A 57,671-nucleotide genomic window follows, 5' to 3' on the forward strand; every position below is an offset into this window, starting at 1 on the left:
TCGCGTGGCTGAAAGACACCTTGGAAAAATTACCTGCCTGTCCAAACAGCCGTCTGGACGATCTTCTCCCGCTACGCACTTAACAGTAAATCTGCCGCTTGAACAGGTGGTAGCGCTGGACGCTTACTGTGTATGTCCCTAACAGTGTGGATGAGCGGATTGATTTGATTTTTTTAATTGGGGTGGTGGTACTAGTCGTTGTCACTGCTGCTGGTTTTAGTCTAATACAAAGACTTGGGGGTACTGCAAGATCAACAAAGTGAATTGATCAAGCAGGTCGAATGAGTGCCTAGTCAGGCGCAGCGCATTTAAAACGGAAAACTAATTTAGTCTAAAAGCTGAGTTATATTTTATCGTTAGGTCGAAATCTCTCAACGTCCTTTAACAAGTCGGCACCGAAACGTATTACTCCGTCAGGAGCTACATATTTGAATCGGCCATCCCTCGCATAGACCTGCCGCTGACTGGAGTGAATTAAAACTCCGTTAAAATAGGCCACATAGTCTTCATTTATATCGATCGTTTTTTGTGGCCCTTCGAACGTTCCAACCATTGCTAACTCTTGGGAAATTGGAAAAAAAAGTTCGGTTCCCATGGTTGCATGTCCTGGTGATGCAAAAAAACCGCGTGCCTTTTGTTCTTTCCATCGAAGTACAACAGGATGGTCAGTTGTTATAAACCCGCTTTTAGCAGGTGCCTTGAGTAGGATCCACTTCCGCTTGCCTAGAAGCGGCAAAATCGTATCTTGCAAATCGAATTCAATTACAATGTGTCGAGCAGTTGGTATTTCGATTTTGTATTTATCGCGTTCGATAAACTCGCGAATCGATTCATAACTTACATTACTATCGCTAGCGATTTCTCCTGATTTTTTTGCATTTTCAATAGTAGATTCGTATTGTGCTCTGTTCGATAGCGACATTTCCATCACTCGCTTTAATATCTGCTCCTGGCTTTGCCGTATGGTTTCGCGTTTTCTAGGCGTTCTCACAGCCATTAACGCGATCAAATTTAAAATTAAATTAAAGTCCTCTAAATTATCTAGACTCTTCGCTTGGATTACGCGACCTAGGGCTTGATCTAACTGAGTTTCAAATTTAGACATCTGCGATTCAATATGATCTGGTGCGAAACCCGGTACTTCGATCCGATTGAAGTCCTTGGCCGATCCGACGTATCTTGGAATTGAATCAAATGCCTTTTTGGCTATGGCATCGACAACGTACAGGCTCGCTTTTTTACTACGACTCTTAGCAAAGCCTTTTAAGTAACATTGCGGGATCCAGTGATGATTTTTAGAGGGATTGTGCGTGGCCATTTGTTTTCTTATTTCTCTGGATATGGCAGGGATACTGGGACCGACACTATGGCCAATGCCGTATTCCGCATTAGATAAGTTGCGCGCCGTTCTAATCAACTAAATTGGCAATAATGTCGTTATGTCCTAGCTTTTGAATTCTTGCGCTAACTTGATTCATGACCCAATCCGATAGTGAAGTGAAAAATGTATGAGCTATTATGTTAGCGGAATTTGCTTCGACCAAACTAAATTCATAGCGATCCCAGTTTGTAGTTGTTGAAATTTTATATTGACCCCAAGTGACTTTCTCGTATTCCACAAAACAAATAAATATTTGAATTGTTTTTTTTGATAAAACGTAAGTGAACCAACCGCCATACTGAATAAGATTGTTGTAGTTTGGTTTTAAAATTAGAGACCATGCTATGAATGGCATAGGCGATAATTTCGCATCTATGCCGTCGATTACTCGTCTAGTTTTCGTGACTTTTTTTGTTCTCCAAGTGCTGCCAGCCAACCTGATGCAATATCTACCTCATAGTTTCATCTCTGTAAGTTGGTGAAGTAAAGTATTCTCCGTCTCTGTTTTTCGAGATCCATTCCCCTAAGATCGCCTTTTTAGGTATTTGAATATATGAACTGTTGATTCTGGTATATATTTGCCGGTGCAAAATTGTCTCGCGCTCATAAATCCACCACCGTGCTTCGGCCTTTGCGCTGAACGTTGCCGATTCACGAAGTTCCTAAATTGCTACTTGAGCTCGAGAGTCGTTTGGCCGCTTGATGATAGATCCTATTTCATGTTCTTGTGTACTTAAATAATTAGGAGGCTGGTGTAAAAATGGTGTAATTCTGGTGTAAATGGTGCGGAGCTTATACCTGTTTTTATCGTATTTTTAAATTTTAAACGACAATAAAAAAAGCGCTAAGCCCTTGAATATCTTGGGATTAACGCTTTTTCGTGTACTGCTAATATGATTCTTTTGGTGCCGAGAGCCGGAATCGAACCGGCACGCTGTCTCCAGCGCGGGATTTTGAGTCCCGTGCGTCTACCAATTCCGCCATCTCGGCAACGCATGTCGCTATTATGCTACATTCAAAAATTGGACGCAAGTAATTTTTGTGAGAAATCCAAAATTTGTCGCTTTTGCGGAGTATTATTAAAGGTTACTCGATTCGGTAAGTTGCTCGAATTTGACCTTGATGCGCTGTTCTGTGCGATCTTTTTCCTAGAGATCATTTTGCTCAGTTATCCCCGCCAGCATTCACGGCGGCGCTTAGTCCTTGTTTTTAAATAACAAAAACAATTCGGATTTATCCGAGGCGCGATGACCTTTCCAGACCGCGTTGCTTTCCACTAATTTTTTTGATTTATCTACGTGCTTTTCGGTTAAATAAAAATCGCATTTGGTGACATTGAAATCCGAAAAGCGGATGTTGCCAAAATACGCAAACGAAGCACGGTGTGTGGCATTGATGTTGGTGTCAACACAGTTATATGTGGTCGGCAATTGAGCGGCGATATCCTTGGCAACGTTTTGGTAGCTAACTCGATAGTCGATCCATGGCGTCCACAGTGCCATGCTGAGCAACCAACACAGAATTACACCGCTGCTCGACAACACAACCGCGCGCCACAATACCCGTGGTTGGCGTGAAATTCGCCAGTGCACCAATTTGAGCCAAGCTGCGGTGGAAAGCAGCGCAATCAAAAACGGAATCAAATCAAATTGCGCCACGAAGCCGGGCATATTTTTAAATACATTGTGGTGCAACTGCACCGGCCAACCGGTTTGCATGGCTATCCAACTGAGCCAAATGAAGGTGGCAAACATGCTAAAAAATAATACCGAGAACCAATCGACGGCATTAATTGCGCCGCGCTTCATTGTTGGTAGACCGAACGCGGCAAGAATGGAAAGTGGTGGAATCAGCGGAATCAAACTGCTTTGCTCTGCGTATGGACTGCAAAACGCCAACAAAACCAATGCAACTAAAAAGCTCAGCGGCAACGCAATGTGCAAGGCGGTTGTTTGTTTGCGCCAGGCGTACACAGCCCAACCTGCGAAGGGCCAAGCTGGCCACGTAAACCAAGCGCTGTACTTAACAAAGTAGTGCAGGCTGCTGTAGCTTGGGCGGAAGAATTCGTGTTTATTCCAGTTCATCCATGCTGCGTAGGGTGAGCTGTCAAACGGTTGGATATATTTGCAGCTCAACAGCCAAATTCCCATGATGGCAAACGCGACCGGGAAAGTGACTAAGCCGAGGTGAACGAGTAATTTTTTATAGCGAAAACCGGCAATTAATAAGCAAGTTAGCCACAGAGTGAGCGGAATTAACCAGCCGCGGGTCAATATTAATAGGCCGAGTGCAATGCCGAGTAACAAGGCAAATTTAATGCAAGGCGTTGGTTGTTCCGGATCGAGGTCGAACAAGCGGATTGCGATGTAAAGCACGAAAGCGACGAGGGAAATTTGTAAGGCAACTGGGCTAGTTAAGTGGCTATGGATCAGCATGCCCAAGCTGCCTAAGTAAATCAGTAACGCGCCATCGGCTAAGGTGCGTCCAAAATCTTGTGGTTCAGGTTGGCCGCCAAACGCGAGTTGTAAGGGTTGCGCTTCTTGGCGACGACCGAGTGCGTAGGTGGCATACCAAACCGAAGCGGCACCAAGTCCGAAAAAAAGAATGCTTGAAATTCTTGCCGCAGCATCGTCGCCAACGAGCCAACCAAAAAGCTTAATGCACAGCGCGCCTATCCAAAAGGTCAGTGGACCTTCTTCGGGGACGGGCAGGTTGCCGATATGCGGCCATAACCAATCTTGCAATGTCCCGTGTGCCATCGTCCACATCACGCCAAAACTGGCGGCATCTCCGCCTAGCTTCCACGGGTCGCGGCCGATTAATCCGGGCAGGATATAAAACAGGCATAAAGCAAATAGACCAAGTCGTGGCAATGCAAGTGTGGCTGCGGCGGGTAGTCGGACTGGCTTCATAGTGGTCGATTCAATGCGCTTTGTAATTTTTGTGAACTTGTATTAATCGTGGCTGAGGGGTTTCAGCGCGCTGCCTTGAAAAAGGTAAAGCGTTTAATTTTAGTAAGTTTATTAATTTTTCGCTAGGCGCAATGAATTTACGCTGTTGCAAATGCTCATGCAATAAAAAAAGCAGCCGGAGCTGCTTTTTTTGTGCGATACCGCGCGAAGTATGAATTACTCGCCAGTTGCAGTTGTTTTCGAACCAACAGTACCGAACTTTTTACGGAATTTATCAACACGACCAGCGGTGTCAACAATTTTGTGTTTACCAGTGTAAAAAGGGTGTGATTCTGCAGAAACCTCGATTTTTACCAATGGGTAAGTTTTGCCTTCAAATTCGATCGTGTCACGTGTATTGATTGTGGAACGAGTGATAAATTTGAAATCGATCGACATATCTTGAAAAACAACTTCGCGATAATTTGGGTGAATACCATCTCTCATAATTGCCTCTAAAAAAGTTTGGCAGCCAATAATCACTTCGTCGGTCGTCTTGCCTCGTGACCCGATTGAGTATCACTTACCTAGGTTAAATGCGACTGCCTGTGCAGCGCAGCCGCGTATTATACATAATAAGTCGTTAAATCGTCTAGCGACGCATCATTTCAAAGAATTCGGCATTGTTTTTGGTGCCTTTCATCTTGTCTAAAATGAATTCCATCGCTTCGATTTCATCCATGCTGTAGAGCAACTTACGCAATACCCAGATCTTTTGCAGTTGATCTGGCTTAATTAGCAATTCTTCGCGACGTGTGCCGGACTTGTTCAGGTTGATCGCTGGGTAAGTACGTTTTTCGGCCAAGCGGCGTTCCAAATGCACTTCCATATTGCCGGTACCTTTGAATTCTTCAAAAATCACGTCATCCATGCGGCTGCCGGTTTCAATCAAGGCGGTGGCAATGATGGTCAATGAGCCACCTTCTTCAACGTTACGGGCTGCACCGAAGAAACGTTTAGGGCGTTGCAACGCATTGGCGTCCACACCACCGGTCAATACCTTGCCGGAAGCGGGGATCACGGTGTTGTAAGCGCGCGCCAAGCGGGTGATGGAATCGAGCAAAATCACCACGTCTTTTTTCATTTCGACTAAGCGTTTGGCTTTTTCCAAGACCATTTCAGCAACTTGTACGTGGCGCGTCGCAGGTTCGTCAAACGTTGACGCCACCACTTCGCCGCGCACCGAGCGTTGCATTTCGGTAACTTCTTCTGGACGTTCATCGATCAACAATACGATTAAGGTGATGTCAGGGTGGTTGGCGGTAATGGCGTGGGCAATGTGCTGCAACATGACCGACTTACCGGATTTTGGTGAGGCCACTAATAAACCGCGTTGGCCTTTGCCGATAGGGGCAATCAAGTCGATGATACGGCCAGTGGTGTTTTCTTCACCGCGCATGTCGCGCTCTAAAATCAGCGGCTTATTGGGGTGCAGCGGTGTTAAGTTTTCAAACAGAATACGGTGCTTGGATGCTTCGGGCGACTCGCCGTTGACTTTGTCAACCTTGACTAAGGCGAAGTAGCGTTCGCCGTCTTTTGGTGTTCGGACTTCACCCTCAATCGAATCGCCAGTGTGCAAATTGAAGCGGCGGATTTGAGAAGGCGAGATATAAATATCGTCTGTGGATGCCATGTAGCTGGCATCGGGCGAGCGCAAAAAGCCAAACCCGTCGGGTAAAACTTCGAGTGCGCCATCGCCAAAAATTTGTTCGCCTTGTTTGGCGCGTTTTTTTAATATGGCAAACATTAATTCTTGTTTGCGCATACGTGCTGCGTTGTCAATGTCTAGCCCTATGGCCATTTCTAGCAGTGCAGAGACGTGTAACGCCTTTAATTCAGATAAATGCATGTTGAGTGTCCCGAGATGGGAATAGTGGTGGGGGAGTGAACTACGTGGTGTAGGTAAGTTTGGTTACAAAAATTGAATAAAGCTGAATTCATTCAAATGCTAGCTAACCCTTTTTGAAGCAGCTTCACGTTGCTGTGGCGCTGCTTCAATGGATTGAGGGTTAGCGTAGTTTATTAAATATTGCTGTCAATGAAGGTAGTCAATTGACCTTTGGCTAACGCGCCAACTTTTTGAGCTGCGGCTACGCCGTTTTTGAACAGGATCAACGTTGGGATACCGCGCACGCCAAATTTAGCTGGTGTGTCTTGGTTAGAATCGACGTCCATCTTAGCGATGATTACTTTGCCGCCGTATTCTTTAGCGACTTCTTCTAAGATCGGCGCGATCATTTTGCAAGGGCCGCACCATTCCGCCCAGAAATCAACCAATACAGGTTTGTCGGATTTTAATACATCGGTTTCAAATGATGCATCGGTAATGTGTTTGATGTTTTCGCTCATGGATTCCTCAGTGTGAGGGGGATTAAAAATTCGGTAAGTTAATTTTGTCGCTGATTAGTCTGCTGCGATTTTTTTGCTACCTGCATTGTGTTTTTACTTGCGCGTTGCGACCCAGATGGTTGGTATGTATCGGGGAGGGTAATGGAATTAAGATGTTTAATCTATTACGCGACGAGGTGTGTAATGAGGTAAGGAAAACGCATAATACTCCATTTTTATCAGATATGTGAATAGGCCGATAATTTTTTTGCGGCAACTCATTAAGCTATATAAAAATGCTAATTTTATTTGCCTAATCTGCAATGCTAATAGCTTGGCGCGAGCGCTGGTCAAGTGCAAGGCGATGGATTGTTAAAAAGCCTTTATTTACTGGTTCTCGCATAGAATAACGCATTCCGATTTCACCACGAGATGCTATGTTAGTCAGCCCAGTTTTATTGCCTCCTTCTAGTCAATTCTGGACCCAATGCGCGCGTCAAATTATTGGGCGCAATCAGACCGAGGCGGGCCTTGATTTCTCAGCCTTACGGGTCATCGTTCCGGCTTATGAGCACGCGCAGTGGTTAATCAATGCCATGTCGGCGCAGTTGCAAACTAATTTCATTCCGCCGCGCATCAACACGTTATCCGCTTGGTTGGCTTTGCAATTACCAGACTTTAACGCTCCCAAGGTAGTGTCCGAGAGTGAGCGTTTGATGGCGTTGTACGCCCAATTGCGCGAACATGCTTGGTTGAAAAAAATATTCGCAGCACGTAAGAACACCGATTTATTGCCCTTAGCGCAAACCTTAATTACCTTATCGGATGAGCTGACTCAGGCTATGTTGCCTAAAGTGGTCAGCGGCTCAAACGGTGAATTGAATGCACAGCAAATTAGCCAGCAGATCGCCCCGCAATGGCATCAAGCGCTGGCGCAATTACCGATGCCGGCGCAAGAGTTATTGTCCGAAGAAGCGCAATTGGTTTGGCAAATTTGGACGAGTCAGTTAGATGGACAAGATTCGGTTAGCTTGCGCTTTGGACAAATGATGCGCTTAGCCGACGCCGCACCAGACGCGCTGATTTGGATTAGCCCGGTTGCGCCCGAAGGCATCGAGCAAGAATTTTTAACCACCTATGCCCAAAAACAGTCGGTGCAATTAATTACTTTGGATTGGCGCTCATCGGCCTTAGAAGGAATTTTTTGCCAGTCATGGCCAGAAATTGTCGAGCCAGAGCAGGATGCGCAGACAGCGCAAGACCAAACAATCAATAAGCCCATCAATCAATTCAGCACCATAGGCGCAGACAGCTTGGAGCAAGAGGCGCAACTCGGTGCTCAAACCATTTTAGATTGGCTGCAACAGGGCAAAACAAGCATCGCCTTAATTGCCCAAGATCGCGTCGTTGCGCGTCGCATCCGCGCCTTATTGGAACGTGCGAAGGTGCACGTGGCCGACGAAACTGGTTGGAAGCTTTCCACCACACGCGCAGCAGCAGGACTGGCAGCGTGGTTTGATGTGGTTACGACGCGGGCAGAAACGGAGATGCTGCTTGATCTGCTGAAGTCGCCCTATTTTCAGCCGCCAACCATGGCGCTACTGGACGAGAAAACCAACTGGGTCATGAGTATCGAATTAGCGTTATTACGCGCCAATATCGTGGGCGGCTGGGATTCGATTAACTATGCCTTGGAAGCTCAGCCAGAATGCGTGGAATTGGTCACCCAATTAAAACGCCTAGCCAGCCAACATTCAGAGCGCAAGAATTTATCGGAATGGCTGGAATTGACGCGCCAAGTCCTAACCGAGTTCGGCATGTGGGAGCAATGGCAAAGCGATTCCGCGGGTCAGCAAGTAGTGCTATTGATCGAGCAATTAGGGTTGGATTGCGCGCACTTAAACGAGTTGTTCTCGTTTTCCGAATGGCGTGTGTTCATGAATTTGCAGTTAGAAAATACGGCATTCCAAGGCGATAAACAGGATCAGCGCGTTGTGATGTTACCGCTCAACGGTGCGCGCTTGCGGCGCTTTGATGCGGTATTAATGGCCGGTTGCGATGCTTCACATTTGCCTTCTCAACCTAAGGAAGTTTTATTCTTTACCAATGCGGTGCGACGCGAATGTGGCTTAATCACACTCGAACAACGTCAGCGTCAACAACTGCGTGACTTTACCGAATTATTATCAGCCAACCCCGAAGTCGTCTTGACGTGGCAGCGGCAACAGCGTGGTGAAGATAATCCTCTAAGCCCTTGGATTGAGCGATTAAACCTGCGCTTACAAAAGACCAGTTTGCCGACCTTGGTCGAGCATAATGTGCAACTGGCGGATCTCACCTTATCGACGATTGCCACCGTCCAACCAAAACCGAGCGCCGCGCCCTTACAACCTGCGACCTTATCCGCCAGTGGTTACAACAGCTTTATCGCGTGTCCGTATCAATTTTTCGCGACCCGAATGTTGGGTTTGTCTGCCATGGATACGTTGTCGGATAAACCAGAGAAGCGCGATTACGGCGGCTGGTTGCATGCCATACTCAAAAGCTACCATGACACCTTAAAGGCACAGCCTGAGCTTTATCCCAAGCCTAAGCAAGAAGCCTTGCTGCGCGATATTTCAGACAATTATTTCGCCACCATCGTGCAAAAAAATCCCGCCGCTTTGGGTTTTTCGGTGCGTTGGAAAAAATCGATCTCAGCCTATGTCGAATGGAGCCAAGCCTTTATGGACGCCGGTTGGCAGTTCCAGGAAGGTGAAATCTGGTTAGAAAAAAATCTCTATTGGGCAGACGGACAAATCACCCTGCGCGGGCAAATTGATCGCATCGACTCCAATGAGCAGGGAGAAGTGGCGGTGCTAGATTACAAAACCAATCAAATTGCCGCGCTGAAAAATAAATTGAAATTATCCGAAGATCAGCAATTGCCATTCTATGGATTATTGGCGCAAACCGAGCAAACTCCGATTTCATCGGCCCATTATGTAGCCTTAGAAATGACCAAAGAAAAAATGGCCGATGTCAGCGCCGATAATTATCTGAATCGCCAACAAGATTTGCAGGAATCGATAACCCATTCCATGTCAGCGATTGGACGCGGAGCGGCATTGCCAGCTCAAGGAATTAGCACCGTTTGCCAATACTGCGAAGTGCGTGGTTTATGCCGCAAAGGAGCTTGGTAATGAATAATTTAAATCCAGCTAATAACGCTGTTGCACAGCCTTACCAAATCAATGAACGCAATGCCACGCCCGAGGAATTTACTACCGTGGCTTGCGATCCGCGCAACAGTGTCGTGGTTGAAGCGTGCGCTGGTAGCGGTAAGACTTGGCTGCTAGTTGCGCGCATGTTGCGGTTGCTGCTAGCTGGTGCTGAGCCCGCCGAATTATTAGCCATTACCTTTACCCGCAAAGCAGCGCAAGAAATGCGACAACGGTTGTTGGAATTGTTGCGTGAATTAGCATTAGGTAGTGATGACGATATTCGCGAATTATTAGTTCAGCGCGGCGTTGCTCAGGCAGACTTGCTGGAAGCAATTCCGAAAGCGCGTGGGCTGTACGAGCATGTTTTAGCCTCTTCGCAAGCGCTGACCTTGGATACCTTTCATAGCTGGTTCGGACGCTTAATTCAAATTGCGCCGCTTAATTCTGGTGTGCCACACGGCTTTAGTTTGGCTGAAGCGACCGCTGAGCTGCAAAGCGAGGCGCATAACGCGTTAATGGCTTCGCTCAAAAGCGATAACAATATCGAGGTTAAAAATGCGCTGCTATTTTTGTATGACGAATTGGGCGACTTCAATACACACAAATTACTGGATGCTTTTTTAGATAAGCGCGCCGAATGGTGGGCCTGTCATCAAGATTCTGCGCAAGGCTCGCCTATTGAATGGTTGACGCAATTATGTGGCGCGGACGCTCTGCGCGATGCACGTTTGGCACTGTGGGATGACGAGCCAACGCTTGCGCGCATTAGTCAGATTGCGCGTTGGTTGGGGAAGGGAACTAAGGTCAATCAAAAACGGGCCGAAGCAATTGAAACTGCGTTGACCAAGGGCGCAAGTGTTGAAAATTTCGCCGCACTGTGTTCGGAGTTTTTTGGCGCGGACGATAAGAACCGCTCCAACACCAAAACAATCGCGCTCAAAGCTGCACTAGAAAAAGATTTAGGTCCCGATTGTGAATCTGTCTTTGACGACGAATGCAGCCTAATTGCCGACATGCTGCGCCGTTACCAAGCGCGCAGTTTTGAAAAATCCGTGCTCGATATTAATCAAGCATTGTTCGTCGTCGGCAAGGCTTATTTGGAAGAATACCAATCCCTCAAATCCGATCAGCGCGTAGTCGATTTCACGGATTTGGAATGGTACGCCTATCAGTTGCTGCAATCAGGGCAACACGCCGCGTATGTTCAAAGCCGCTTGGATGCGCGCTACAAACATATTTTGCTGGACGAATTTCAAGATACCAATCCGCTGCAATGGAGCATCGTGCGTGCTTGGCTGGACGCTTACGGCGCAGATGCAGAGGCGCCCAGCGTATTCGTGGTGGGCGATCCTAAACAATCAATTTACCGTTTTCGGCGCGCTGATCCGCGCGTGTTTAATGCTGCTAGCGCCATGCTTAAAGCGCGTAACGCGTTCGTATTGCGCACGAATCAAACACGACGCAATGCCAGCGTGATCGTGGATGCCTTGAATCAATCGATGCTGCCAAATCAATTATTTAGTGCGCAAACTACCCTGGGCGCATCAGGCGGGCTAGTGTGGCGCTTGCCCTTGGCTCAAACGGCGGAGTCGGTGACGGCCGAGGAAATTGAGGCGGGAAAAACCAGCAGCATTCGTGATCCGCTTACAACGCCCTTAGAAGAAACCGACGATGTGCGGCGCTTGCAAGAAGGTCGCCAAGTGGCCAGCGCATTGTTAGCTGCCCGCGCGCAATTGTCTAATCAAGGCCAGCCTTTGCCTTGGAGCGAGATGATGATCTTAGTGCGCCGCCGCACGCATTTGTCGGCCTATGAAACCGCGCTGCGCGAAGCGGGCATTCCGTTTGTATCGAGCCGACGCGGTGGCTTGTTGGACGCGTTGGAAGTGGCTGATGTGATTGCGCTGTTAAAATTTTTAATTACGCCGAGCGACAATCAAGCCCTAGCCCATGTGTTGAAATCACCGATTTTTGCGGCCAAGGATGACGATTTAATTTCCTTGTCATTGCGCTCCGAAGCGACTTGGTTGAAGCGGCTAGCAGCAAGCGTGACAAGCCCTGCGGCGCAAACTCCCAATCCGCTCATGGTTCGGGCGCACGGTTTATTAATCGATTGGATGGAAGCGGCGCATTATTTGCCGGTGCATGATTTATTGGATCGGATTTTGCATCAAGGCGAATTAGTGCAGCGTTACGCCCAATACGCCTCGTTTGCAGGACGCAATCAGGTGATCGGCAATTTAGCTGCCTTTGTCGAACTCGCTTTAAACATGGATGCCGGACGCTATCCAAGTTTGCCAAAGTTCATTGCTGCGCTGAGCGCCTATCAAGCCGGTGGCGAGGGCGACGCGCCGGACGAATCGAATGTGGAAAGCAGTGCTGATGCGGTGCAGATTTTGACGATACATAGCGCCAAAGGTCTTGAAGCCAAAGTGGTTGCAATTGTCGATACCAATCACAGCGAGGGCGCAAAAGATAGTTTGGGAATTTTGTGCGATTGGCCGCTTGACGCAGGCCAAGGGCAAAAGCATTTTTCCGCCTATGGTCGGAAAAATCAGCGCGGTGTGGCACGCGACGCCTTGTTTCAAATGGAAGAAGCTTTGGCGGCGCAGGAGAATTGGAACTTGCTTTATGTCGCCATTACTCGCGCTAAGCAAGCATTGATTATTAGTGGCGTTGCAGGTAATAAAACCCCGATCGCTCCCAATAGCTGGTACGAGCGTTTGCAGCACATACCCGAGTACGATTTGGAAATCTTGACCGGCGAAGACACTTCCGCCCCAGCGGCGCAATTCCAATTGGCGACTTTTACTGCACCCGATCTGGCGTTGCCTGAGGATGATTTGCCGATCGCCGCTAAAGCCGAATCCACTGCCGAGCAAGCCGAAGGCGTGGCCTTGCACAGCTTGATGGAACGATTAACGCAACCGCATAGCGGCGCAAGCAAATGGCCGCTAGCCTTGCCACCGGTTGAGGCGGTCGCGCAATGGATGGCGTGCAGCGTTGAATTGGCAAAAACTATTTGGGCCCAAGCGGATGCGATTTTGTCGAATCAGCAATTAGAGCGCTTTTTTAATCCGAGCAAATTTAATTTCGCCCGCAACGAAATGGAAATCATCGCCAATCAAAAATTGCTGCGCCTAGATCGCGTGGTGGTGTTTGATGATGAAGTGTGGGTGTTGGATTACAAGCGTCAATTACTCGATTCGGAGCGCGCAGCCTATCGCGCTCAGTTGCAGCAATACAGTAGCGTGTTGCAGACGATTTATCCTCAGCAAAAAATCTTAACCGGATTGATTTTGGCGGATGGCAATTTGGTAGAATTAGCGGCTTAGTTGTTGGCTTGACCGTTCTAAGTTTTAAATATTGACAAATGCACTGGATTTTCAGGGGAACGTGATACCATTTTTGGCTTAATTGTTGTTTGTTTTCAGTTGGCTTGGTCACGATCTAATTTCACTAAACTTATAAAACTACCGAAATGATTCCAGAATTTCAACAATTAGCCAAAAAGGTTGATCAGCTAGCGGCGCTGACCCAAACGCTGCGCGGCGAGAATGCGGATTTGCGTATGCAAGTGGCCGATTTGGTCGCTGCCAATGCGGCACTTAAAGCGCGGATCGTAGAAGCGCATGACCGAGTAAGCCAAGTATTAGAAAAATTACCTTTTGCTGAGCAGGAGTCAGAATGAGCCAAGTCGATGTCACCATCATGGGGCAAGCCTATAAGTTGGCGTGCAAAGAAGGCGAGCAAGCTGCGTTGATTCAAGCGGCTGCCTATTTGGATGAAAAAATGTGCGCGTTCCGGGACTCCGCCAAAATTAAAGGCACTGACCGCATCGCTGTCATGGCAGCACTGACCATTTCTGCTGAATTATTAGCAACGAAAGCACCAACAGGCCCGTTTTCTGAAATGAGTTTGGTCGAAATTAAAAAACAAATGAGCCAAATGGAAGACGTGCTGGACACCGCTTTGAGCGCCCAAGAAACCTTGTTTTGAAATCGCTGATGTGAACAGCCATTTTTTTGCGCCACCAAAAATATGCCAATTTGTTCAGCATCAGTTTTTGCTATGAATTGACCCGATTAATTAAAAAATTCTGTACTCAGTTGCGCTCGATTCAGTTAAAATTCATTTCCCTGCCGTGTTTGCTATTGTCATAAATTCCTTGAACCATTCACATGCATAGGTTGCGGAAATTGTCTAATTGGTGTGAGCGTCGCTTTGTCCGATGAACCCGAAATTAAACTGACCGTGACCAACTTGAACCGCTCTTGGTTCAGGATGCTGGCACAGCGGCTCTGGCGGGGATTTATTCTGAGCGGTTGCACTTCGGTGCAGCCGCTTTTTTATTGGCTAATTTGTTTTTGCTCATGCACGAAAGGTCACCATTCATGCGCTATTGGTTGATGAAATCGGAACCAGATGAGGTCAGTATTGACGATGCTTTGCAGCAGAAAGTTGTTGCTTGGGTGGGTGTACGAAATTACCAAGCGCGTAATTTTATGCGCGACGCTATGCAGGTCGGCGATGGCGTGTTGTTTTACCATTCGAGTTGTGCTGAACCGGGAATTGCCGGCTTGGCAGAAGTGGCCAGCACCGCGTACCCAGATCCAACTCAGTTTGATGCCAAAAGTAAGTATTTTGATCCGAAATCTAAACAAGAAGAACCGCGCTGGATATTAGTCGATGTGCGCGCAACAAAGAAAACGCGCTTAATTAATTTGGCTGAATTACGTGACACACCAGAACTGGCTGAGATGCAAATTTTAAAGCGCGGCAATCGACTATCCATAACGCCGATCAGTCCAGACGAATGGCAAACAATCCTGAGCCTTGCCGGTTTAAAACGCTAGTTTAAATCCGGTTAATTCGTGCAGCGTTGTTAAGCTGAGATCAATATGTGCGCTCAACTCTTGGTGGGTTGACGGATGCTGGCTTGAATTCCCATCGCTCCAATTGCAGCGAATTAGCGCAATATCGTCGTCTTGAGTTATCGGAGCTGAAAACTCATTGGATAACAGCGCAGCGCGGTCCAGTAAGCTACCTTGATTTGGGTAACTATTATGCAAAGTGAATACATGGCTAGCACCATGTTGAAACCCTGATTGCGCTAACCAACCAAAATGGCGCGGGCTACAAATCACCACAGCAGGTGCGCTAGCCTTAAGTACTGACTGGATTTCTTCAGTGTGTGCTTGCGGCGGTATCGATACCAAAGTTAAGCCAGCACGCCACGCCGCCAAATACACGATCAACGCTTCGGGCGACTTCTCTATGTGCACTGCAAGCTTGGCTTTTGCTGGCAGATTCAAGCCGCCAAATAAGTTGGCCAGCTTTGCGCTGGCTTGATCTACCTCGCGCCAACTGTAATCAGCGTTTTGACCGGTAACGATGGCTGAAGTCGATAAATCAGCGGGAAAGCGCGCGGCTAAATGCTGGTAAAAATTAGCGTTATTGGGCATGTTTTTGTTTAGGCTTTGCTACGTTGGTTGGCGCAGCTTTTTTATCGAATTTGTACGAGAAATACAGCGCTCCAATGCCGAATAAAATCATCGGAATCGACAACACTTGGCCGGCTGAAATATCCCAACCCAACACATTAACTACCCAATCCGGTTCGCGGAAATACTCGGTGAAAAAACGAGCGCAGCCATACATCAAAACATACATCGCGCCGACAGCCAAACGCGGACGCGCCTTGCGGGCGTAGATCCACAACAGAATAAACGCCAACACGCCATCGACTAACGCTTGGTAAATCGGTGAAGGATGGCGCGGTAATTGATCCACATTGGGCCAAATCATCGCCCAAGGTAAACTCGGATCGGCCACGCGGCCCCATAATTCAGCGTTAATGAAATTACCGATGCGTCCGCACGCGTAGCCTAGCGGAACAAGCGGCGCGATCAAATCGTAGACGTCCAATACATTGCGTTTAGCTTTTTTAGACCATAAAAACAGCGCTAACAAAACACCTAAAAATCCACCGTGAAATGACATGCCGCCTTTCCACACCGCGAAAATTTCCAAGGGATTATGCGCGTAATACATCGGGTGATAAAACAGCACTTCACCCAAGCGACCGCCCAACACCACGCCCAACACGCCGTAAAACAACATGTCTTCTAAATCAGCATAACGCCAACCAGCAGCGGCGATGTGCGCTTGTTTTAATCGAATGCGGCCGACGACTAAAAATAAAATAAAGGCCAGCATGTACATTAAGCCGTACCAATGAACCGCCAATGGGCCGATTTGAAATGCGATTGGGTCTGGCATCGGGTGAGTGAGCATTATTTGGTCTTTCGTATTAATTCGGTAAAAGCATGTAGCACCGGAGAATGGTTATCTTTGCGCCAAGCCAAGCCAGTTTCGACTAATGGGGTTTTTTCAACCAAGTCGTAATACACCACGCCGGGGCGCTTCAAATTCGACACGGATTGTGGCACAAGTGCGATTCCCATGCCAGCCGAAACCAGGCCAATGATGGTTTGCATTTGTATCGCTTCTTGCCCAATTTCTGGCGTGATTCCAGCTTGTTGAAAACATCCCAAAATAGCATCGTAAAATGTCGGCGCGATTTTTCGTGGGAAGATAATTAAGGGCTGCCCCTGACAGTCGGCTAGTGACAATTTCGCGGCTCCTTGTTTACTTTTGAGCCAAGGCGCATCGCCAGGCGCTGCCAAAATCAGCGGTTCCGACAAAATCGCGCGGTAATTGAGTTGCTCGGCCAATTTGTCGGGAATCGGTGGAATCATCAATCCCAGATCGATTTGCCCTAACCGCAATGCCTCCAATTGCACATCGCTAGTCGCTTCGCGCAGGCTGATTTGCACTTGCGGATAGTGACTTCGAAAGTCGCGCAGCAGCGGCGGGAGTAGGTTGTAATCTGCGCTGGAGACAAAGGCGATGGAAAGCTGGCCGGTTTCACCTTGCGCGGCGCTGCGCACCAATTCGGGCAGGGCTAGGCTATCTTTGATTAAGCGTCGCGCTTCGGGTAGTAGGGCATGTCCCGCGGCGCTCAAAGTAATGCCACGTTTGGCGCGAATGAATAATTCAACGCCCAGCAGCGCTTCCAAGCCTTGAATCGCTTGCGATAGCGGCGGTTGTGTCATGTGCAGGCGCTGCGCGGCGCGACCAACGTGCAACTCTTCGGCGACCGCCACAAAATAACGTAATTGACGAAATTCAATGCTCACTGTGTGCAGTTCCTCAACCTGTAATTAATAGGTTTCATATATTGAATAATGATTATTCATATGATTGACCCGAATTATAAATCAAGTAGGGGTGATGGTTTGACGGAACCGATGCAGTGGCAAGTTTAAAAATCAGAACAGCGAACTAGGCGTGCGGCCGAGTTCGCCGAAGGGGAGGAGAGGGTGAGTTCGGGTGGCGCGAATGTTATTTTTTCTTTTCAAACATACGCTTAGCACGATTTTTTTGCACTTCGTCGAATTTCTTATGTGCCTTTTTCTTGTCCAAGCCCAGCATCCGTTCGATAAATTCAAACCAGATGAATGTCACGAAAAAGCAGGCAATCACCCACCACCAAGACACATCGTCCATAAAACTTACTTCAAAATACTTTAAGCCAGCCAGAACAACCGTTAGCAAAATAAGATACATAATGAGCATTCCTTGAAGCAATAATCGAGTAGCGTAATAATTACACGAAATAACGCAAAAAATTGATTTGGATTAATATTATCCACGATCTACACACGAATGCACTAAAAATTATTGTTTGTCGATAAAAAATGAAGAGGGGAAATAAATGAAACAACTTGTTTGTCTGCTTGTAACCGTTTTAGCATCCAGTGCGGCAATGGCAAATTTAGATTTGGCGAAATCGAAAAATTGTATGTCCTGCCACGCCATCGAAACCAAATTAGTCGGCCCAGCTTACAAAGATGTCGCCAAGAAATATGCGGGGCAGAAAGATGCGGAGGAAAAGCTGGTGCAAAAAGTCTTAAAGGGCGGCAGCGGAAATTGGGGCCCAATGGCGATGCCACCGAATCCGCAAGTATCACCTGCCGAAGCGCAGACCTTGGTCAAGTGGATTTTGACGTTGAAATAAAATTGTTCACCTACAAAAAAAGCCCCGCAAGTTGGAACTTTGCGGGGCTTTTTTATCGCCGAAATAACTGATTAGTCAGGGCAGCCTTATTTAACGACGCCCATTTCAGAGCGCTTGCCAGCTTTGTAGGTGTACATGGTCAAGGTGCCGTCTTTAATATCGCCTTTTTTATCAAATACGATATCGCCGGTAATGCCCTTGTGGTGAATATTTTGCAGGAATGGCAAATACACCGTTGGATCTGCCGATTTGGCCTGTTGCATCGCATCCGCTAACGTCATGACGGAGTCGTACACATATGGTGAGTACAGCAGCACTTCAGCGTTAAATCGTTTTTTGTAGGCTGCGCGGAAATCGTCATTCGCTTTTTTCTGCGCATCAATCACGCCGCCCGCTTCAGCGCAAATGACTTGTTCGTTACCAAGTGCGTCACCCGCCAAGTCTGGTAACTTGGCTGTACAAATACCGTCACCACCCATGAATTTAGCCGTGATGCCGAGCGACTTCATTTGGCGCAACATTGGGCCGCCGACAGAATCCATGCCGCCGAAGAACACGACATCTGGTTTGGCGGCTTTAATTGAGGTCAAGATCGCGTTGAAGTCGGTTGCTTTGTCGTTGGTAAATTGACGCTGCACCATTTTGATCGCGGGATTTTTGCTTTTCGCGCCTTTAATAAACTCATCCGCAACTCCTTGGCCGTAAGCCGTGCGGTCATCAATGACAGCAATCGTTTTGGCATTCAACGTTTGAACAGCATAACGTCCCAAGGTGCCGCCCAATTGCCCGTCGTTGGCAACCACGCGGAAGGTAGATTTATAGCCCATGGCCGTGTAGGCGGTAGCGGTAGAAGCGGGCGAGATTTGTGGGATGCCAGCGTCGTGGTAAATCTTGGCGGCAGGGATCGACGTGCTGGAATTGAGATGACCAACTACGCCAGCTACTTTGGCATCAACCAATTTCTGCGCAACCGCTGTGCCTTGTTTTGGATCGCCGCCATCGTCTTCGGTTTGCAGTTCAAATTTCACTTTTTTGCTGCCGAACATGATACCTTTGGCGTTCAGTTCTTCAATCGCCATTTTGGCGCCATTCTCATTATCTTTACCCAAATGCGCGCTAGGTCCAGAAATAGGTCCAACGTGTCCAATTTTTACGATCAGGTCGTCGGCAGCAGTAACGGCAGTGCTAAATGCCAGCGCCACGGCGGCGACTAACGGTATCATGATGGATTTGGTGTGCTTGGAAATGTGCATATACTTCTCCGAAGATAAACTGGGTCAATGAGTAAAAATTATGGCAGAAATCTGAAGACTAAGAAGGTATATCAAAACGATAATCCTGAAAAGAACTAAATTTACCTTTAAAAATAAATCGATTTGTTCACTATGTCTAAACAACACGTACTCGATAAAGTAGATCGCAAAATTCTCAACATATTACAAAAGGACAACCAGATCGCCACGCGCGTTTTGGCTGAGAAAGTGCACATCTCGCAACCGACTTGTCTGCGCCGAATTCGCGATATGCGCCAAGCGGGAATCATCAGTGCGGATGTCTCGATGGTCGATCCATTTTCGTTGGGCTACGGCATGTTGGCGTTTTTGGAAGTGTCACTATCGAATCAAAGCGAAGAATCGATGTTTGAGTTTGAGCAGCGCATGGCCAAGGAAGAGCAAGTCATGCAGTGTTATTTTGTCTCAGGTGAGTACGATTATTTTGTGGTGGTGCACGTCATTGACATGGATGCGTATTATCAATTTGTGCGTAAGGTGATTTCGGGTTCGGGTAATGTGAAACACTTTCATTCGCGCTTCCCGATGAAGTGCGCCAAGTTTTCTGCGCGTATTGGCTTCGACGAGAAGCCCGCCGAAGTCGCGGTTCGTAAGCCTAAATAGTTACTATCGTCAGTAGCGATGAAACGGGAATTCAATCTCTGGTTCCCGATCCGAGATAATGTCAGCCAGCGCTCGTCCCGAGCCGCAGCCCATCGTCCAGCCTAGGGTACCGTGTCCGGTATTTAAAAATAAATTGGTGATATTGGTTTTGCCAATGTAGGGAACATTGGAGGGCGTGAGCGGGCGCAAGCCACTCCAATAAAGCGGTTGTTGGTAATCGCACGCATCGGGAAATAATTCTTGGGTACGGCGAGTCAGCGCGGCGCAGCGTATGTCGTTGAGCTCTGTGGAATAGCCGTTGAATTCACAGGTTCCCGCAACGCGCAGCCTAGCGCCCAAGCGCGAAGTCACCAATTTAAAACCATCGTCAATTAGTGAGACCGTCTGTGCTGCATCGGGGTTAATGATGGGATAGGTGGCGGAGTAACCTTTGCCAGGATAGACCATTAGATTCAATCCTAGCGGTTGCGCTAGCTGTGTTGAAAAACTGCCTAAGGCAATCACAAATGCGTCCGCGTTCAGTCGCTGGCTTTGTCCGTTTGCTTCAATTACATCAACCGCAATCACTTTGCGCGAACTACCTGTACCTTCGGTGATTAAGCGCGTTATTTGGGTATTGAATTGGAAGGTGACGCCAGCGTTCTCGGCCCTTTGCGCCAAGCCAGTAGTAAATTTGTAAATGTCGCCCGATTCGTCGCTGGCGGTAAAATCGCCACCGACGATTTTGTGACTAAGGTGCGCTAATGCCGGTTCAATTTGCGCTACTTGATTTGCACTGACATGTTCGCGCGGACAGCCCAAATCGCGCATGATTTTTGCCGCGCCCAAGGATGCATCAAATTCTTTTTGGTCGGTATAGAAATGCAAAATCCCTTTGGTTAAGCAATCGTAGTCGATACCGGTTTCAGCCCGCACTTGCTGCAATGTCAGACGGCTGTAATCGGCCAAGGCGACGATATGCTTGATATTTTCAACGGTCCGGTGGGCCGTACATTCGCGCAAAAAGCGCAGTGTCCACGACCATTGCAACCAGTCGGAGCTAAACCGATACAGCAGTGGCGCATCTTCTTTGCCTAACCAACGCAGGATTTTTAAGGGGGCCGATGGATTGGCCCACGGCTCGGCATGCGAGACAGAAATCTGGCAGCCGTTGGCGAAGCTGGTTTCTAATGCGACGCCTTTTTGCCTATCAATCACCGTCACATCGTGCCCATCTTTTTGCAGAAACCACGCGGACGCTGTGCCGATAATTCCAGCACCTAAGACGATGACTTTCATGGCTGTTCCTGCGACTGGCTTGAGCTAGCTAAGGGGTCGATGCAGGTGGTTTGAAATAAATTCATTGCTCAGTTTTGAGAGACGTCCGAAAAATAGTATTCGGGCTGAAAAATAGCGCTAAAGATCGGTGCAAAATCAAATTAACTTTTAAAGTTGGATGATTGTAATTTGGAGATTTCTTGGCTGATAGTGCGCTGGATAATTTCTTCCAATGATTTACTCAAGCCACCACGGATTTCCTGCGCCAAGCCATCGACTGCCGTTTGCAATACGTCGGCCAAGCTATCACGGACACGATGTTCTAATACAAAATCAACCCGCGTTAGCAATTGGCGTAAGACGCTTTCGCGCAGCGTTTTTTCTAATTCTTCCCACGATTGCTGATCCATTAAATTAGTCGCTGGTGTCGCGGAAGTTGCCAATTCAACGGTGCTTGGGTAAGTCCGTTCATCGGGATCATTAACGGCGATCACTTCGGTCAGGATCGGGATGCTGCTATCGAGTGGATTGGGTGAATTCATTTGGCGGTGATATGAGTAAGTTGATAGCCTTGCTGCTGATAAAAGCGATAGCGTGTGCGGCCTGCTTGGGTAGTCGCGGTATCCTGCGCAACGATTTCAATTAAGCGTTCAAACTGGGTGAAGTCGTCGGGCACTTGGGTGCTTAAATTGAGCAAAATCTGTTGGTGCGGAAATGCTTGCGCGGGTGCATCGGCACCGTGAGGCAAACTCAGTAGAACCGGAGTTTGCTGAAGCAATGTTTGATCGCCTATTTGGCTGTCAACATGCGGCAAAAAATCGCTGGGCGAAAACGACCAAAGCATTTGGTCAAATTCATGTAATTGATCTTGATCCTCATGGCGCACCACCACCTTGCATTGCGCGGCTAATGCTTTGCGTACTAGGCGGCAAGCATAGTCGAGTTGATTGCTAACGTTGCTGTGAAAGTCGATGCGGGTCATAGATTGCTAAGTGAGTCGTCAGAACTGGAAGCCGTTCGGATCGCGAGCTGGCTTTTCGGGTTGGGGCGGCGCGGCCTCGTTGCTCTTGGCAGGCTTCGGTGGCGGCGGCGCTGCTGGTTGCGGTGCAGGATAGCGATAATCCGCTGGCAATAAATTGGTCTCTGGATAGCCAGCTTGCGATAAATTGCTGCGCCAATCGCCAGCGACAAAGCCTTTGAGTGTTGTGTTGGAGCCGATGAGTAAAATCGGTAAATTGTTGCCAGGACTAATCTTTTTTAATTTTTGGGCGTCTTCAAAGGTCGAGACTGTCTTTTCATAAAAAGGGATGCCGCTTTGCTTCAAAAAAGCTCTGCCGTCATTGCATGGAGCGCAATCGGCACCGGTGTACAGAGTTACTGGCATCGCCTTAACGGCGCGCGCCAATTCAAACGGTAAGGCGGCATTGGAGTTGTCGCCGCCAGCGTTAAATGATTTGGTTTCGACTTTGGTTGCTGTTTTTGGTGGCGGCGTGTCGCTGTAAGTTACGGTGCCATCGGGCGCAACCCATTTGTACAACTGGGCTTGGGCGGACAAGCTCACGGTCAAGAACACTAAAGCAAGTAGTAATCGAGATGCCATCATTGTCGCTTTCATTGGGTAAAAAGTTGGATTCAATTTGTTTCTTAACTCTTGAGTTGGTGCTCGGCCGTTGGGATACATTGCGACGTTGACTGCCGCAATGATCGCCTTAGACCGTGATCTAGCCCCGATCTACGCCATGTTCCCTAAGCCGCCATCCCGTTGTGACGCAGCAGCGCATCGATCTCCGGCGCGCGACCACGGAACGCGATAAACGATTCCAGCGCTGGTCGAGATCCGCCAACCGCCAATATTTCTTGCTGGAATTTTATGCCAATGGCCGAATTATCGCTAGCTTCTTCAAACGCGGCGTAGGCATCGGCGGAAAGTACTTCGGCCCACTTATAACTGAAATACCCTGCCGCATAGCCACCAGCAAAAATATGGCTGAATGCGTGTTGGAAGCGGTTAAATTCGGGAGTTTTGAATACCGAAATCTGCGACCGAATCTGATTCAATAAATCTTGCACCGATAACTGATGCTGCTGCAAATACCCGTCATGCAGGCGCAAATCAAACAACGATAACTCGACCTGCCGCAGGGTTTGCATCCCCGATTGGAAGTTTTTAGCCGCCAGCATTTTGTCGTACAAGCTGCGCGGTAATGGCGCGCCAGTGTCTGAATGCGCGGTCAATTGCTGCAATACATCCCATTCCCAGCAAAAGTTTTCCATGAACTGGGACGGTAATTCGACCGCATCCCATTCCACGCCAGAAATCCCCGATACGCCCAATTCATCGACTTGCGTGAGCATGTGGTGTAAGCCGTGGCCAAATTCATGGAACAGGGTGATTACTTCGTCGTGGGTAAAGTAAGACGGTTTGCCGTTGGCGGGAGGTGTGAAGTTGCAGGTCAAATAGGCCACTGGAGTTTGGATGCCGCCCACCGTTTTGCGACGTCCGCGCGCATCGTCCATCCACGCGCCACCTTGTTTGCCTTCGCGGGCGTATAAATCTAGATAGAACTGACCGATCAACTGCCCATTTTTCTCGATGCGGAAGAACGTAACGTCGGGATTCCAGGTGCTAGCCTTGTCGGCTTTAATGTCAACGCCGTACAGAGTTTTAGTGATGCTGAATAAACCTTGTACCACTTGCGGTTCAGGAAAGTATTGTTTTACTTCTTGCTCAGAAAAAGCGTAGCGCTGCTCGCGTAATTTTTCTGAGGCATAGGCGATGTCATGCGCTTGCAGTTCGTCTATGGCAAGCGATTCTTTGGCGAAGTGGCGCAACTCGGCCAAATCTTTTTCTGCGTAAGGACGGGCGCGTTGGGCTAGGTCGAGCAAGAACTGGGCGACTTGTTCAGGGCTTTGCGCCATTTTTGGTACTAATGACACTTCAGCGTAATTGGCATAACCCAACAAGTGCGCTTCTTCTGCGCGCAGGGCTAAAATTTTATCGATGATCGCGGTATTGTCCCATTCCAAATTCTCACCCAACTCCGAGGCTTTGGTGCAATTGGCGCGGTAAATCGTGGCGCGTAATTGGCGGTCATCGGCATACTGCAAAAGCGGATAAAAAGACGGGAATTGCAAGCCGAATAAAAAGCCAGATTTGCCGGCTTGTTGCGCTTTATTGCGTGCGGCTGCCAAGGCGTCGTCAGGCAGTCCAGCTAATTGATCGACGGTTTCTATATGAAGCGAATAGTGGTTAGTCGCATCCAGCACATGCTCGGAATACTTGGTCGATAAAGCGGCTAGTTCTTCTTGAATTTGAGCGTAACGCTGTTTTTGCTCGTCGGCCAATTCCGCTCCCGAGAGTTTAAAGTCGCGCAGTGCGTTGTTAATGATTTTTTTGCGCGCCACCGAATAGTCGTTAAATGCGGGGCTGGTATGCAGGTCTTGGTATTTTTTATACAGCGCCAAGTTTTGTCCCAACGCCGTAAAAAATTCGGTGATAAGCGGTTGATTTTCATTGTAAGCCGCGCGCAACTCCGGCGTATCGCGCACGCCATGCAAATGACTAACGATGCCCCAAGCGCGGCTGAGCTTTTCGGTTACATCTTCCAAGGGCGTTACCACTTTTTCCCACGTCGCTGGCGCGCTGCTCTGATCGATTTGAGTCACCACAGCTTCGCACTGCGCTAGTAAATCGGTGATGGCAGGCGTTACGTCATCGGGGCTGACGGCATCAAAGCGCGGCAAGTCGCTAAAATCAACTAAGGGATTCATTACATTGGCGTTCATACTCGGATCAACCTTTACATTCTTTCTGCTGCTTCAATCGTATTGACTAATAACATCGTGATCGTCATTGGGCCAACGCCGCCTGGGACTGGCGTGATGTAACCAGCGACTTCTTTGGCGCCAGCAAAATCGACGTCGCCGCACAATTTGCCGTCGTCATCGCGATTCATACCGACATCGATTACGACCGCACCGGGCTTGACCATGTCGGCAGTGACGATATTACGTTTGCCGGTTGCGACCACCAAAATATCGGCCATGCGGGTATGCAAGCCCAAATCGCGTGTTTTGGAGTTGCAAATAGTAACAGTAGCGCCAGCTTGCAACAGCAACATCGCTTGCGGCTTGCCGACGATGTTAGACGCCCCGACCACGACGGCATGCGCGCCGCGCACCGGATACTCGATGGCTTCCAGCATTTTCATTACGCCATAGGGCGTACATGGGCGGAACAGCGGTTGGCCGGTCATCAGCAAGCCCGCATTTTGCACGTGGAAACCATCGACGTCTTTTTCGAGCGCGATCGCTTCTAACACTTTGTGGCTATCAATATGCGCTGGCAGTGGCAGTTGCACCAAGATGCCATTAATTTTGGAATCGTTGTTGAGTGCGTGAATGCGAGCTAGCAGGGCGGCTTCGCTTAATTCGGCAGGATGCTTTTCCAACACGGAATAAATGCCGCAATCTTCGCAAGCCTTAACTTTGTTGCGCACATACACTTGGGATGCTGGATTGTCACCCACCAAAATAACCGCTAAGCCGGGCTTTTTACCTTGGCGAGCTAAAGCTGCTGCGCGCTCGGTTACTTGTGCGCGGATGTGTTTGGATAATTGAGTGCCGTCGATTAATTGCGCCGTCATGGAATGCCTTTTGAATGGTGATTAACGTAGTTTTTAGGAAGCCGGGATTCGTAAAAACGTGTCGTTCAATATTAAAGAGTGAGAAAAGCTGAACTAAAGGCGCAATTATAAGCCGATGTTGCCGTGTCTTAATTGAAAGCTGACAAGAAAGCTACGGCGACGGTGCTTTCTGGGCTGGCTCACTCGACTAAATCGTTGTCATCAGTAATTTTTAAAAAATAGCTGTTCAATCTGTTGCCACAACAAAATATAAAAATCGTTTGTTTTTATTTGGTTTTTACTTTTTCGGGGACGATTGAGCGACAGATACAATTTATTTTTATGATTAAAAAATTAATTTTCTCGCTAAATGCTAGAAATTATTGCAACGCAAAAAAGCTCAATTCATTTAAAACATTGGCTATCTGCTTGATACAAATGATTAAATATTGCCAAGCAATATAATTCCGCATTATGAAATCAAATATCGCTATTTGAAAAATAAAAAAGTCCTGATAAACTAGCGCTGCTTAAAAAAGTGGTTATTTTTCATTACTCAATCTAGCCGGTTAAATTGTCATGCTAGCGCGATTCAATTGATCAATAATCGAGTTGTAGTCCGTGAAGTCCTATTGAGAGTGGCTGTTAAGGAGACCAAAGCATGTCAACCGAGTTAGATAAACAATTAAGTTCGCAATTAAATAACCTGCTAGAGCAAGCTGTGAACGATCCCGATAAATTAGAAACGCAAGAATGGTTAGATGCGTTGGAATCGGTGATTGAAAACGAAGGCCCAGAGCGCGCTCACTATTTAATGGAGCGCATGGTTGATTTGGCTCGCCGCCGTGGCGCGCACATCCCGTTCTCCAGCAACACCGCTTATGTCAATACGATTCCCGCTGATTTGGGCGAACATTGCCCAGGCGACTTAGTCATCGAAGAAAAACTGCGCTCCATGATGCGTTGGAACGCCATGGCGATGGTGGTTAAAGCTAATCGTTTAGATGGCGATTTAGGCGGTCACTTATCAAGCTTTGCGTCACTGGCCAACATGCTCGGAATCGGCTTTAACCACTTCTGGCATGCGCCAACCGAAAATCACGGTGGCGATTTGCTCTACATTCAAGGTCATTCTTCCCCAGGTATCTACGCTCGCGCTTTCCTCGAAGGCCGCTTGAGCGAAGAGCAATTGCTGCATTTCCGTCGTGAAGTCGATGGCAAAGGTTTATCGTCTTACCCGCATCCAAAATTAATGCCCGATTTCTGGCAGTTCCCAACGGTGTCCATGGGTTTAGGCCCGTTGATGGCGATTTATCAAGCGCGCTTCTTGAAATACATCGACGCACGTGGCATCGCGGATACCGCAAACCGCAAAGTGTGGGCCTTCTGCGGCGATGGTGAAATGGACGAACCAGAATCCATGGGCGCAATCGGTATGGCCGGACGCGAGCAATTGGACAATTTGGTCATCGTGGTCAACTGTAACCTGCAACGTTTAGACGGCCCAGTGCGTGGCAACGGCAAAATCATTCAAGAGTTAGAATCCGATTTCCGTGGCGCCGGTTGGAATGTCGTCAAAGTCATTTGGGGCGCGGGTTGGGATGAGTTGCTGGCCAAAGACAAAGAAGGCATTTTGCAACGTGTGATGATGGAAACCGTGGACGGTGAATATCAGAACTACAAAGCCAAAGATGGCGCTTTCGTGCGCGAGCATTTCTTCGGCAAGCATCCAAAATTGCTCGAGATGGTCAGCAAAATGTCGGATGACGACATCTGGCGCTTGACTCGTGGTGGACACGATCCACACAAGATTTACTCCGCGTTTAAAGTCGCGCAAGAACACAAAGGCCAGCCAACTGTATTGTTGGTGAAGAGTATTAAAGGCTACGGTTTTGGTAAATCCGGTGAAGCACGCAACACAGCGCACAACACCAAAAAATTGGATGACGAAGCTGTCAAAGCGATGCGCGATCGTTTCCAATTACCAATTGCAGATTCCGAATTGCCATCGATTCCGTTCTATAAACCAGCCGATGACACGCCAGAGATGCAATACCTGCATGCGCGTCGTAAAGCGTTGGGCGGCTACTTACCACAACGTCGTCAAAAGGCCGATGAAGTGTTGACCGTGCCAGAATTATCCGCGTTCAAAGCGATGTTGGAACCAACAGCCGAAGGCCGTGAAATCTCCACCACAGCAGCGTATGTGCGTGTGTTGACCGCGTTGCTGCGTGACGCGAGTTTAGGCCCACGTATCGTGCCTATCATGGTCGATGAATCGCGTACCTTTGGTATGGAAGGCTTGTTCCGTCAAATCGGTATTTTCAGCCAAGTCGGTCAGTTATACGAGCCAGTCGATAAAGATCAGGTGATGTACTACCGCGAAGATAAAGCGGGTCAGATTTTGCAAGAAGGTATCAACGAAGCGGGCGGCATGAGTTCATGGATTGCGGCGGCAACGTCGTACTCGACCAACAACCGCGTGATGATTCCGTTCTATACCTACTACTCGATGTTCGGTCTGCAACGTGTGGGCGATTTAGCATGGGCAGCGGGCGATATGCGTGCACGTGGTTTCTTGATCGGCGGCACCGCTGGTCGCACCACCTTGAACGGCGAAGGCTTGCAGCATGAAGATGGTCATAGCCATGTGTTAGCGTCGACAATTCCAAACTGCGTGCCTTACGACCCAACCTTCGCGCACGAAGTCGCGGTCATTATTCATGATGGTTTGCGCCGCATGATTACTAATCAAGAAGATGTGTTCTATTACATCACCTTGATGAATGAAAACTACAGCCACCCAGGTATTCAACCAGGTCAAGAAGAAGGCATTATCAAAGGCTTGTACTTGCTGCAAAAAGAAGCCGCGCAAACTAAACATCGCGTTCAGTTAATGGGTTCCGGCACGATTCTGCGTGAAGTAATCGCCGCTGCCGCCTTGCTCAAAGACGATTGGGGCATTGCTGCCGATGTCTGGTCAGCGCCTTCCTTCACTTTGTTAGCGCGTGATGGTCAAGATGTCGAACGTTGGAATATGTTGCACCCAAGTGAAACACCAAAGGTTGCTTACATCACCGAATCGTTGCAAGGCACCGAAGGCCCGATCGTGGTAGCCACCGATTACATGCGCACATTTGCTGAGCAAGTACGTGCCTTTATTCCGCAAGGCCGTCGCTATAAAGTCTTGGGCACGGACGGTTTTGGTCGTTCGGACAGTCGCGCCAAATTGCGTGAATTCTTTGAAGTCAATCGTTACTTTGTCGTGGTAGCAGCCTTGAAATCATTAGCTGACGAAGGTGTTATTTCTGCTGCCGTGGTTTCTCAGGCGATTAGTAAATACGGGATCAACGCTGACAAGCCAAATCCAGTATCCGTTTAAAAGTAGTCATGTGGGGCAGCAAGCGATTGCCGCCTCATTCAATTATTTGCAAAAGTTACGCTAATTTCTATAAACCACACGCGCTTGTTCAATCGAAAATGAGCAAGCAAACGGAGCTAAAGCGATGAGTACAATTGAAATCAAAGTCCCAGATATTGGTGACTTCAAAGAAGTAGAAGTAATTGAGGTAATGGTTAAAGTCGGCGATACGATTAAAGTCGATCAATCCTTGTTGACCGTTGAGTCTGACAAAGCCAGTATGGAAATCCCATCCAGCCACGCCGGCGTGATCAAAGAATTGAAAGTGAAACTGGGCGACAAAGTGGCTGAAGGTTCGTTGGTGTTGATTTTGGAAGCGGGTGACGCGGCGGCAGCACCAGCCGCAGCCCCAGCAGCTCCGACGGTTGCACCAGCTCCAGTGGCCGCAGCTCCAGCACCGACGGCAGCACCAGTTGCTGCACCGGCGCCTGCACCCGTAGCAGCTTCAGCGGCAGTAGCTCCAGTCGAAGCAGCCGTTTCAAACAGCAAAGCACACGCATCTCCGTCCATCCGTAAATTCGCCCGCGAATTAGGCGTGGATTTGAATCGCGTCGTTGGCACTGGTCCTAAATCACGCATCACGATTGAAGACGTGCAAGGCTTTGTCAAAGGCGTTATGCAAAATCCTGTAGCGGCTAGCGCACCAGCAACCAATGGCAGCGGTTCTGGATTAGGCATGAATTTATTGCCTTGGCCTTCGCTCGATTTCAGCAAATTTGGCGCAACCGAAACGGTCGCTTTGTCGCGCATTAAAAAGCTCAGCGGCCCTAACTTGCACCGCAACTGGGTCATGATCCCGCACGTAACGCAATTCGATGAAGCGGATATCACCGACTTGGAAGAATTCCGCAAATCGAGCAATGCAGCGATGGCCAAGTCGGGCGTTAAATTAACGATGTTGGCATTTGTGATCAAAGCCAGTGTGGCGGCATTGAAAAAATTCAGCGCCTTTAATTCTTCCCTCGATGCAAAGGGCGAAAATTTAATTCTCAAGCAGTATTACAACATTGGTTTTGCCGCCGATACACCTAACGGTTTGGTTGTCCCGGTCATTAAAAATGCCGACCAAAAATCGTTATCGCAAATCGCTATTGAAATGGGCGAATTGTCGGCGCAAGCCCGTGAAGGCAAGTTGAAGCCAGCCGACATGCAAGGCGCAACGTTTACGATTTCTTCCTTGGGTGGTATTGGTGGCACAGCATTTACGCCAATTATTAATGCTCCCGAAGTGGCGATTTTGGGCTTATCTAAATCGTCGATCAAACCAGTTTGGGATGGCGCCAAGTTTGAACCGCGCTTAATGTTGCCGTTGTCCTTGTCCTACGATCACCGCGTGATCGACGGTGCGATGGCAGCGAAATTTACCGCTTACTTGGCCGATGTTGTGGCTGATTTGCGTAAAACATTACTTTAATTGCGGAGACATTACCCATGACAACCATCCAAGTAAAAGTCCCTGATATTGGCGATTTTAAAGAAGTTGAAGTCATTGAATTATTGGTCAAAGTCGGTGACACGATTAAGGTCGATCAGTCCTTGATTACTGTTGAATCCGACAAAGCCAGTATGGAAATTCCAAGTACGCATGCCGGCGTGATTAAAGCGCTTAATGTGAAGATAGGCGATAAAGTGGCTGAAGGTTCGCTGTTGTTGGAACTCGATGCAGCGGGCGCAGCAGCTTCGTCTGCCTCAGCACCAGCCGCCGCACCATCAACTCCTGTTGCAGCATCAGCCGCAGCGTCAACCCCGGCGCCAACTCCGGCGCCAGTCGCATCCAACTACAGCGGCAAGGTCGATGTCGAATGCGACATGATGGTTTTGGGCGCAGGTCCAGGCGGTTATTCAGCAGCCTTCCGTTCGGCTGATTTGGGTTTGAACACGGTGTTGGTTGAGCGTTATTCAACCTTGGGCGGTGTGTGCTTAAACGTCGGTTGTATTCCATCCAAAGCATTGCTGCACGTGGCCGCCGTGATTGATGAAGCCGCTTCTATGTCCAAGCACGGTGTAACCTTTGGCGCGCCAGTGATTAATGTCGATGAATTACGTAGTTACAAAGAAAAAGTTATCAGCAAAATGACCGGTGGTTTAGCTGGCATGGCGAAAGCGCGCAAAGTCAATGTGGTGCAAGGCGTTGGTCAATTTGTTAGCCCGAACCACATCGAAGTAACGGCAGCGGATGGCAGCAAGAAAACTGTTCAGTTTAAACAAGCCATCATCGCAGCAGGTTCGTCGGTTGTGAATTTGCCCTTCGTTCCTAAAGACCCGCGAATTGTCGATTCCACTGGCGCATTAGAATTGCGCAGCATTCCAAAACGTATGTTGGTCATCGGCGGCGGGATTATCGGTCTGGAAATGGCTACCGTGTATTCCACGCTCGGCGCTCGTATTGACGTGGTCGAAATGATGGATGGATTGATGCAGGGTGCAGACCGCGACATGGTCAAAGTCTGGCAAAAATTCAATGAAAAACGGTTCGACAAAATCATGTTGAAAACCAAAACTGTGGCGGTCGATGCGCTACCTGAAGGCATCAAAGTCACATTTGAATCAGCCGAAGCCGGTGTCGCTGCGCCAGAGCCGCAACTCTATGATTTGGTCTTGGTGGCCGTAGGTCGTAGCCCGAACGGTAAAAAAATCGCTGCCGACAAAGCCGGCGTTGCGGTAACCGATCGTGGCTTTATCAACGTCGATGGACAGATGCGCACCAATGTGCCGCATATTTTTGCAATTGGCGATTTGGTTGGTCAACCCATGTTGGCGCATAAAGCCGTGCACGAAGCGCATGTCGCGGCGGAAGCGGCGGCCGGACATAAAGCCTACTTTGATGCCAAAGTGATTCCGTCGGTGGCGTACACCGATCCAGAAGTGGCATGGGTTGGTATTACCGAGGATGAAGCCAAAGCCCGTGGCATTAAACTTGAAAAAGGGCATTTCCCTTGGGCGGCCTCCGGTCGTGCAGTGGCGAATGCGCGCGACGAAGGTTTCACTAAATTGTTGTTTGATGCCGAAACACATCGCATCGTCGGCGGCGGTATCGTCGGTACGCACGCCGGTGACATGATTGGTGAAATTGCTTTGGCAATTGAAATGGGCGCGGATGCGGTCGATATTGGTAAAACCATCCACCCACACCCAACTTTGGGTGAATCGATTGGTATGGCGGCGGAAGTATTTGAAGGCGTTTGTACTGATTTGCCACCGATGCGTAAAAAATAAGTCAGCGCTGGTTTGATTAGCGTCGTTGGCTTAACTTAAAAACCGACAGAATTCATCTTCTGTCGGTTTTTTTATTGTTAAACTATTTTCTTTTTTGAACTAGGTAAGCACGATGATCGGGTTTCAATCTGTCTTAAAACTGGTGGTTAAATGTATCGTTGGTGCGCTTGTCGCAACACTGGTTTCTGCATCTGCCAACGCGATTGATTGGCAGGACAGCCCCGCGATCGCGGCACTATTTGCAAAGGCCGATCTACAAGGCACTTTCGTTATCTATGACGTTAGCGCAAACACCTACACCGGCTTTAACCGCAGCCGCGCCGAAACGCGCTTTATCCCTGCATCCACATTTAAACTGCCGAATAGCTTGATCGGCTTAGCGACCGGCGCGGTAAACAGTGTCGATGAAATATTCCCTTGGGATGGCAAACCACGTTGGATGAAATCGTGGGAAAAAGACATGGATTTGCGCGAGGCAATCAAGTTGTCGGCTGTTCCGGTGTATCAGGAAGTAGCGCGCCGAGTTGGCTTGCAACGTATGCAGCAAAACGTGAGCAAAATTGGCTACGGCAATTCCGAAATTGGTACTGTGATTGATGATTTTTGGTTGGACGGTTCATTGCGTATTAGCGCTGTGGAGCAAACCGGTTTCTTGAGCAAACTAGCGCAAGGAACGTTGCCGTTTCCTAACGCGGTACAAGCCAGTGTGCGCGATATTGCCCGCTTGGAGCAAGGCAGTGACTGGACTTTGTACGGAAAAACTGGGTGGAGCACGCGCGAACAGCCGATTGGTTGGTGGGTAGGTTGGGTCGAAAAAAATGGTCGCTATTACGCGTTCGCGTTAAACATCGACATGCCAGAGCAAGCCGATGCAGCGAAACGAATCGAAATCGGTAAAGCCAGTTTACTAGCGTTAGGCGTATTAAATTAAAAAAAGCCTACTGGGTTTTGCTTTCGGGAGGCCGTTGTTTGAGACTACTTCGAAACTAGCTAAGCAACATCGTCCCAGTTTCTCTAAAGCGCGTGTGCCATTCAAAGGCTTTTTCTAGAATGTGCGGCGTGTGGCCACCGCGTTGTTGCGCTTCGGTCACGTAGTCGCGCAACATCTGCCGATACGGTTCGGCGACGCACTGATTAATAATTACCCGCGCGCGCTCGATCGGCGCAAGTCCACGCAGATCGGCTAAGCCAATTTCAGTCACGATAATATCGACATCGTGTTCGTTATGATCAACGTGCGACACCATAGGCACGATGCTAGAAATCTTGCCGCCTTTGGCAATCGATTTGGTCGCAAAAATCGATAGATAAGCATTGCGCGCAAAATCGCCCGAGCCACCGATGCCGTTCATCATATGCGTGCCCAATACGTGGGTGGAGTTGACGTTGCCATAAATATCGGCTTCCAACGCAGTGTTGATGGCGATAATGCCTAGGCGACGAATGACTTCGGGATGATTGCTGATTTCTTGCGGACGCAAAATTAGGCGGTCTTTGTATTTGCCTATATTGCCGAAAACTTCTTTGCCTTTTTGCGCCGATAAAGTGATCGACGAACCCGAGGCGAAATCCAATTTGCCCGCGTCGAATAAATCAAAGGTCGAATCTTGCAGCACTTCGGAATACATTTGCAGATGCTCGAACGGACTATCAATAAAGCCGTTCATCACCGCGTTGGCGATTGTGCCGATACCGGCTTGCATGGGCATTAAGCTGTTGGTGAGCCGCCCGAGGCGTACTTCTTCTTTAAAAAACTCAACTAAATGTCCAGCAATGGCGGCGGTCTCGGAATCGGGCGGCAAGATGGTCGAAGAACTGTCGCGTTTATCGGTAATGACGATGGCGACAATTTTTTCTGGTGGGATTTCTATTGCCGTCGTACCAATGCGGTCACTTGGATACATCAGCGGAACCGGCTCGCGGTGCGGTCGATGTTTGGGGATGAAAATATCGTGCAAGCCCTCCAACTCCAACGATTGGGTCATATTGATTTCAACGATGACTTTATCGGCCAGAATCGCAAAACTGGCGCTATTGCCGATCGATGAAGTGGGAATAATCGCGCCGCTTTCGGTAATCGCAATCGCTTCAATAATCGCTACATCGATTGGTGCAATTTGGCGGGTGCGCAGCATTTCGACGGTTTCTGATAGATGCTGATCGATGTACATCACTTCACCGCGATTAATGGCTGCACGCAGCACCGGATCGGATTGGAACGGCATACGACGCGCTAAGACGCCTGCTTCGGTTAACGTTTTATCGACGTTGTCACCCAAGGATGCGCCAGTCATTAATGTGATTTTTAGTTGCTGACTCAATGCGCGTTCGGCTAGTGCTAGCGGTACTTCTTTGGCGTCGCCCGCCCGCGTGAAGCCGCTCATGCCAACGGTCATGCCGTCGTGTATCCATTGAGCGGCCGATTCTGCGCTGGTAATGCGGTCTTTTAAGGCGGGTAAGCGTATCCGATTTTGTAATGCATCGAGCATGGGTTGTCTCCTTTTTTAGTCCCTAATTTGAGAGCGCTTAGGTCAGGCAAAAATTATTTGGCAATAGCGGTGCTGGAATATCTGTATCGGATACCGATTCGCGCATATCGATTTCCACGGCGCGGCAGATCGCGTCTAAGGGCAAATCGTTGGCTTCTAGTCCAAACGGCTCCTCAATTTCATCACCCAGCGCATCAAGCCCAAAAAACGTATAAGCCACAACGGCGACCACAAACGGTGTCATAAATCCTATTGAATCGACCAAGCCAAACGGCAGCAAAAAACAGTAAATATACGCGGTTCGGTGCAGCAGCAAGGTATAGGAAAACGGAATCGGCGTGTTGCGGATGCGTTCGCATGACGCGGCTGCGGCGGTCATGGCCGATAAGGTGTTATCCATGGAAACCGCCAAGCACGGGTCGATACGTTTTGCTTGCAGCAGTTGGCGCAGGTCGGCGCCCATATTCATTATTAGGGTTTGCGGCTTGTTCGATGCGGTGTGTAATTGTTCTCGCTCAGAATCCTGCAATAAATAGCTGAGTTGCGGTGCGTCGGTTTGGTCGCGTAGCAGATCGCGCAAGGTATAGGCAAACGCACTAGTGCGATAAATCATGCGCACACGAATGTCTTCCAATCCGTTGGTGGCGCTTGCCGCTTGGGGAAAATCAATCAGACTTTGGCATTGACGTGCAAAATTACGACTGCGTAACACCAATTCGCCCCACAATTTGCGGCCTTCGCAAAAGCGGTCATAGGCAGCGTTATTGCGAAACCCTAAAAAAATCGCAATTGGCAAACCAATCAAGGTGAACGGAATCGTGGTTAGGGTGATTTTTAATTGGAATAAATCGCCATGCGACCACGTGACCAACGTGGCGATGAAAATATTGACGATTAGGGTCGGCAATATTCGCGATAAAACGGAACCTCGCGCCAAAAGAAAGAGTTTTAGTCCGGAAGGACGATCTCTGATTATCATGCGCGCGGTTCCAAGTTTTTAAAGAAGGAGTAAGAAATTTGTTGTTCGGTGAATATCCAGTCAAAAGATATTCACTAACATATGAGTAATTTAATCACTAATATATTAGTGAGTCAAGAGTTATAATCGGTGGTCTATGTTGATCACTGAGCGGGGCATGATGAAAAAACGCATTATTAATAGCAATTTGCCACAACGTTTTTTAAAGGCGCGAGATTGTTTGATGTCGCATTTTCGGCCGATTTTGCAGCACTTTGGCGTGACTGAACAGCAGTGGCGCATTCTGCGGATATTGGACGAGCGCGAGCAATTGGAGCCGCGTGAGATTTGCGATTTATGCCAAATTTTGAGTCCCAGCATGGCTGGCGTGCTGGCGCGTATGGAGCAAATGGAATTGATCGTGCGTGCCCGTTTTGAGCAAGATCAGCGCCGCGTGCTGGTTAAGTTAGCGCCCAAAGGCGAGCAGCTCATCAGCGTCATGGCCCCCTTGATTGACGCTCAATATCAACATTTGGAACGGGCATTTGGCAAATCGGTGTTGGAGGAGGTCTCAACGGTGTTAGAACGCTTTATCGCCTTGCATAGCACGCCGGTTCAGCAGGTTGCCTTGCCCGGCGTTAGTGAAGTTGATGATGAGCGTTAAGCGGCATTTATCTCAAACGAAATAGTTAATGTATTTCCTTAAAGCAATCTTTGCGTGGAACACATCAACTATCGAGTAAGAGTTGTCGAAAAACTTTACAGATGAGGCCGGCCATTGAATGGCGGTGAATTTAGGTCTTTGTTTTTATTGACTTTTGTTTTCTAGGCACTGATTTTGCATAGCTCTATGTTAAGGGAACTGCGCTGATGTCCAAATAGGAACTTGAAGCGAGGAAAATTGTTCCAGCCACCAGTCAGTCGTAGTCAGTCGTGCCGTACTAGCAAAGGAACTTCATCATGAAACGTATTTCATCAACCATATTATTTGCCACCTTGCTCGCTTCCGTGTCAATTGCACAAGCGACAGGCATTAACCTCGTCGTTAATGGCGATTTCAGCAATCCGGGCCAAGGTAGCTCATGGCACGCTGTTCCTAATGGTGGCGTTCCGGGCTGGACCAACACTGTCAATAGCGACGGTATTGAAATCGATAGCGCGGGTGTGATTGGCGGATTGGCCTACCCAGGAACGACCCAAAGCGCCGAGCTTAACGGCAGCACTTGGGACACCATTTCTCAAACAATCACTGGCCTCACAATTGGCGATACTTACATTGTGTCGTGGGCTTATGGGGAACGTCCGGGTTCAGGTTTTCAGCAAACCAATGTTTCTTTTGGCGACGCGTTAATTGCAACCGATACCAGTAGCGGTCAAGCGCAAACGCTCACTTGGGCGCTCAACACAGTGCAGGTTGTGGCGACGGCCAACAGTGAAAACTTGGTCTTTGCTGCGGTCAACGAAGCCGGTCACGGCGGTTCACGTCCTAGCGTCGGCAATGAAATTACTGCCGTATCGGTCAGTGTGCCAGAGCCAATGACGACCGCGTTGTTGGGCTTGGGTTTGCTTGCCTTGGCTGGACTGCGTCGCAAAGCTAAATAATTAAGTCGAACAAGTGCTTAGGATTAAGCCGCCTTCGGGCGGTTTTTTCATTGGTGGCTCGGATGTGACGATAATCCTAACGTTTTACCACGATCCCCCGTCCTGTTTGTCAGAATCCCTCAAAGCCGCGTAAAATGCGGCATTCCCAGAACGTGCGGGTGTAGCTTAGTGGTAAAGCTCTTGCTTCCCAAGCAAGTGATGAGGGTTCGATTCCCTTCACCCGCTCCAACCCATCCATTGCACCTAATTAGCTCCAGCAAAGTTATCCCATGTCAGACAAACCAACTGCCCCCGACGATTCGATCAATTCAGAAGCGGAATCTGCCGCTTCCGCCAAGCCGATGTTTTACGATCCGACCGAACACCGTATTCGCAGCTTTGTAACCAGGGCAGGTCGCGTCTCCACCGGACAGGCCAAAGCGCTCGAAACATTGGGGCCGCAATTCTGCGTGCCATACCAAAAAGCACCTTTAGACGTCGATCAAACCTTTGGCCGCAATGCCCCAACGGTGTTTGAAATTGGCTTCGGCATGGGCGAAACTAGCGTTACGATTTCGGCTGGAATGCCCGATAAAAATTTCATTGGCGTCGAAGTACATACGCCCGGCGTGGGCAGTTTGTTGAAATTAATTGGCGAGAAAAATTTAACCAATCAACGCATTATTCAGCACGACGCCTTCGAAGTATTAACCCACATGTTTGCGCCAAATTCATTAGCCGGCGTCCACGTGTTTTTCCCCGATCCGTGGCACAAAGCGCGCCACAACAAACGTCGTTTGATCCAAGGGCCGATGGTGGAATTGATTACCTCGCGCCTAGCAGTCGGCGGCTATCTGCATTGCGCGACCGATTGGGAAGACTATGCGGTGCAGATGTTGGAAGTGTTAGGCGCTGAGGCAGGATTGCAAAATACCGCCGATGGCTACGCACCGCGCCCCGCATATCGTCCGGTGACCAAATTTGAAAATCGCGGATTGAAATTAGGCCACGGGGTTTGGGATTTGGTGTTTGTTAAGAAGTGAGGTTGGATTTTTTAGGTAGGATATGTTTGCTGAATTTGATGTAATGCGTTATCGGCATTTCATCTTCAATTCAACGACGCCACCAACTTAACAATTTCTTCCCCATACGTCGCCAATTTTTTCTCGCCCACGCCGCTGACTCCGCGCAAATCTTCTAATGACGAAGGATTGGCTTTGGCGATGTCGCGCAGCGTGCTGTCGTGGAAGATGACATACGCTGGGACGTTGTGCAGACGGGCGGTTTCCATGCGCCAGCCGCGTAGTTTTTCGAAGATATGCTGGCCTTGCGCGGATAGGTCGGTTTCGTCGTAGCCTTTGGATACCGCACGTTTTTGTTTTGCTGCTTTTTGCGGTTTTTCGTACTGACGCATTTGCACCGATTGTTCGCCTTTGAGCACTGCGCGGGCGGTCTCGGTGAGCTTGAGCGCGTTATAGGATTCGTAATCCACGCTGACATAACCCTGCGCTATCGCTTGACGCAAAATGGCGCGCCATTCTGCCTCGCTGCGTTCTGAGCCGATGCCATAAGTTGATAACTTATCGTGCCGCCATTGTTGAATGCGTTCGCTGTCCATGCCGCGCAACACGTCGATCACGTGACCGGCGGCAAAGCGCTGATCGACGCGGTAAATGGCCGACAACAATTGTTGCGTCGCGACGCTGGCGTCAAACGCTTTGGGCGGGTTTAAACAGACGTCGCAGTTGCCACAGTTGGTGTGCGTACTGGCATCGTTTTGACCAAAATAACTCAGCAGATGGCGACGGCGGCAACGGATTGTTTCGCACAGCGACAACATGGAATCGAGCTTGCCACTTTGTAGGCGTTTATAATTTTCATCCGCTTCGGATTCTTCAATCATGCGCCGCTGTTGCACCACGTCTTGTAAGCCGTAGGCCATCCATGCATTAGCAGGCCCACCGTCGCGGCCTGCGCGGCCCGTTTCTTGGTAATAGCCTTCGATACTTTTTGGTAAATCCAAATGCGCGACAAAACGCACATCGGGTTTGTCGATGCCCATGCCAAAGGCAATGGTGGCAACCATGACGATACTGTCTTCACGTAAAAAGCGCGCTTGGTTTTTGGTGCGCACCGCCAGTTCCAATCCAGCGTGGTAGGGCAGGGCGGTGACGCCATGTTGGTTGAGAAACTCGGCTGTTTCTTCGACTTTTTTACGCGATAGGCAATACACAATCCCGGCATCTTGCGGATGTTCTGCTTGCAGAAAATCGAGTAACTGTTGCCGCCCGCTGGCCTTCTCTACAATCCGGTAGCGGATGTTGGGGCGATCAAACGAGGACACAAATTGCAGCGCGTTTTCGAGCTGAAGGCGGCTGATAATTTCAGCGCGCGTTGCTTGATCGGCGGTGGCGGTCAGCGCGATGCGCGGGATAGCGGGAAAGCGTTCATGCAGCACGGACAACTTGATGTATTCCGGACGGAAATCATGTCCCCATTGCGAAACGCAGTGCGCTTCATCGATCGCAAACAAGGAGATCGGGCAGATTTCTAATAATTCTAAACAGCGTTGGGTCAATAAACGTTCTGGCGCAACATAGACCAGATCGAGTTCACCTTGCCGCATTTTTTGTTCAATCGCTAAGGCTTGCTGAAAAGTTTGGGTGGAATTGAGAAATGCGGCGCGCACGCCGACTTCGGCCAGCGCATCAACTTGATCTTGCATTAACGCGATCAAAGGAGAAACCACAATTCCCACGCCTTGGCGCAACATCGCGGGTAATTGATAACACAGGGATTTGCCGCCGCCGGTAGGCATGAGTACCAAGGCATCGCCGCCGTTGACCACGTGGTCAATAATCTCTGCCTGTGCTCCCCGAAAGGCCGGGTAACCGAAAACGCTTTGAAGCAGTGCCAATGCTGTTTGTTGTGATGGTGCTGCCTGCGTCATTCCTGCTAATCCAATAATCTAAGGTCGAGTGCGCAATTCTAACTCAGACAGCCACGCAATCGCCTGTTCTTTGCTGCCGCCGCACATCTCAATTGACGGCTGCAATCCAGCGCAAACGGCGGGGCGTTCTGGACTATTAAAAATCTTGCAGCGCATGGTGTGATCAAGTTGTACACATGGTACGCCCGCCGGTTTGCCGTTGGGCATGCCGGGGATTGCGCTGGTGATGGACGGGGCGGTACAGCATGCTCCACAGTGGTCACGACAAGGCATAGTTTTCTTTTCTGGGGTAGGGGAGTTTAGTAATTGTGCAATGCAATATTTTTGTCAAATTATTGCAATAGATTAATAGAGTTGGCGCTCTAGTATACAATACGGGCAAATGAATTTAGCCAAGGAGTGCAATGAGTAAATTACCAAGAGTCACGTCACGGGGATTGACGCCCGATCAATTATTTCAAAATAACCGTGACTGGGCCGCGCAAATTAAGGGGATAGACCCCGATTTTTTTTCGACGTTGGCTGCTCAACAAACTCCAGAATACATGTGGATCGGCTGCTCGGATAGTCGGGTCTCGGCCAACGAATTATTAGGATTACTACCGGGCGAATTATTTGTGCATCGCAACGTAGCTAACGTGGTGGTGCATACCGATCTGAATTGTTTATCGGTCTTGCAGTTTGCCGTTGATGTGCTCAAAGTCAAGCACGTCATTGTGTGCGGCCATTACGGTTGCTCGGGTGTGGATGCGGCCTTAAAACGTAAACGTATTGGGTTAGCTGACAATTGGCTGCGCCACGTGCAGGACGTGCATCAAAAGCACGAGCGCTACTTAGGCGAAGCCTTGGGTGACCATGTGCGTCAAAATCGCTTATGCGAATTGAATGTGATTGAACAAGTCGTCAATCTGTGCCAAACCACCATCGTGCGCGACGCATGGGAACGTGGGCAAGACGTGACCATTCACGGGTGGGTTTATGGTTTACAAGATGGCTTGCTAGGGGATTTGGGGATGAATATTAATAGCGCGGCGATGTTGGCCGATAACTTAGCCGCGAGTTTGGCTCAATACGAAAAGCCTAGCTTCAATAAGGTCCGACCTTAATTTTTGCTGTTCTGGCGTGTTGACCGAGCAGATGGAAATCGGTCAACACGCAGAATTACTTCAGAATTAAATCAGAGGCAAATCAGAAGCAATGTTCCGGCGCAGGAAAACTGCCATCCTGCACCGCGCTGACATAAGCCTTTACGGCTTCATCAATACTAGTTTGACCATCCATAAAATTCTTCACGAAGCGCGCTTTTTTGCCTGGGAACACACCCAGCAAATCGTGCATCACTAATACTTGTCCAGAGCAATCTGGACCAGCGCCAATGCCAATGGTGGGAATTGCTAACGAGTCAGTTACTTGCTTACCCAATTCTTTTGGGATTGCTTCTAGCACCAAGAGCGAGGCGCCCGCGGCTTGCACGGCTTGGGCGTCCTCCTTCAACAGATCGGCGCCTGCACTGGTTTTGCCTTGTACTTTATAGCCGCCCATTTGATGCACGGATTGTGGTGTTAATCCTAAATGCGCGCACACCGGGACGGAGCGTTCAGTTAAAAATTTAATCGTTGGCGCCAACCAAGCACCGCCTTCTAACTTGACCATCTGTGCGCCAGCTTGAATTAACTGCACGGCGTTCTGCATGGCAGATTCAGGCGTGGAATAACTACCAAACGGCATATCGGCCACCACCAAACACGACTGATTACCGCGCGCCACGCTGGCGGTGTGGTATGCCACTTCGGCCACCGTCACCGGCAAGGTGGAATTGTGCCCTTGACACACCATGCCAAGCGAATCACCGATCAATAAAATATCTACCCCGCAACGATCCATCAGCGCGGCAAAACTCGCGTCGTAGCATGTCAACATAGTGATTTTCTGCCCCTGCGCTTTTAACGTGCCTAAGCTGGGAACAGTGCATTGTTTGCGTGGAGCGTCTTGTAAATAGCTGGCCATAATTTTCTAAACCAATGTGTAAAGGAAGTCGGGGCGGTAAGCGCAAGCGATAATGAAAATACAAAAAAGGTCGCTTGACTACCTAAAAGTGCGACTAGTGTAATGGTTACCCGCAAAATTTGCTGGATTTGCGTTTAAAAAGTGGAGTGGGTCTGATCTCCGCGAATGGCGTTAGGTAGCGTGTTCGCACAAAGCGTGCTTTTGTCGAGAGCGAAATGTTGGGCAAAAAAATACTCTTCCCGTGGGAAGAGTATTTAAGCGGGGGTACTAGTAAAAATTAGCGCGTTACCGTTACCAACAGTTGGTCGCGGTATTGCCTGTATTGCTGGTCACACCGTTACTATCGATGGTGAAAGTGCCGCATGCATCATTCGCTTGGGCACCGCCAGAAATAGGCACGGCAGTAGCTTGGAAATAGGCCGCCGTGGCCGATGCGCCCGATGCTGCGGTCACCGTTGGAACCGACAACGTGTAATACGCGGTTCCGCTGGTTTGCACGGTCAGGGAAGAGCCCGTTTGACCCGGATATAAATCACTCATGGCCGAGCTATAGGTGTTGGTTTGCGAGTAAAACTTTTCTTCCCGCGTTGCCAAATCTAACAAGCCATTTTTAGCGTCAGTGCGACGCGATTTTTGGATGCTTGAGTTATAGGCAGGTATCGCAATTGCGGCCAACACCCCAATAATTACGATCACAATCATCAGCTCAATCAACGTAAAGCCTCGTTGTTGTTTAGCGCTTGTCGCTTTATACCACTTAGCGCTGGTCAATTTCATTAGTGTTTTCATGGTTGATTTGAGGTTAAGTTTGTCTTCATTGAGATTGGTCATGTCAGCGTATTTCTAACCAAGTCAGGCGATTCGAACCTGCTGGGCCGGTTCCAGAACTACCTAAATTAACTTTGAATCCGATTGGATTTCCCTGTTGAGTTTGGGTAATCATGGTTGTAACGGTATTATTTTTAGGATCGGCAGCGATGGCAAAGTAAGGCGTACCAACTCCGCTAATACCAACACCAACAACCGGTGTAGAACTTGGAATATCTGAGGCAGGGTTGAATACACCCACACTTGCGCCACCGGTACCAGCGTCGATGGCATAACTAAATCCACTCGGCGGCTGAGCTGTGCACGATAAATTATCAATGTTCGAAGGAATGATGGAATTCACAAACAGAATACCGTTATTGATGGTTGGGTTATAAATAATCTCTTCACCAGTGTTTGGCAATGCTAAAACCCAGCCGTAACTTGGTGTGACAGTGCCCGGTCCGGAGCAGCCCGTGACATCGGGGAAGCAGATTGGAATACTTGATGCGGTATATCCCTGCGACGCACCAGTCACATTATTGGTACCAAAGTTGATACCTAACGATTTCAAATCGGTCAGTGTTTGGGTTGTTAAATTGGACGTATTGATGGTGCCAGGCGATTTACTTAACGAGACATATTGAGTGGATTGGAGCTTATTCCACGCATCCATATTCCAATCCCAAATTCCGTACAGTTCTTGACCAGCTGGTGCATAGCTGGCCGCCACATTTAACGATTGAGGGTATTGACGGCCAGTACCAAAATTAATCATGACGCGCTGTGTCGAATTATAGGTAATCGCACTCACGATAGGCGCTGTTGTAATCGGTTGCAATCCATTGCCAGAACTATTGGTGGCATTAAACAGATTGAACGGTGAGTTACCCCATTTTGTGGGATCAGTACTGGTCAAATCAAAGCGCCAGATATTACCGACGGAGTCACCACCATAAACGTAATCAACGATATGGTCACCGTCCAAATCTGCGCCGGTCACATAAGTCATGCCGTTAGACGCTGGATTTTTAATCGTGCTGACTTTATTGGTAAGAGGGTCAATTTGTGCGGTGTCAATGACTGGACCAGCGCCGGTATCGTAATAATGGAATGTCACCGTTGGTCCGGCACCAGTAATTTCGCCTACAAAAATCCCTGATGTTCCCTTGGCGCTATTTAATCCATTACCAAAAATAATGGCCCAATTGCCGCTGTGCAGACGTTTAATAATTGGGGTGCCGTAGGTACTACCTAAGAATTGACCGCACGAGTTGTTGTTGTCGCAGGTGATGGTATTGCTATTCCAATCGCCCATGACACGACTATTGACGGATGCGTCGGTTTCGGGGACAGCCACGTTGGTAATATCGAGGGCATAAATAGCGCCGACAGCGGTTCCTGCCGGATTATCATTGACGCCCGTAAGATTGCCGCCGGCGCCCAAGCCACCAACCGCCCAAGTATGCCAAGCATTGTTGTAGTACAAATCGCCAAAGCCTGGAGTTGCATCAACAAATGCATTGTGGGCGTACAGCATTCCCATGTAGTCAAACTCGCCGATATCGTAGTTGTTATGAATGGTGTTCAAAGCCAAACTCGGTACATAGGCAAAGGCTTCTTTACCGTCGTTATTGGTTTGGCTAAACGTCCCATTACTCCATGTTCCGGCCTGAAACGCATGCAGCATACCGTCATTGGCACCAGCTAATACCAAGTTCAAGCGTGAGCTATTTTTGGATTGAAAAGTAGCGTAGCTCGTCCCTTCTTTCATCGAGTCAGAAGGCTGGATTAAATCCACCCAGCTCCCCGTTGTTGGATAGGATCCTGAGGGAGCGCCAACTGAAACGGGGCTTGAGTTAATAATGTCACCCAAAACGCTGCGGCGGGTGCGGAATACTTTGGTCACTTCGCGTGAGCGATCGCCACGTAAATAGTCAACCCGAGCTGAGCCTAAGCTATCGGAGCTTCCTGGTGTGACGGTACTGTCGTTTAACGCCGTTTGCGAGTTGGAAGGGAAATTCCCAAAATTACCACTTGAAAATGTCGTTCCTGCTGCCCCGGCCGTATTCGATCCACTCCATGTCGAGATGAAGCGGCTCGAACTAGACTGGGCTGCAACTGGTCCGCCTTTAGTGGTTACGCAGGTTTGACCGGTTACCACGCCAGTGAGGACGCAACCCGCATCCCATAGTGCGCTAGAGTCAGTGAATTTACCGTTGGAGTCCACATTCCCGATTCCCACAGATCCATCCGATTTGACGTATAGCGCCGTCGCGGTCAATGAACCGCTCCAGAAAGTTGGATTGTAGGAAGCTAAGTAAATTTGCTCGCCAGACTTGTCTTTAACTTGGGTATTTTGAGGAATGTTACCGCCAGCTGAACTGGACGAATCGGTGTACTGCGCTGCCTTAAAACAGGTAATTTCGTGGTTGTTACTACCTCCACCGGTACCGGCCGCAAAACCATACAAGAAGTTATCGGGCAATCCGGTTGTGGGGTAGGTTACTTTGTCTAAAATACTGGCGTTCGTGATTACGGGAGTGCTCACGCCGTTATTGTAGGAGTAGCTAATGCTCAGCAGTCCGCCACTGGTAATGTCAACGGTATAGGAAATTGGAATTGCATTTTGCCGTTGTGGAGTCGCTATGTATTCTTGGTTAAAAATCACATTGCCGCCAGCCAATGCTTGCGGTTTAGTCAAAATAGGGTAGTCCTTGACCAGCGTAAAAGGATAGACGTTGGTGGTAGTGGTGTAGCTGCTTTTACCGACGTTATAAACGACTTCGGTAACGACATTGTTTTTGTAATCGGGCGTGTAGGTAGTGGTGCTACTTTTTGGGCTGCCTGCGATTGAAACCGAAGTTGTGCTCGAAGTAGGCGTTGCGCTCGTCGTATAAAATCCGTATTTGCACACATTGGCAGGACTTACGATTGGGCCTTGTCCGGGATTAACCCCCGTCGCTTGCCCGTTTGAGGTCGGAAACGTTTTGCCGGTGATGTCGCCAGGGCCGCGCAAAGTGATGGCGTTATACAAAACTCCAGGTGATAACGGGTCGTAGGCGCTACCGTTATCGCCTTTATTAGCGTAGTTACCGTATTCATCGATACCTAAACCTAGGAATCCACCGGAAAATCCATCTGGCGGGCTTTTGCCTGGGGAGCAGTCGTACCCCAGCGCACCCCCGAATGAACCGGTGGCATTCACCACGTAGATTCCACTGCTATCGGTTGAGTACTTCGAGGCATCTAATAAAAAGAAGTTAATACCGTCCGCGCCGGAGTTTTGTTTGCCGTTATTGTAGGCATTTCCACCCCACGTTAAGGTGTTAAAGGTGATGTGCAAACCTTGATTACTCGGGAATGAGTTACCACTAATAATGGCGCCGGTTTCGTTGTTACCGTTAGTGCTAGACATGCCGGAGCTAGCTCCATTGGTCAGCCGTAACGCGCCACTTAAGCTTGCGTCAGGCAATTTTCCACCGGTTTTGCCGCCGACAAGCGTGCTGCCAAGCTTGGCATAGTACTGGTTCGCATTGCCGCTTCCATCGACGCAGCCAGGAACTGTTCCATTGGGAACTGTGGCTCCTTTAGTTGAATAATCGGTACTCGCTGTAAGGCAAGCGCCGTTAATGGCAATCCACGGGTGCGTTAATTTGTTGGTATTGAAATCTTCTTGCACGGTAATTTGCGCGTACGAAAATAAGGGCGTTAGCGCAACCATCACGAATGCGCCGGTCACGCTGATCGAGTATTTTTTCATGTTAATAAACTCCTTTTTCATCTTCTGTCTATCTCAACTAAACAGTTGAATTGAATTAAATTATGTTCAGACTGCGTTGGACTGGTTTAAACACACAAATTTATCTACCTAAGTAAAGCAAGCATCGGCGTCAACATGATGCGTTGTTACGTTGCACTTAGGCGCGACTAAGCTGATAGCTTTTTTAGAAAGCCTTAGTTACCTAAATTCTTCGTTGGCGTTGCCCCAGCTCCAGAGCCACCCAATAAAAAAATACTTTGAACAATAGCTTGCGTGCCGTTCGCACCGCCCCCGCCGCCGTACCCGATGGCCGTCACGCGAAACATTTTTTGTGAGTTGACGATGCCAAGATAATGAATCACAAAACCGGGCGAGCTTGAATACACCACATCATTAATTGTGGCACCGGTTTTAACAATCGCGCCGGTTGCACCAGAGGTTACTGACGCCATATTGGGTGGTGTATAGGGAAAGTATTTGAGCGCAGATACATTCGCAAGTGTTGGGCCCGGGTCTTGATTATTGGGGCACACTTGAATCACTGTGGGTACGGCAGTGGCGCTGCAAGATGGGACTGGAACGAGGTTTGAGCCAGATTGTTGTAGCCACCATTCGCCATACTGCAATGCATCTTGTGCGCTTTGCAGGGCGCGTTGTTTTTCACGGGTATTACCAGCGATTTTTTCCAGCAAATTATTGCTGCGAAAAACGCTAATTGCCAAGATCGTCATCAGCAGCATGATGATTAGACTGGCTATCAGCGCCACGCCTTGTTGTTTAGACTTTGCTGTGAGGGAAGGATGAGTCATCATGATTTCGACATTAAGCTAATGGTTTGAACCCAGGGCGTGGTCGGCGAAGTGCTGGTGTAGGCCGCATTTGGATTCAATAAATTGGGGGTGAAAAAATTAAGCGTAATTTGAATTGAGCGCACGTTGAGCCACTTACCGTTTGTTTGCACATCGGTTGCGGTCAAATAGGTGTCCGTTGTGCCAGACAATACTGAGTCAACACCATACAGAATTGACATGCTGTACACATCGTTCGCTAACACCAGCGGAGTATTAGGCTTACCGTTATTGGTTGTAACGGAGCACACGAGCTGCCATGAGGAGTTGATATAAAAGCTGTTGACGAATGTCGTTAGCGTGCTCGCTGGAGCCGTTCCCCCCTGACAATTAATAATTCCATCCTGATCGACACCACCCGATTGGAAGTAAATATTGACCGAATCACTTTTGGCACCAGTGCCTGAGCCACCGCCAATTCCCACAATCCCCGCGCCGGCGGTGAAGCTTGACCCATCAGTGTTATTGGTTGCCAATTGCGGTAAGGCAAGGACATTGGCGGTCGCAGATGTCGGCTTGCCAGCATAAAAGCCCGCCAATTGCACGGTATTGGCTAACATAACTACGCCTAAACGTTGATTTTCTTGCGCTTGACCTAGTTTATTTTGTGATTGCGAAGTGCTGTACATGCTCAAAAATATCTGGCTAAGACCCAAGGTCAAAAATAAACCAATGAGTACGGCGACCATTAATTCAATGAGGCTAAATCCAGATTGAAGACCCGGACGGACGCGTGCTAGCAAGCCTTGGGAAGCACTTGGACGGCGGCAGCCATTGAGGGAGTGGATAGAGTTCATGGCTGTACGTATAAATAATAGTATTGGGTGGTCGCGGACTGATTGGCGACAATCGAGGCAGTGCTAGCGTTACCAGCGGCTTGTTTTTCTACCCAGCTAATGGCAATTGTGCAACTGGTTGGCCCACCCGCAGCGGTGCAATTGATATTGAGTCCGTAGCTTGGTGCGATCTGGTACAAATTCTTTAAGCGTGTATCAAATTCATACGCCGCCACGGCCGTCTTGGTGCAAGGAGAAGCAATTGTGCAGCTAGCTGGAACATTACCGAAATAGCTCGTGCTGGTTCCCGTGAACGTACAAGCTTTTGGCCCGTTGCACGGCGGCGTGGTGGTTTGCCAATAACCGCGATTGTCGTGCAAAACGGAAGCAATACTGCTAGCCTGCAAGGCGATCAATCCCCGCGATCCGGAGACCTGAGTGTTAGAAATCGACAGCGCTTGCATTTTGGCGATACCTAGCACGCCAAGCGCAATGATAAGCAAGGCGATCAGCACTTCGAGCAAGCTCACGCCGAGTTGCTTTTGTTTGAGGGCGGTGTTTATGAGCATGAGAAACCTGTTGCGGGCGTATCGCCGTATTTGTAGACTTTTTGACGACCTAGTGCATCGAGAAATAAGCAGCGGGTCGCAGCGTTGTTAATGGGGGCATTATGCAAGGTGAATAACTGACCAGTGGCGTTACCAAAATTAACGCCGAATCCATCGCGATTGTAGGTAATTGAATTGGTCGCGGGTGAGGATGTGATTGTGTCTTTGGTTGTTAAGCTAGGTTGAACGCGCAGTTTTACGTCAGTACCCTTGGTGAAAGCGGCGGGAGAGGCGGCGCTAATATTGGAGAAAATGATCCAACCTGAGTTCCACGTGGTGCCGCTGCAAGACGCGCCATCGGTTGAGGCGCAAATGGTTACGTTTTGGCCCTCTTTGATCGCCTCGGAACGTGCATATTGCATGTCCATCATTAAATTCGTGACCTCAGTATTGGATTGCTGAGTTTGAATAGCGCTATTGAATTGCGGCGCTGCAATCATCAGCAAAATGGTGCCAATCGCCAAAGCAATCATAAGCTCGACCAGTGAAAAGCCTCGTTCTCGCTGACTGGGCGACAACGTGCTTGGTCTATAGCGCTGTTGAGTCAATGACATTAATTCTTCCTAAACAAAGTAGTTAAAAGTGAATTCGCACGGCGTACGCCATTAATTACCGGATAGCATCACTTTACATTGTCTAAGGGAAATATTTAACTCCGCTGGTCAGCCAAAATTAACCGCTTATCTCTCCGGAGCGCGATTTAAGTAACTTTTTTGAAATTTTTATGTTGCTCGAAACGGTTTTGGTGGAGCTAGGAGGCGAAGTGAGAGCGCGCGGTCAGTAGCAGCACCCGTAGGGGCTTGTTTCGTGGACGCCCTTGGCCGATGTCGGCGGCGGCAAGGCGATGCGGCAGGGGGGATGGCCGAAATTAGCTTAGGCGGCGAATCGCTTGATCAGCGACCAAAGGCAGCAAATCGGAAACCAGTCCGACTTGAGGAATCAGTATTTCCGGCGCAATAGCGTGCAGCGGAACGACGACAAAAGCGCGTTGATGCATGCGCGGATGGGGGAGTTGTAATTCAGTGGATTGTAGCGTGATCTGATCGAACAAGAGTAGATCTAAATCCAAGGTGCGCGGTGCATTTTGATAAGTACGCACCCGCCCAAATTCGTGCTCAATGGCTTGCAGAGCGCGCAATAATTCTAAGGGTTCTAGCTCGGTAGCTAATTCAGCGACCGCGTTGACGTAATCGTTGCCGGTCGCCTCTATTGGTGCGGTGAGATACAGCGCGGAACGATTCACCAAACGCGTGTGTGGAATCGCATGTAACGCTTCCAAGGCCGCTTCCACGGTGGCTTGCGCATCGCCTAAATTGGCGCCCAATCCTATGAGCGCCTGATGAGGTGTAGACATGGGGATTTATTCGGCTGCACCAGGTTTTCTCGGACGGCGGCGACGTTTCTTGGCAGCGGGTTTGTCCATGTTCTCAGCACCCGCTGTTGATGCCGATGCGGCTGGCCCAGATGCGGATTTTGTTGCAGGTTTTTTCGGAGCGCGCGATTTCGCGGCTAACAAGGCTTCGCGGCCTTGATTGTCGGCGGCTAAAAAATCGACCCACCAGTTGGCGATTTCTTCGTCTATTTCACCCGACGCAGCGCGCAACACCAAGAAATCCAATCCCGCTCTAAAGCGCGGATGCTCGATTAACTTGTAGGGGGTTTTACCCACGCGGCGATCAAAGCGTGGTTGCATCGCCCAAATGTCGCGCATATCCGAACCAATGCGGCGTTGCAGCGCTAGCGATTCAGTTTGGGTTTGCAGCACATCGTCAGCCGCTAGGTGCAGCGCGGGAATCGGATGCTCACCCGCCGCTTCGTATTTCTGCCACTTTTCCAACACCTGATGCCACAGCAGCGATGCAAATAAAAAGCCGGGGGAAATGGTTTTGCCTTGGCGCACGCGCTCATCTGTGTTGTTGAGTGCGAGCGTGACAAATTTTGCGCCTATCGGCTGTTCTAACACCACATCTAATAAAGGCAACAGGCCGCGATGCAAGCCCTCTTGGCGCAATTGTTTTAAGCACGCTAAAGCATGACCGCTGCTTAATAATTTCAACATTTCATCGAACACGCGTGCGGCGGGCACGTTGTCGATCAATTCGGCCATTTCTGCGATCGGCGCGCGCGTGGTGGTGGCGATCTCAAATTGCAGCTTGGCAGCGAAGCGCACCACGCGCAGCATGCGCACCGGGTCTTCGCGGTAACGTGCTTCGGGTTGTCCAATGATGCGCAGGATTTTTTTGCGAATATCGTGCATGCCGCCGTGGTAATCCAGCACGGTTTGGGTCGTGGGATCGTAATACATGGCGTTGATGGTGAAGTCGCGTCGGGTGGCGTCTTCGTGCTGCTCACCAAAAGTGTTGTCGCGCAAAACTCGGCCGAATTCGTCTTTCGGTGCGCCGTCGCTGGATGCGCCACGGAAGGTGGTGACTTCTAATAAATCTTGTCCAAACATGACATGCACAATTTGGAAACGCTTGCCGATAATAAATGCGCGGCGGAATAGGCGTTTGACTTGTTCGGGCGTGGCATCGGTGGCGATGTCGAAATCTTTGGGTTTTACGCCCAAGAGCAAATCGCGCACCGCGCCGCCGACGATAAAGGCTTTGAATCCGGCTTGTTGCAAGGTGTTGGTGACCCGAATGGCATTGTTGGACACCAAATCGGGATCAATCCCGTGTTCTTTGACGGTTAGCGTTTTGAGCTTGGCCACGACCGGTTTGGCCGCCTTGCTAACTTTCTCAGCCTTGGCAGCTTTTGCGGGTTTGCCAGCGCTCGGCTCTTTGGATTCGCCGCCGCCAAAAAAACGTTTTATTAAGCTTTTAATCATTGAAAATCTTTAAAATTGGCCAGCCATGCGCGTTCGCATGTGCGGATAATCGTGCATTGGGGTTGGTTGCAACCGGGTGGCTGACCAGCTCAAGCAAAGGCAGATCATTGTGTGAGTCACTATAAAAGTGGCTTTGCTCAAAATTGCCCAGCGTTGTGTTGCGCTGCGCTAACCAAGCATGTAAATGGTCCACTTTGCCGCTACCCGAGGTCGGATTGCCGATTAGTTTACCTGTTATGCGCCCATCCGTGGAAATTTCTGGCTGTGCGGCAATTAAATGTTGCACGCCCAAGGCTTGTGCAATCGGTTCGGTCACAAAACGATTGGTCGCGGTGATGATCATGACTAAATCGTTATTGTGTTTGGCAATCAAATCATAGGCCGCGGGTAATAAGGCTGGATTGATCACTTCGTGCATAAATTGCTGATGCATCGTTGCTAATTGTTCTGGTGAAAATGTTGCTAAGGTACCGAGCGCAAATTCCAGATATTCCCGCGCATCCAATGTCCCAGCTTGGTATTGAGCAAAAAAGTCCTTATTGCGTTGTTCAAAATAAGCGACATCGACCGCACCAATTCGGCATAAAAACTGGCCCCACTCGTAATCCGAATCAATCGGCAATAAAGTGTGATCGAGATCGAAGATGGCAATACGTCGGTAATCGAGTGGATTCATGGCGCAGGAATTAAGTGGTGGAGTAACCATTTTTTTGCAGCATCACTTCACGCAGCAATGGCAGGGTGATCGGGCGTTTGGTTTCGAGCGAAAAATTAACCAATGTATCAACCATGCTGGTTAACGATGGCATATCGCGCCGATAGTGGGTGATTAAATAGGGCAGAACGCCAGCCGGAATCGTAATCCCGCGTGCCAAAGCCGCACCTTCTAACGCAGCGATTTTGTCTTCATCGGTTAAGCCGTGCAATTGATAAATCAAGCCCCAGCCCAAGCGTGTGCGTAAGTCCTCGCGCACACCTAAGATCGCTGGCGGCAAGGAACCGGCGGCCACGAGAAAGGCATTGTTTTCTTTGATCTGATTAAACAGATTAAAGGCCGCAATCTGTTTGGTCGCTGCGATTTGCTGGCAATCGTCTAATAAATACAAACTGATTTCGGGCGAATAATCAAAGTCGGCTAACAAGGCAGTTGCTTGGATGTAACGCGCGGCGGGATCGTTGGCTAAGGCGTGCAACAAGTGGGATTTACCCGCACCGGCTTCGCCCCATAAATATACGGTGCGTTCGCCGTAAGTGCTCGGGGTACGCAGGCTAAAGGAACGTAATAAATGCGCGACTTCGGCATTTTGACCAACGACGAAAGTATCTAAACTCGGCGGATTTTCCGCATCGATATCCAACAACAATTGCTTCATGAGGCGTTATAAAAAGTGCTTTTATAGTAGAGGGCGCGCAGATGTTTAAACGCGACAGAGGTAATTGCCGAAGCAGGTAGTGCCAACAAAATGCCGATGAAGCCAAATAGCTGACCAAACGCCAATAACGCAAAAATCACCGCCAGCGGCGGCAAGCCGATGCGTTCACCGACCAAACGCGGTGTTAAGTAAAAGCCTTCCATCACTTGACCGATGCCGTAAATAATGGCGACTAACAGCAACCCGTGCATGGCATCAAATTGCAAAATCGCGCCAATGATCGCTAAGCACAAACCGAAGCCAAAACCAATGTAGGGAATAAACACCAGCAAGCCGGTCAGAATCCCCACCGGCAACGCCACGGAAAAACCGGCCAAGGTTAATGCGCTCGAATAGTATCCGGCCAGCACCAACATCACTAGCAATTGCCCACGTAAATATTGCGCCAACAAGTCGTCAGTCTCTTTGATTAAATCGGTTGTTTTACCAACCCAACGACGTGGAATGAATAAATGAAGGCGGTTAATAATGGCGTGCCAATCAAGCAGTAAATAAAACAGCACCATTGGAATTAATAAAATATTAGCAATTAAACCGAGTACGGCGGTTCCGCCAACTTTGACTGATTCCAATACGCCGGTAGCGATTTTTTGGCCGCTTTCCGCTAAACGTGTGGTGATTAAATCTTTAATGCCTGCGCTATCCAACTTAACGTGGATGTTGTATTCAAGCAGTTTCGGTTCGAGGTAGTCGTGTAATTGATCGAGGAATTTGGGGATTTGCTCTTGCAGTAGCGGAATTTCATTTTGCACAACAGGCAGGACGATTAATACCAAGGCCAGAATCGACGCCAATAACAAAAGCATGGCGATCAATGCGCCCAGCGACCGCGGAATCGAGCGCTTGCCAAATTTGACTTTGCATAACCTATCGACCAGCGGATTGAGCATGTACGCCAGAATCGCTCCGGTCACAAATGGCATCAACACCGGTCCTAAAATGATCAATAACAGGACTAAGGCAATTCCGAGCAGGAGCCAAATAGCGGTTTGAAATTGTTCTTTAGTAAATGTCATAAGGGGAATTTGGGGCGGGATTTAACGATGTCCGATGAAAATGTCTGAATCAATAGGTGAATTAGGTCTGATTTGCTAAAATGTCGGTTTTGAGCAGCGTGCAAGTTAATGCTCTCGCGCAATGCACAACCCGTGAAAACACCGAATTTTACCCGATAGTGCTGCATTTCCAGCTATTTTTACGGCCCCCTTTCTAAATACTTAGCCAGATATTATGACTACATCCTCCAAAGTTTCCCTTTCCTATCGTGACGCAGGCGTTGACATTGACGCGGGCGATGCACTGATCGACGTAATTAAACCATTTGCTAAACGCACAATGCGTGAGGGTGTGTTGGCCGGTATCGGCGGTTTTGGCGCCTTGTTTGAAGTCAGCAAAAAATACAAAGAACCGGTGTTGGTCGCTGGTACTGACGGCGTGGGTACAAAGTTGAAGTTAGCTTTCCACTTGAATCGTCACGATACAGTTGGTATCGATTTGGTCGCTATGAGCGTCAACGATATTTTGGTGCAAGGCGCTGAGCCATTGTTCTTCTTGGATTATTTCGCTTGCGGTAAATTAAATGTCAATGCCGCTGCCGATGTTATCAAAGGCGTCGCCCAAGGTTGCGAACAGGCCGGTTGCGCATTGATCGGCGGTGAAACTGCGGAAATGCCTTCGATGTATCCAGATGGCGAATACGACTTGGCTGGCTTTGCAGTCGGCGCGGTAGAAAAATCGAAAATCATCGACGGTTCCAAAATCGCTCCTGGCGATGTGGTGTTGGGCTTGGCTTCCTCTGGCGCCCATTCCAACGGTTATTCTTTAGTACGCAAAATTATTGAAGTGGCTCAACCGGATTTGGATGGCGACTTCCACGGTAAAAAATTAGCCGATGTGTTGATGGCACCAACCCGCATTTACGTGAAACCATTGCTGGCTCTAATCGAATCTTTAGAAGTCAAAGGCATGGCGCATATCACTGGCGGTGGCTTGGTTGAAAACGTGCCGCGCGTGTTAGGCAAAAACCTCACGGCGATGTTGGATCACACTAAATGGACTATGCCGCCACTATTTACTTGGCTGCAAGAACACGGCAACGTGGCTGACGCTGAAATGCACCGCGTATTTAACTGCGGTATCGGCATGGTTGTGATTGTGTCGAAAGAAAACGCTGCCGCGGCCCTAGAGCAATTGACCGCCGCGGGCGAGCAAGTATGGCAAATTGGCGAAATCCGCGCTCGTGTTGGTGATGAAGCGCAGACGCAAGTCATTTAATAATGCGAGGAATTGAAAAGGCTGGTAAAGCCGTTTAATTTCTGCTGAAGTAGTGAAAAGCCCTAATCCACGATTAGGGCTTTTTTTCGCCCAAAACATGTTCAAAACGCGTATCAGGGATAAACCACATGGCCGCAACAATAAAATAGAGCGCCAGTGAAATCCACGCATTAACACAGCCAAATGCGATACCAACGGCGTAAATAATGACCGACAGATTTCCCTTTTTGTCGTTACCTATTGCTTTGGCTAAGAGCGAATCTTTGCCATGCCGAGCGACTAAAGCGCGCACTAAAAACGAATATGCTACGCCGCACATGAATAGCACGATGCCATAAAAAATAACCGGCGTTTGGGCAAAGTGACTTTCGCCCATCCAATCGGTGGTAATTGGAATCAAGGACATCCAAAATAAAACATGCAAATTGGCCCAGAGAATTCGGCCATTTACGTGCTTGACGGCTTGGAACATATGGTGGTGATTATTCCAGTACAGGCCTACATTTATAAAGCTCAACACATAACAAATAAACTTGGGATAGAGCGGTAACAAATCGCTTAACTGCTTGCCTTCGGGGACGTGCAATTCCAGCACCATAATCGTGATAATGACGGCGATCACACCATCGCTGAACGCTTCTAGTCGACCTTTTTCCATGATTGAATTGGTTTGCTTAAGTTGGGTGTTTTGGACGTGGGCTTAAGCTTACTTGAACATTTTTACAAGTGGCCTAACTTCCATGCACTAAAGAATGATTTCTTCGCAACAATACCATGCTGCTTTCTGTTTAGAAAGTGTGTCAATGACCCGCCGAATCGTTTTTAACGTTTGTTTGCGATCCTGTTGCACTTGAATTAAAGCAAGATTTTCAGTGTAATTCGGGTGGGAAGTCGATAAAATGAGCCAAATTTTGCATTTGTCAGGCCTTAGTCACTTTCCATTGAAAAGCAGATATCAACAATCCTATGGATCAAGAACTCGCTCTACTCGAATCACTCGGTTTTACGCTGCCCACGCCCGCTTATATTTTTGGCGCGATTGTGTTTGGAATTATTGGATTCGCGGCTTACCGCTTCGGTAAGAAAACCGAGCGCCACTACGTGAAGTGGCTGGGCGTAGTGTTGATGTTGTATCCCTACGCGGTCTCGTCAACCGAATTGCTTTACGCGGTCGGGATAGCTTTATGCGGCGCTTGTTATTATTTCAGAGATCGCTAGACCGTCGCATTTAAGCACCGCGGATATGGTCAACCAGTTCTGCGCTAGCTTGATTCGGTTTCTCGGTCAGCAAACTCACAATCATCATCACAATCAAGCCAGCCGGAACCCCAAATACACCGGCTGAGATCGGTGCGATATGAAACCACAAATGGTTTTCGTTCCCGCCCAGCCAAGGCAGGGTTTGCAGCATATACAGCGAACACACGCCAAAGCCCGCCAACATTCCCGCGATTGCGCCTTGTACATTTCCCCGCTTCCAAAATACGCCTAAAACCAAGGCGGGAAATAAGCTAGAGCAAGCCAATGAAAACGCTGACACCACGATCGATAAAATGCCCGCTGGCTTGAGCGACGCCACGTAAGCGGCAACGAGCGCCACCACCAACAAAACTAATTTAGAGCTAGTCACACGTTGGCGCGTCGTGGAGTGTGGGGCGAGAATTTTGTAATAAATATCGTGCGATAACGAATTGGAAATTGCGAGCAATAAGCCGTCGGCGGTGGACAGCGCTGCCGCCAAACCACCAGCCGCGATGAGGCCAGAAATTACATATGGTAATCCCGCAATTTCTGGCGTGGCCAGCACCACAATATCGCCATCAATCACGATTTCCGACAACTGCACAATCCCGTCTTGATTGAGATCATTAATCGAAACCAAGGGCGTCACCTTATCGATGCTGGCCCAATAGGAAACCCACTCAGGTAATTTGGCAAATTCGCTGCCTACCAAGGAGGTATAAATATCCACCTTGACCAGCACCGCCAG

Annotated in this window: 52 protein-coding genes, 2 tRNA genes and 1 other RNA gene (1 of these 55 running past the window's edge); 19 read left to right on the top strand and 36 right to left on the bottom strand. The window is 48.9% G+C overall.

Translation table 11 applies throughout. The annotated features are described in order from the left end of the window. Positions 1–343 precede the first annotated feature (343 nt). The 7 genes from E2I14_RS00005 to trxA form a co-directional block, all read right to left on the bottom strand. The gene (locus E2I14_RS00005) at positions 344–1,318 is read right to left on the bottom strand and encodes a DUF4238 domain-containing protein (RefSeq protein WP_133324199.1); all 975 of its coding nucleotides are present in this window, start codon (positions 1,316–1,318) and stop codon (positions 344–346) included. 91 nt (positions 1,319–1,409) lie between these two features. Continuing rightward, positions 1,410–1,736 (bottom strand): hypothetical protein, encoded by a 327-nt coding sequence (locus E2I14_RS00010; protein WP_133324201.1) that lies wholly within the window; start codon positions 1,734–1,736, stop codon positions 1,410–1,412. A 548-nt stretch (positions 1,737–2,284) separates the two neighbouring features. Continuing rightward, a tRNA-Leu gene (locus E2I14_RS00015) sits at positions 2,285–2,371 on the bottom strand. 206 nt (positions 2,372–2,577) lie between these two features. Then, positions 2,578–4,293: an ArnT family glycosyltransferase gene (locus E2I14_RS00020; protein WP_133324203.1), complete on the bottom strand. Its 1,716-nt coding sequence runs from the start codon at positions 4,291–4,293 to the stop codon at positions 2,578–2,580. A 216-nt stretch (positions 4,294–4,509) separates the two neighbouring features. After that, entirely contained in the window at positions 4,510–4,779 is a 270-nt protein-coding gene (locus E2I14_RS00025) for a type B 50S ribosomal protein L31 (RefSeq protein WP_133324205.1), read from the bottom strand. Positions 4,780–4,924: 145 nt separating this feature from the next. Continuing rightward, positions 4,925–6,181: a transcription termination factor Rho gene (gene rho, locus E2I14_RS00030; protein WP_133324207.1), complete on the bottom strand. Its 1,257-nt coding sequence runs from the start codon at positions 6,179–6,181 to the stop codon at positions 4,925–4,927. Between the two features lie 173 nt (positions 6,182–6,354). Further along, positions 6,355–6,681, bottom strand: a complete 327-nt coding sequence (gene trxA / locus E2I14_RS00035) for a thioredoxin TrxA (protein WP_133324209.1) — start codon at positions 6,679–6,681, stop codon at positions 6,355–6,357. Positions 6,682–7,097: 416 nt separating this feature from the next. Here trxA and E2I14_RS00040 point away from each other — a divergent pair, with 416 nt between their 5' ends. The 6 genes from E2I14_RS00040 (at position 7,098) to E2I14_RS00065 (ending at position 14,716) form a co-directional block, all read left to right on the top strand. Continuing rightward, the gene (locus E2I14_RS00040; RefSeq protein ID WP_133324211.1) at positions 7,098–9,842 is read left to right on the top strand and encodes a PD-(D/E)XK nuclease family protein; all 2,745 of its coding nucleotides are present in this window, start codon (positions 7,098–7,100) and stop codon (positions 9,840–9,842) included. Continuing rightward, complete coding sequence (locus tag E2I14_RS00045) at positions 9,842–13,195, top strand: UvrD-helicase domain-containing protein (RefSeq protein ID WP_227544538.1); 3,354 nt, start codon at positions 9,842–9,844, stop codon at positions 13,193–13,195. Before E2I14_RS00040 ends, E2I14_RS00045 begins: the two co-directional genes overlap by 1 nt. 146 nt (positions 13,196–13,341) lie before the next feature. Beyond that, positions 13,342–13,551, top strand: a complete 210-nt coding sequence (locus E2I14_RS00050; protein ID WP_133324213.1) for a DUF904 domain-containing protein — start codon at positions 13,342–13,344, stop codon at positions 13,549–13,551. Continuing rightward, complete coding sequence (locus tag E2I14_RS00055) at positions 13,548–13,859, top strand: cell division protein ZapA (RefSeq protein ID WP_133324215.1); 312 nt, start codon at positions 13,548–13,550, stop codon at positions 13,857–13,859. The genes E2I14_RS00050 and E2I14_RS00055 overlap by 4 nt, the downstream gene beginning before the upstream one ends. 134 nt (positions 13,860–13,993) lie before the next feature. After that, positions 13,994–14,175, top strand: a non-coding RNA gene (gene ssrS / locus E2I14_RS00060) — 6S RNA. Positions 14,176–14,254: 79 nt separating this feature from the next. Beyond that, a complete protein-coding gene (locus E2I14_RS00065; protein WP_133324217.1) occupies positions 14,255–14,716 on the top strand; it encodes an EVE domain-containing protein in 462 nt (153 codons plus the stop codon). On the opposite strand, the gene E2I14_RS00070 is transcribed toward E2I14_RS00065, so the two are convergent. The 4 genes from E2I14_RS00070 to E2I14_RS00085 all read right to left on the bottom strand — a co-directional run bounded on the left by E2I14_RS00070 (position 14,705) and on the right by E2I14_RS00085 (position 17,492). Continuing rightward, positions 14,705–15,325, bottom strand: a complete 621-nt coding sequence (locus E2I14_RS00070; protein ID WP_133324219.1) for an AMP-binding protein — start codon at positions 15,323–15,325, stop codon at positions 14,705–14,707. The genes E2I14_RS00065 and E2I14_RS00070 overlap by 12 nt on opposite strands. Beyond that, complete coding sequence (gene lgt / locus E2I14_RS00075; protein WP_133324221.1) at positions 15,315–16,157, bottom strand: prolipoprotein diacylglyceryl transferase; 843 nt, start codon at positions 16,155–16,157, stop codon at positions 15,315–15,317. The genes E2I14_RS00070 and lgt overlap by 11 nt, the downstream gene beginning before the upstream one ends. After that, positions 16,157–17,062, bottom strand: a complete 906-nt coding sequence (locus E2I14_RS00080; RefSeq protein ID WP_133324223.1) for a LysR family transcriptional regulator — start codon at positions 17,060–17,062, stop codon at positions 16,157–16,159. The genes lgt and E2I14_RS00080 overlap by 1 nt, the downstream gene beginning before the upstream one ends. Before the next feature lie 205 nt (positions 17,063–17,267). Continuing rightward, positions 17,268–17,492: a TIGR04438 family Trp-rich protein gene (locus tag E2I14_RS00085; RefSeq protein ID WP_133324225.1), complete on the bottom strand. Its 225-nt coding sequence runs from the start codon at positions 17,490–17,492 to the stop codon at positions 17,268–17,270. 148 nt (positions 17,493–17,640) lie between these two features. Between E2I14_RS00085 and E2I14_RS00090 the strand changes: the two genes are divergently transcribed. Beyond that, positions 17,641–17,943 (top strand): c-type cytochrome, encoded by a 303-nt coding sequence (locus E2I14_RS00090; RefSeq protein ID WP_133324227.1) that lies wholly within the window; start codon positions 17,641–17,643, stop codon positions 17,941–17,943. Positions 17,944–18,029: 86 nt separating this feature from the next. Here the strand turns inward: E2I14_RS00090 and E2I14_RS00095 are convergent, their stop codons facing one another. Next, the gene (locus tag E2I14_RS00095; RefSeq protein WP_227544539.1) at positions 18,030–19,196 is read right to left on the bottom strand and encodes a branched-chain amino acid ABC transporter substrate-binding protein; all 1,167 of its coding nucleotides are present in this window, start codon (positions 19,194–19,196) and stop codon (positions 18,030–18,032) included. Between the two features lie 132 nt (positions 19,197–19,328). On the opposite strand from E2I14_RS00095, the gene E2I14_RS00100 reads away from it, so the two are divergent. Next, positions 19,329–19,838: an Lrp/AsnC family transcriptional regulator gene (locus E2I14_RS00100; RefSeq protein ID WP_133324229.1), complete on the top strand. Its 510-nt coding sequence runs from the start codon at positions 19,329–19,331 to the stop codon at positions 19,836–19,838. Between the two features lie 9 nt (positions 19,839–19,847). Here the strand turns inward: E2I14_RS00100 and E2I14_RS00105 are convergent, their stop codons facing one another. From E2I14_RS00105 to folD, 6 genes are all read right to left on the bottom strand, one after another. Beyond that, positions 19,848–21,116: a D-amino acid dehydrogenase gene (locus E2I14_RS00105; RefSeq protein WP_133324231.1), complete on the bottom strand. Its 1,269-nt coding sequence runs from the start codon at positions 21,114–21,116 to the stop codon at positions 19,848–19,850. 140 nt (positions 21,117–21,256) lie between these two features. Continuing rightward, entirely contained in the window at positions 21,257–21,637 is a 381-nt protein-coding gene (locus E2I14_RS00110) for a hypothetical protein (RefSeq protein WP_133324233.1), read from the bottom strand. Beyond that, positions 21,634–22,077 (bottom strand): DNA polymerase III subunit chi, encoded by a 444-nt coding sequence (locus E2I14_RS00115; protein WP_133324235.1) that lies wholly within the window; start codon positions 22,075–22,077, stop codon positions 21,634–21,636. The genes E2I14_RS00110 and E2I14_RS00115 overlap by 4 nt, the downstream gene beginning before the upstream one ends. 18 nt (positions 22,078–22,095) lie before the next feature. Next, positions 22,096–22,698 carry a glutaredoxin family protein gene (locus tag E2I14_RS00120; protein WP_165967704.1) on the bottom strand — a complete coding sequence of 201 codons (603 nt, stop codon included), beginning with the start codon at positions 22,696–22,698 and terminating at the stop codon, positions 22,096–22,098. A gap of 143 nt (positions 22,699–22,841) precedes the next feature. Beyond that, positions 22,842–24,881, bottom strand: a complete 2,040-nt coding sequence (locus E2I14_RS00125) for a M3 family metallopeptidase (protein ID WP_133324239.1) — start codon at positions 24,879–24,881, stop codon at positions 22,842–22,844. A 14-nt stretch (positions 24,882–24,895) separates the two neighbouring features. Continuing rightward, positions 24,896–25,741 (bottom strand): bifunctional methylenetetrahydrofolate dehydrogenase/methenyltetrahydrofolate cyclohydrolase FolD, encoded by an 846-nt coding sequence (gene folD / locus E2I14_RS00130; protein WP_133324241.1) that lies wholly within the window; start codon positions 25,739–25,741, stop codon positions 24,896–24,898. A 640-nt stretch (positions 25,742–26,381) separates the two neighbouring features. On the opposite strand from folD, the gene aceE reads away from it, so the two are divergent. From aceE to blaOXA, 4 genes are all read left to right on the top strand, one after another. Beyond that, positions 26,382–29,102, top strand: a complete 2,721-nt coding sequence (gene aceE / locus E2I14_RS00135) for a pyruvate dehydrogenase (acetyl-transferring), homodimeric type (protein ID WP_133324243.1) — start codon at positions 26,382–26,384, stop codon at positions 29,100–29,102. Between the two features lie 91 nt (positions 29,103–29,193). Continuing rightward, positions 29,194–30,555 (top strand): dihydrolipoyllysine-residue acetyltransferase, encoded by a 1,362-nt coding sequence (gene aceF / locus E2I14_RS00140; RefSeq protein ID WP_227544573.1) that lies wholly within the window; start codon positions 29,194–29,196, stop codon positions 30,553–30,555. Between the two features lie 17 nt (positions 30,556–30,572). Next, positions 30,573–32,357: a dihydrolipoyl dehydrogenase gene (gene lpdA, locus E2I14_RS00145; RefSeq protein ID WP_133324247.1), complete on the top strand. Its 1,785-nt coding sequence runs from the start codon at positions 30,573–30,575 to the stop codon at positions 32,355–32,357. Positions 32,358–32,469: 112 nt separating this feature from the next. After that, positions 32,470–33,288 carry a class D beta-lactamase gene (gene blaOXA, locus E2I14_RS00150; RefSeq protein ID WP_133324249.1) on the top strand — a complete coding sequence of 273 codons (819 nt, stop codon included), beginning with the start codon at positions 32,470–32,472 and terminating at the stop codon, positions 33,286–33,288. A gap of 55 nt (positions 33,289–33,343) precedes the next feature. On the opposite strand, the gene E2I14_RS00155 is transcribed toward blaOXA, so the two are convergent. Both E2I14_RS00155 and E2I14_RS00160 read right to left on the bottom strand, forming a co-directional pair. Then, positions 33,344–34,846, bottom strand: coding sequence for an acetyl-CoA hydrolase/transferase family protein (locus E2I14_RS00155; protein ID WP_133324251.1), 1,503 nt, complete (start codon positions 34,844–34,846; stop codon positions 33,344–33,346). A 37-nt stretch (positions 34,847–34,883) separates the two neighbouring features. After that, positions 34,884–35,825: a bestrophin family protein gene (locus E2I14_RS00160; RefSeq protein WP_133324253.1), complete on the bottom strand. Its 942-nt coding sequence runs from the start codon at positions 35,823–35,825 to the stop codon at positions 34,884–34,886. Between the two features lie 157 nt (positions 35,826–35,982). On the opposite strand from E2I14_RS00160, the gene hpaR reads away from it, so the two are divergent. The 4 genes from hpaR to trmB all read left to right on the top strand — a co-directional run bounded on the left by hpaR (position 35,983) and on the right by trmB (position 38,428). Continuing rightward, positions 35,983–36,468 carry a homoprotocatechuate degradation operon regulator HpaR gene (gene hpaR / locus E2I14_RS00165; RefSeq protein WP_319945914.1) on the top strand — a complete coding sequence of 162 codons (486 nt, stop codon included), beginning with the start codon at positions 35,983–35,985 and terminating at the stop codon, positions 36,466–36,468. A gap of 296 nt (positions 36,469–36,764) precedes the next feature. After that, positions 36,765–37,406, top strand: a complete 642-nt coding sequence (locus E2I14_RS00170; protein ID WP_133324255.1) for a PEP-CTERM sorting domain-containing protein — start codon at positions 36,765–36,767, stop codon at positions 37,404–37,406. Between the two features lie 154 nt (positions 37,407–37,560). After that, positions 37,561–37,634, top strand: a tRNA-Gly gene (locus E2I14_RS00175). A 41-nt stretch (positions 37,635–37,675) separates the two neighbouring features. Next, complete coding sequence (gene trmB / locus E2I14_RS00180; RefSeq protein WP_133324258.1) at positions 37,676–38,428, top strand: tRNA (guanosine(46)-N7)-methyltransferase TrmB; 753 nt, start codon at positions 37,676–37,678, stop codon at positions 38,426–38,428. A 65-nt stretch (positions 38,429–38,493) separates the two neighbouring features. Here the strand turns inward: trmB and recQ are convergent, their stop codons facing one another. Both recQ and E2I14_RS00190 read right to left on the bottom strand, forming a co-directional pair. Further along, positions 38,494–40,335 carry a DNA helicase RecQ gene (recQ, locus tag E2I14_RS00185; protein ID WP_133324260.1) on the bottom strand — a complete coding sequence of 614 codons (1,842 nt, stop codon included), beginning with the start codon at positions 40,333–40,335 and terminating at the stop codon, positions 38,494–38,496. 18 nt (positions 40,336–40,353) lie between these two features. Beyond that, positions 40,354–40,608, bottom strand: coding sequence for a YkgJ family cysteine cluster protein (locus tag E2I14_RS00190; RefSeq protein WP_133324262.1), 255 nt, complete (start codon positions 40,606–40,608; stop codon positions 40,354–40,356). 131 nt (positions 40,609–40,739) lie between these two features. Here E2I14_RS00190 and can point away from each other — a divergent pair, with 131 nt between their 5' ends. Continuing rightward, positions 40,740–41,441, top strand: coding sequence for a carbonate dehydratase (gene can, locus E2I14_RS00195; RefSeq protein WP_133324264.1), 702 nt, complete (start codon positions 40,740–40,742; stop codon positions 41,439–41,441). Between the two features lie 82 nt (positions 41,442–41,523). On the opposite strand, the gene panB is transcribed toward can, so the two are convergent. From panB to E2I14_RS00255, 12 genes are all read right to left on the bottom strand, one after another. Then, a complete protein-coding gene (gene panB / locus E2I14_RS00200) occupies positions 41,524–42,342 on the bottom strand; it encodes a 3-methyl-2-oxobutanoate hydroxymethyltransferase (protein ID WP_133324266.1) in 819 nt (272 codons plus the stop codon). Positions 42,343–42,633: 291 nt separating this feature from the next. Continuing rightward, positions 42,634–43,173: a type IV pilin protein gene (locus E2I14_RS00205; RefSeq protein WP_319945915.1), complete on the bottom strand. Its 540-nt coding sequence runs from the start codon at positions 43,171–43,173 to the stop codon at positions 42,634–42,636. A gap of 1 nt (position 43,174) precedes the next feature. Continuing rightward, complete coding sequence (locus E2I14_RS00210; RefSeq protein ID WP_165967705.1) at positions 43,175–46,912, bottom strand: PilC/PilY family type IV pilus protein; 3,738 nt, start codon at positions 46,910–46,912, stop codon at positions 43,175–43,177. A gap of 194 nt (positions 46,913–47,106) precedes the next feature. Further along, entirely contained in the window at positions 47,107–47,724 is a 618-nt protein-coding gene (locus tag E2I14_RS00215; RefSeq protein ID WP_133324270.1) for a pilus assembly PilX family protein, read from the bottom strand. After that, entirely contained in the window at positions 47,721–48,557 is an 837-nt protein-coding gene (locus E2I14_RS00220; protein WP_133324272.1) for a PilW family protein, read from the bottom strand. Before E2I14_RS00220 ends, E2I14_RS00215 begins: the two co-directional genes overlap by 4 nt. Continuing rightward, the gene (pilV, locus tag E2I14_RS00225) at positions 48,554–49,105 is read right to left on the bottom strand and encodes a type IV pilus modification protein PilV (protein ID WP_133324274.1); all 552 of its coding nucleotides are present in this window, start codon (positions 49,103–49,105) and stop codon (positions 48,554–48,556) included. The genes E2I14_RS00220 and pilV overlap by 4 nt, the downstream gene beginning before the upstream one ends. After that, positions 49,096–49,698, bottom strand: coding sequence for a GspH/FimT family pseudopilin (locus E2I14_RS00230; RefSeq protein ID WP_133324276.1), 603 nt, complete (start codon positions 49,696–49,698; stop codon positions 49,096–49,098). The genes pilV and E2I14_RS00230 overlap by 10 nt, the downstream gene beginning before the upstream one ends. Positions 49,699–50,012: 314 nt before the next feature. After that, positions 50,013–50,498: a 2-amino-4-hydroxy-6-hydroxymethyldihydropteridine diphosphokinase gene (gene folK / locus E2I14_RS00235; RefSeq protein WP_133324278.1), complete on the bottom strand. Its 486-nt coding sequence runs from the start codon at positions 50,496–50,498 to the stop codon at positions 50,013–50,015. Positions 50,499–50,504: 6 nt separating this feature from the next. Further along, entirely contained in the window at positions 50,505–51,974 is a 1,470-nt protein-coding gene (gene pcnB, locus E2I14_RS00240; RefSeq protein WP_133324280.1) for a polynucleotide adenylyltransferase PcnB, read from the bottom strand. Further along, positions 51,967–52,680, bottom strand: a complete 714-nt coding sequence (locus tag E2I14_RS00245; RefSeq protein WP_227544540.1) for a histidinol-phosphatase — start codon at positions 52,678–52,680, stop codon at positions 51,967–51,969. The genes pcnB and E2I14_RS00245 overlap by 8 nt, the downstream gene beginning before the upstream one ends. Then, positions 52,661–53,347 carry a DnaA regulatory inactivator Hda gene (gene hda / locus E2I14_RS00250; protein WP_133324282.1) on the bottom strand — a complete coding sequence of 229 codons (687 nt, stop codon included), beginning with the start codon at positions 53,345–53,347 and terminating at the stop codon, positions 52,661–52,663. The genes E2I14_RS00245 and hda overlap by 20 nt, the downstream gene beginning before the upstream one ends. Next, positions 53,344–54,423: an AI-2E family transporter gene (locus E2I14_RS00255; RefSeq protein WP_206105556.1), complete on the bottom strand. Its 1,080-nt coding sequence runs from the start codon at positions 54,421–54,423 to the stop codon at positions 53,344–53,346. Before E2I14_RS00255 ends, hda begins: the two co-directional genes overlap by 4 nt. 214 nt (positions 54,424–54,637) lie before the next feature. Between E2I14_RS00255 and purM the strand changes: the two genes are divergently transcribed. Beyond that, entirely contained in the window at positions 54,638–55,681 is a 1,044-nt protein-coding gene (gene purM, locus E2I14_RS00260) for a phosphoribosylformylglycinamidine cyclo-ligase (RefSeq protein ID WP_133324287.1), read from the top strand. A gap of 73 nt (positions 55,682–55,754) precedes the next feature. On the opposite strand, the gene E2I14_RS00265 is transcribed toward purM, so the two are convergent. Further along, a complete protein-coding gene (locus E2I14_RS00265) occupies positions 55,755–56,339 on the bottom strand; it encodes a TMEM175 family protein (protein ID WP_133324289.1) in 585 nt (194 codons plus the stop codon). A gap of 308 nt (positions 56,340–56,647) precedes the next feature. On the opposite strand from E2I14_RS00265, the gene E2I14_RS00270 reads away from it, so the two are divergent. Continuing rightward, positions 56,648–56,899: a hypothetical protein gene (locus E2I14_RS00270; RefSeq protein ID WP_133324291.1), complete on the top strand. Its 252-nt coding sequence runs from the start codon at positions 56,648–56,650 to the stop codon at positions 56,897–56,899. A gap of 10 nt (positions 56,900–56,909) precedes the next feature. Here E2I14_RS00270 and E2I14_RS00275 read toward each other — a convergent pair whose 3' ends face one another. Next, a protein-coding gene (locus tag E2I14_RS00275; protein ID WP_133324293.1) for a sodium:solute symporter family protein crosses the window boundary here: on the bottom strand, positions 56,910–57,671 show its end. It continues 1,278 nt past the right edge of the window; the window shows 762 of its 2,040 coding nt (coding positions 1,279–2,040); the start codon falls outside the window, past its right edge — the gene reads right to left on this strand; the stop codon is at positions 56,910–56,912.

Source organism: Sapientia aquatica (assembly GCF_004358105.1).
Classification (GTDB): Bacteria; Pseudomonadota; Gammaproteobacteria; order Burkholderiales; family Burkholderiaceae_D; genus Solimicrobium; species Solimicrobium aquaticum.

Bases quoted from the DNA above. Each gene is read 5' to 3' on its own strand.
- E2I14_RS00005 (WP_133324199.1), bottom strand. From the start codon at position 1,318: ATGGCCACGCACAATCCCTCTAAAAATCATCACTGGATCCCGCAATGT.
- E2I14_RS00010 (WP_133324201.1), bottom strand. From the start codon at position 1,736: ATGCCATTCATAGCATGGTCTCTAATTTTAAAACCAAACTACAACAAT.
- E2I14_RS00020 (WP_133324203.1), bottom strand. From the start codon at position 4,293: ATGAAGCCAGTCCGACTACCCGCCGCAGCCACACTTGCATTGCCACGA.
- E2I14_RS00025 (WP_133324205.1), bottom strand. From the start codon at position 4,779: ATGAGAGATGGTATTCACCCAAATTATCGCGAAGTTGTTTTTCAAGAT.
- rho (WP_133324207.1), bottom strand. From the start codon at position 6,181: ATGCATTTATCTGAATTAAAGGCGTTACACGTCTCTGCACTGCTAGAA.
- trxA (WP_133324209.1), bottom strand. From the start codon at position 6,681: ATGAGCGAAAACATCAAACACATTACCGATGCATCATTTGAAACCGAT.
- E2I14_RS00040 (WP_133324211.1), top strand. From the start codon at position 7,098: ATGTTAGTCAGCCCAGTTTTATTGCCTCCTTCTAGTCAATTCTGGACC.
- E2I14_RS00045 (WP_227544538.1), top strand. From the start codon at position 9,842: ATGAATAATTTAAATCCAGCTAATAACGCTGTTGCACAGCCTTACCAA.
- E2I14_RS00050 (WP_133324213.1), top strand. From the start codon at position 13,342: ATGATTCCAGAATTTCAACAATTAGCCAAAAAGGTTGATCAGCTAGCG.
- E2I14_RS00055 (WP_133324215.1), top strand. From the start codon at position 13,548: ATGAGCCAAGTCGATGTCACCATCATGGGGCAAGCCTATAAGTTGGCG.
- E2I14_RS00065 (WP_133324217.1), top strand. From the start codon at position 14,255: ATGCGCTATTGGTTGATGAAATCGGAACCAGATGAGGTCAGTATTGAC.
- E2I14_RS00070 (WP_133324219.1), bottom strand. From the start codon at position 15,325: ATGCCCAATAACGCTAATTTTTACCAGCATTTAGCCGCGCGCTTTCCC.
- lgt (WP_133324221.1), bottom strand. From the start codon at position 16,157: ATGCTCACTCACCCGATGCCAGACCCAATCGCATTTCAAATCGGCCCA.
- E2I14_RS00085 (WP_133324225.1), bottom strand. From the start codon at position 17,492: ATGTATCTTATTTTGCTAACGGTTGTTCTGGCTGGCTTAAAGTATTTT.
- E2I14_RS00090 (WP_133324227.1), top strand. From the start codon at position 17,641: ATGAAACAACTTGTTTGTCTGCTTGTAACCGTTTTAGCATCCAGTGCG.
- E2I14_RS00095 (WP_227544539.1), bottom strand. From the start codon at position 19,196: ATGCACATTTCCAAGCACACCAAATCCATCATGATACCGTTAGTCGCC.
- E2I14_RS00100 (WP_133324229.1), top strand. From the start codon at position 19,329: ATGTCTAAACAACACGTACTCGATAAAGTAGATCGCAAAATTCTCAAC.
- E2I14_RS00105 (WP_133324231.1), bottom strand. From the start codon at position 21,116: ATGAAAGTCATCGTCTTAGGTGCTGGAATTATCGGCACAGCGTCCGCG.
- E2I14_RS00110 (WP_133324233.1), bottom strand. From the start codon at position 21,637: ATGAATTCACCCAATCCACTCGATAGCAGCATCCCGATCCTGACCGAA.
- E2I14_RS00115 (WP_133324235.1), bottom strand. From the start codon at position 22,077: ATGACCCGCATCGACTTTCACAGCAACGTTAGCAATCAACTCGACTAT.
- E2I14_RS00120 (WP_165967704.1), bottom strand. From the start codon at position 22,698: ATGATGGCATCTCGATTACTACTTGCTTTAGTGTTCTTGACCGTGAGC.
- E2I14_RS00125 (WP_133324239.1), bottom strand. From the start codon at position 24,881: ATGAACGCCAATGTAATGAATCCCTTAGTTGATTTTAGCGACTTGCCG.
- folD (WP_133324241.1), bottom strand. From the start codon at position 25,741: ATGACGGCGCAATTAATCGACGGCACTCAATTATCCAAACACATCCGC.
- aceE (WP_133324243.1), top strand. From the start codon at position 26,382: ATGTCAACCGAGTTAGATAAACAATTAAGTTCGCAATTAAATAACCTG.
- lpdA (WP_133324247.1), top strand. From the start codon at position 30,573: ATGACAACCATCCAAGTAAAAGTCCCTGATATTGGCGATTTTAAAGAA.
- blaOXA (WP_133324249.1), top strand. From the start codon at position 32,470: ATGATCGGGTTTCAATCTGTCTTAAAACTGGTGGTTAAATGTATCGTT.
- E2I14_RS00155 (WP_133324251.1), bottom strand. From the start codon at position 34,846: ATGCTCGATGCATTACAAAATCGGATACGCTTACCCGCCTTAAAAGAC.
- E2I14_RS00160 (WP_133324253.1), bottom strand. From the start codon at position 35,825: ATGATAATCAGAGATCGTCCTTCCGGACTAAAACTCTTTCTTTTGGCG.
- hpaR (WP_319945914.1), top strand. From the start codon at position 35,983: ATGATGAAAAAACGCATTATTAATAGCAATTTGCCACAACGTTTTTTA.
- E2I14_RS00170 (WP_133324255.1), top strand. From the start codon at position 36,765: ATGAAACGTATTTCATCAACCATATTATTTGCCACCTTGCTCGCTTCC.
- trmB (WP_133324258.1), top strand. From the start codon at position 37,676: ATGTCAGACAAACCAACTGCCCCCGACGATTCGATCAATTCAGAAGCG.
- recQ (WP_133324260.1), bottom strand. From the start codon at position 40,335: ATGACGCAGGCAGCACCATCACAACAAACAGCATTGGCACTGCTTCAA.
- E2I14_RS00190 (WP_133324262.1), bottom strand. From the start codon at position 40,608: ATGCCTTGTCGTGACCACTGTGGAGCATGCTGTACCGCCCCGTCCATC.
- can (WP_133324264.1), top strand. From the start codon at position 40,740: ATGAGTAAATTACCAAGAGTCACGTCACGGGGATTGACGCCCGATCAA.
- panB (WP_133324266.1), bottom strand. From the start codon at position 42,342: ATGGCCAGCTATTTACAAGACGCTCCACGCAAACAATGCACTGTTCCC.
- E2I14_RS00205 (WP_319945915.1), bottom strand. From the start codon at position 43,173: ATGACCAATCTCAATGAAGACAAACTTAACCTCAAATCAACCATGAAA.
- E2I14_RS00210 (WP_165967705.1), bottom strand. From the start codon at position 46,912: ATGAAAAAATACTCGATCAGCGTGACCGGCGCATTCGTGATGGTTGCG.
- E2I14_RS00215 (WP_133324270.1), bottom strand. From the start codon at position 47,724: ATGATGACTCATCCTTCCCTCACAGCAAAGTCTAAACAACAAGGCGTG.
- E2I14_RS00220 (WP_133324272.1), bottom strand. From the start codon at position 48,557: ATGAACTCTATCCACTCCCTCAATGGCTGCCGCCGTCCAAGTGCTTCC.
- pilV (WP_133324274.1), bottom strand. From the start codon at position 49,105: ATGCTCATAAACACCGCCCTCAAACAAAAGCAACTCGGCGTGAGCTTG.
- E2I14_RS00230 (WP_133324276.1), bottom strand. From the start codon at position 49,698: ATGTCATTGACTCAACAGCGCTATAGACCAAGCACGTTGTCGCCCAGT.
- folK (WP_133324278.1), bottom strand. From the start codon at position 50,498: ATGTCTACACCTCATCAGGCGCTCATAGGATTGGGCGCCAATTTAGGC.
- pcnB (WP_133324280.1), bottom strand. From the start codon at position 51,974: ATGATTAAAAGCTTAATAAAACGTTTTTTTGGCGGCGGCGAATCCAAA.
- E2I14_RS00245 (WP_227544540.1), bottom strand. From the start codon at position 52,680: ATGGTTACTCCACCACTTAATTCCTGCGCCATGAATCCACTCGATTAC.
- hda (WP_133324282.1), bottom strand. From the start codon at position 53,347: ATGAAGCAATTGTTGTTGGATATCGATGCGGAAAATCCGCCGAGTTTA.
- E2I14_RS00255 (WP_206105556.1), bottom strand. From the start codon at position 54,423: ATGACATTTACTAAAGAACAATTTCAAACCGCTATTTGGCTCCTGCTC.
- purM (WP_133324287.1), top strand. From the start codon at position 54,638: ATGACTACATCCTCCAAAGTTTCCCTTTCCTATCGTGACGCAGGCGTT.
- E2I14_RS00265 (WP_133324289.1), bottom strand. From the start codon at position 56,339: ATGGAAAAAGGTCGACTAGAAGCGTTCAGCGATGGTGTGATCGCCGTC.
- E2I14_RS00270 (WP_133324291.1), top strand. From the start codon at position 56,648: ATGGATCAAGAACTCGCTCTACTCGAATCACTCGGTTTTACGCTGCCC.